The 57,671-nt window shown below is 64.6% G+C and carries 47 protein-coding genes and 1 pseudogene (1 of these 48 running past the window's edge); 21 read left to right on the top strand and 27 right to left on the bottom strand.

The window, feature by feature from the left end; translation table 11 throughout:
• Both DFR29_RS26755 and DFR29_RS26750 read left to right on the top strand, forming a co-directional pair.
• Nucleotides 1-2,914: the 3' portion of an Ig-like domain-containing protein gene (locus tag DFR29_RS26755; RefSeq protein ID WP_166654370.1), read on the top strand. 2,519 nt of this gene lie to the left of the window's left edge; the window shows 2,914 of its 5,433 coding nt (coding positions 2,520-5,433); its start codon lies off the left edge, out of view; the stop codon is at nucleotides 2,912-2,914.
• A 71-nt stretch (nucleotides 2,915-2,985) separates the two neighbouring features.
• Nucleotides 2,986-5,973 (top strand): S8 family serine peptidase, encoded by a 2,988-nt coding sequence (locus tag DFR29_RS26750; protein ID WP_133821703.1) that lies wholly within the window; start codon nucleotides 2,986-2,988, stop codon nucleotides 5,971-5,973.
• A gap of 217 nt (nucleotides 5,974-6,190) precedes the next feature.
• On the opposite strand, the gene DFR29_RS30375 is transcribed toward DFR29_RS26750, so the two are convergent.
• Together DFR29_RS30375 and DFR29_RS26720 are read right to left on the bottom strand one after the other, a co-directional pair.
• On the bottom strand, nucleotides 6,191-11,155 hold the full coding sequence (locus tag DFR29_RS30375; protein WP_166654369.1) for a choice-of-anchor D domain-containing protein: 4,965 nt from the start codon (nucleotides 11,153-11,155) through the stop codon (nucleotides 6,191-6,193).
• A gap of 494 nt (nucleotides 11,156-11,649) precedes the next feature.
• Entirely contained in the window at nucleotides 11,650-12,372 is a 723-nt protein-coding gene (locus DFR29_RS26720) for an rRNA pseudouridine synthase (RefSeq protein WP_133821702.1), read from the bottom strand.
• 648 nt (nucleotides 12,373-13,020) lie between these two features.
• Between DFR29_RS26720 and DFR29_RS26715 the strand changes: the two genes are divergently transcribed.
• Both DFR29_RS26715 and DFR29_RS26710 read left to right on the top strand, forming a co-directional pair.
• Nucleotides 13,021-14,718, top strand: a complete 1,698-nt coding sequence (locus tag DFR29_RS26715) for a hypothetical protein (RefSeq protein ID WP_133821701.1) — start codon at nucleotides 13,021-13,023, stop codon at nucleotides 14,716-14,718.
• Nucleotides 14,719-15,106: 388 nt separating this feature from the next.
• Nucleotides 15,107-16,192 carry a sensor domain-containing diguanylate cyclase gene (locus DFR29_RS26710; protein ID WP_133821700.1) on the top strand — a complete coding sequence of 362 codons (1,086 nt, stop codon included), beginning with the start codon at nucleotides 15,107-15,109 and terminating at the stop codon, nucleotides 16,190-16,192.
• 29 nt (nucleotides 16,193-16,221) lie between these two features.
• Here the strand turns inward: DFR29_RS26710 and DFR29_RS26705 are convergent, their stop codons facing one another.
• Genes DFR29_RS26705 through DFR29_RS26690 form a run of 4 tightly spaced genes read right to left on the bottom strand, consistent with a single transcriptional unit; the run spans nucleotide 16,222 to nucleotide 22,081 of the window.
• On the bottom strand, nucleotides 16,222-19,452 hold the full coding sequence (locus tag DFR29_RS26705; protein ID WP_243746193.1) for an efflux RND transporter permease subunit: 3,231 nt from the start codon (nucleotides 19,450-19,452) through the stop codon (nucleotides 16,222-16,224).
• Entirely contained in the window at nucleotides 19,445-20,512 is a 1,068-nt protein-coding gene (locus tag DFR29_RS26700) for an efflux RND transporter periplasmic adaptor subunit (protein WP_133821699.1), read from the bottom strand. The genes DFR29_RS26705 and DFR29_RS26700 overlap by 8 nt, the downstream gene beginning before the upstream one ends.
• Nucleotides 20,513-20,543: 31 nt before the next feature.
• Nucleotides 20,544-20,759, bottom strand: coding sequence for a YgaP family membrane protein (locus DFR29_RS26695; RefSeq protein ID WP_133821698.1), 216 nt, complete (start codon nucleotides 20,757-20,759; stop codon nucleotides 20,544-20,546).
• A gap of 38 nt (nucleotides 20,760-20,797) precedes the next feature.
• Complete coding sequence (locus tag DFR29_RS26690; RefSeq protein ID WP_133821697.1) at nucleotides 20,798-22,081, bottom strand: NAD(P)/FAD-dependent oxidoreductase; 1,284 nt, start codon at nucleotides 22,079-22,081, stop codon at nucleotides 20,798-20,800.
• A 335-nt stretch (nucleotides 22,082-22,416) separates the two neighbouring features.
• Between DFR29_RS26690 and DFR29_RS26685 the strand changes: the two genes are divergently transcribed.
• Nucleotides 22,417-22,704, top strand: coding sequence for an ArsR/SmtB family transcription factor (locus DFR29_RS26685; RefSeq protein WP_133821696.1), 288 nt, complete (start codon nucleotides 22,417-22,419; stop codon nucleotides 22,702-22,704).
• Between the two features lie 70 nt (nucleotides 22,705-22,774).
• Here DFR29_RS26685 and DFR29_RS30225 read toward each other — a convergent pair whose 3' ends face one another.
• On the bottom strand, nucleotides 22,775-23,023 hold the full coding sequence (locus tag DFR29_RS30225) for a hypothetical protein (RefSeq protein WP_243746192.1): 249 nt from the start codon (nucleotides 23,021-23,023) through the stop codon (nucleotides 22,775-22,777).
• 76 nt (nucleotides 23,024-23,099) lie between these two features.
• Here DFR29_RS30225 and DFR29_RS30220 point away from each other — a divergent pair.
• Nucleotides 23,100-23,183 (top strand): annotated as a pseudogene (locus DFR29_RS30220) (transposase); the annotation flags it as partial.
• A gap of 175 nt (nucleotides 23,184-23,358) precedes the next feature.
• Here DFR29_RS30220 and DFR29_RS26670 read toward each other — a convergent pair.
• Entirely contained in the window at nucleotides 23,359-24,849 is a 1,491-nt protein-coding gene (locus DFR29_RS26670; RefSeq protein WP_166654368.1) for an amidohydrolase family protein, read from the bottom strand.
• Between the two features lie 1,411 nt (nucleotides 24,850-26,260).
• Here DFR29_RS26670 and DFR29_RS26665 point away from each other — a divergent pair.
• From DFR29_RS26665 to lnt, 3 genes are read left to right on the top strand one after another with little or no spacing between them, the layout of a single operon-like run.
• Nucleotides 26,261-27,349 (top strand): SGNH/GDSL hydrolase family protein, encoded by a 1,089-nt coding sequence (locus DFR29_RS26665; RefSeq protein WP_208113748.1) that lies wholly within the window; start codon nucleotides 26,261-26,263, stop codon nucleotides 27,347-27,349.
• 19 nt (nucleotides 27,350-27,368) lie between these two features.
• Nucleotides 27,369-28,118, top strand: coding sequence for a hypothetical protein (locus DFR29_RS26660; RefSeq protein WP_133821694.1), 750 nt, complete (start codon nucleotides 27,369-27,371; stop codon nucleotides 28,116-28,118).
• A 41-nt stretch (nucleotides 28,119-28,159) separates the two neighbouring features.
• Nucleotides 28,160-30,652 carry an apolipoprotein N-acyltransferase gene (gene lnt / locus DFR29_RS26655; RefSeq protein ID WP_133821693.1) on the top strand — a complete coding sequence of 831 codons (2,493 nt, stop codon included), beginning with the start codon at nucleotides 28,160-28,162 and terminating at the stop codon, nucleotides 30,650-30,652.
• A gap of 34 nt (nucleotides 30,653-30,686) precedes the next feature.
• Here the strand turns inward: lnt and DFR29_RS26650 are convergent, their stop codons facing one another.
• Nucleotides 30,687-30,974 (bottom strand): hypothetical protein, encoded by a 288-nt coding sequence (locus DFR29_RS26650; RefSeq protein WP_208113747.1) that lies wholly within the window; start codon nucleotides 30,972-30,974, stop codon nucleotides 30,687-30,689.
• 254 nt (nucleotides 30,975-31,228) lie between these two features.
• Here DFR29_RS26650 and DFR29_RS26645 point away from each other — a divergent pair, with 254 nt between their 5' ends.
• Genes DFR29_RS26645 through DFR29_RS26635 form a run of 3 tightly spaced genes read left to right on the top strand, consistent with a single transcriptional unit; the run spans nucleotide 31,229 to nucleotide 33,892 of the window.
• Nucleotides 31,229-32,158 carry a hypothetical protein gene (locus DFR29_RS26645; protein WP_133821692.1) on the top strand — a complete coding sequence of 310 codons (930 nt, stop codon included), beginning with the start codon at nucleotides 31,229-31,231 and terminating at the stop codon, nucleotides 32,156-32,158.
• Entirely contained in the window at nucleotides 32,151-32,801 is a 651-nt protein-coding gene (locus DFR29_RS26640; protein WP_133821691.1) for a hypothetical protein, read from the top strand. The genes DFR29_RS26645 and DFR29_RS26640 overlap by 8 nt, the downstream gene beginning before the upstream one ends.
• A 53-nt stretch (nucleotides 32,802-32,854) precedes the next feature.
• The gene (locus DFR29_RS26635) at nucleotides 32,855-33,892 is read left to right on the top strand and encodes a hypothetical protein (RefSeq protein ID WP_166654367.1); all 1,038 of its coding nucleotides are present in this window, start codon (nucleotides 32,855-32,857) and stop codon (nucleotides 33,890-33,892) included.
• A gap of 81 nt (nucleotides 33,893-33,973) precedes the next feature.
• Here the strand turns inward: DFR29_RS26635 and DFR29_RS26630 are convergent, their stop codons facing one another.
• Both DFR29_RS26630 and DFR29_RS26625 read right to left on the bottom strand, forming a co-directional pair.
• Complete coding sequence (locus DFR29_RS26630; protein ID WP_133821689.1) at nucleotides 33,974-34,942, bottom strand: helix-turn-helix domain-containing protein; 969 nt, start codon at nucleotides 34,940-34,942, stop codon at nucleotides 33,974-33,976.
• 383 nt (nucleotides 34,943-35,325) lie between these two features.
• Nucleotides 35,326-35,796 carry a MerR family transcriptional regulator gene (locus DFR29_RS26625; RefSeq protein WP_133821688.1) on the bottom strand — a complete coding sequence of 157 codons (471 nt, stop codon included), beginning with the start codon at nucleotides 35,794-35,796 and terminating at the stop codon, nucleotides 35,326-35,328.
• Nucleotides 35,797-35,876: 80 nt separating this feature from the next.
• Here DFR29_RS26625 and DFR29_RS26620 point away from each other — a divergent pair, with 80 nt between their 5' ends.
• Genes DFR29_RS26620 through DFR29_RS26610 form a run of 3 tightly spaced genes read left to right on the top strand, consistent with a single transcriptional unit; the run spans nucleotide 35,877 to nucleotide 39,666 of the window.
• Nucleotides 35,877-37,070, top strand: coding sequence for a DUF3703 domain-containing protein (locus DFR29_RS26620; RefSeq protein WP_133821687.1), 1,194 nt, complete (start codon nucleotides 35,877-35,879; stop codon nucleotides 37,068-37,070).
• On the top strand, nucleotides 37,067-37,690 hold the full coding sequence (locus tag DFR29_RS26615) for a cation diffusion facilitator family transporter (protein WP_133821686.1): 624 nt from the start codon (nucleotides 37,067-37,069) through the stop codon (nucleotides 37,688-37,690). Before DFR29_RS26620 ends, DFR29_RS26615 begins: the two co-directional genes overlap by 4 nt.
• 32 nt (nucleotides 37,691-37,722) lie before the next feature.
• The gene (locus DFR29_RS26610) at nucleotides 37,723-39,666 is read left to right on the top strand and encodes a cytochrome c/FTR1 family iron permease (protein ID WP_133821685.1); all 1,944 of its coding nucleotides are present in this window, start codon (nucleotides 37,723-37,725) and stop codon (nucleotides 39,664-39,666) included.
• 1 nt (nucleotide 39,667) lies between these two features.
• Here the strand turns inward: DFR29_RS26610 and DFR29_RS26605 are convergent, their stop codons facing one another.
• From DFR29_RS26605 to DFR29_RS26545, 13 genes are all read right to left on the bottom strand, one after another.
• Nucleotides 39,668-39,982: a hypothetical protein gene (locus DFR29_RS26605; RefSeq protein ID WP_166654366.1), complete on the bottom strand. Its 315-nt coding sequence runs from the start codon at nucleotides 39,980-39,982 to the stop codon at nucleotides 39,668-39,670.
• A gap of 218 nt (nucleotides 39,983-40,200) precedes the next feature.
• A complete protein-coding gene (locus DFR29_RS26600) occupies nucleotides 40,201-40,545 on the bottom strand; it encodes a hypothetical protein (RefSeq protein ID WP_133821683.1) in 345 nt (114 codons plus the stop codon).
• 20 nt (nucleotides 40,546-40,565) lie between these two features.
• Entirely contained in the window at nucleotides 40,566-41,153 is a 588-nt protein-coding gene (locus DFR29_RS26595; protein WP_133821682.1) for a helix-turn-helix domain-containing protein, read from the bottom strand.
• A 94-nt stretch (nucleotides 41,154-41,247) separates the two neighbouring features.
• The gene (locus DFR29_RS26590; RefSeq protein ID WP_133821681.1) at nucleotides 41,248-42,183 is read right to left on the bottom strand and encodes a cation diffusion facilitator family transporter; all 936 of its coding nucleotides are present in this window, start codon (nucleotides 42,181-42,183) and stop codon (nucleotides 41,248-41,250) included.
• A gap of 41 nt (nucleotides 42,184-42,224) precedes the next feature.
• Nucleotides 42,225-42,566 carry a P-II family nitrogen regulator gene (locus DFR29_RS26585; protein ID WP_133821680.1) on the bottom strand — a complete coding sequence of 114 codons (342 nt, stop codon included), beginning with the start codon at nucleotides 42,564-42,566 and terminating at the stop codon, nucleotides 42,225-42,227.
• Between the two features lie 60 nt (nucleotides 42,567-42,626).
• Nucleotides 42,627-42,971: a P-II family nitrogen regulator gene (locus DFR29_RS26580; RefSeq protein ID WP_133821679.1), complete on the bottom strand. Its 345-nt coding sequence runs from the start codon at nucleotides 42,969-42,971 to the stop codon at nucleotides 42,627-42,629.
• The gene (locus tag DFR29_RS26575) at nucleotides 42,968-46,081 is read right to left on the bottom strand and encodes an efflux RND transporter permease subunit (RefSeq protein ID WP_133821678.1); all 3,114 of its coding nucleotides are present in this window, start codon (nucleotides 46,079-46,081) and stop codon (nucleotides 42,968-42,970) included. The genes DFR29_RS26580 and DFR29_RS26575 overlap by 4 nt, the downstream gene beginning before the upstream one ends.
• 30 nt (nucleotides 46,082-46,111) lie before the next feature.
• On the bottom strand, nucleotides 46,112-47,248 hold the full coding sequence (locus DFR29_RS26570; protein WP_133821677.1) for an efflux RND transporter periplasmic adaptor subunit: 1,137 nt from the start codon (nucleotides 47,246-47,248) through the stop codon (nucleotides 46,112-46,114).
• 4 nt (nucleotides 47,249-47,252) lie between these two features.
• Nucleotides 47,253-48,509 (bottom strand): TolC family protein, encoded by a 1,257-nt coding sequence (locus tag DFR29_RS26565; protein WP_166654365.1) that lies wholly within the window; start codon nucleotides 48,507-48,509, stop codon nucleotides 47,253-47,255.
• A 148-nt stretch (nucleotides 48,510-48,657) separates the two neighbouring features.
• A complete protein-coding gene (locus DFR29_RS26560) occupies nucleotides 48,658-49,041 on the bottom strand; it encodes a hypothetical protein (RefSeq protein ID WP_133821675.1) in 384 nt (127 codons plus the stop codon).
• Between the two features lie 40 nt (nucleotides 49,042-49,081).
• Nucleotides 49,082-49,438 (bottom strand): DUF3703 domain-containing protein, encoded by a 357-nt coding sequence (locus DFR29_RS26555; RefSeq protein WP_243746191.1) that lies wholly within the window; start codon nucleotides 49,436-49,438, stop codon nucleotides 49,082-49,084.
• Nucleotides 49,435-50,079, bottom strand: a complete 645-nt coding sequence (locus tag DFR29_RS26550) for a cation efflux transmembrane domain-containing protein (protein ID WP_133821674.1) — start codon at nucleotides 50,077-50,079, stop codon at nucleotides 49,435-49,437. Before DFR29_RS26550 ends, DFR29_RS26555 begins: the two co-directional genes overlap by 4 nt.
• 114 nt (nucleotides 50,080-50,193) lie before the next feature.
• Nucleotides 50,194-50,580, bottom strand: coding sequence for a MerR family transcriptional regulator (locus DFR29_RS26545; protein WP_133821673.1), 387 nt, complete (start codon nucleotides 50,578-50,580; stop codon nucleotides 50,194-50,196).
• A gap of 67 nt (nucleotides 50,581-50,647) precedes the next feature.
• Between DFR29_RS26545 and DFR29_RS26540 the strand changes: the two genes are divergently transcribed.
• From DFR29_RS26540 to DFR29_RS26525, 4 genes are all read left to right on the top strand, one after another.
• On the top strand, nucleotides 50,648-51,004 hold the full coding sequence (locus DFR29_RS26540; protein ID WP_133821672.1) for a hypothetical protein: 357 nt from the start codon (nucleotides 50,648-50,650) through the stop codon (nucleotides 51,002-51,004).
• Between the two features lie 17 nt (nucleotides 51,005-51,021).
• Nucleotides 51,022-51,663, top strand: a complete 642-nt coding sequence (locus DFR29_RS26535; RefSeq protein ID WP_133821671.1) for a hypothetical protein — start codon at nucleotides 51,022-51,024, stop codon at nucleotides 51,661-51,663.
• Entirely contained in the window at nucleotides 51,660-51,917 is a 258-nt protein-coding gene (locus DFR29_RS30210; protein ID WP_133821670.1) for a GDCCVxC domain-containing (seleno)protein, read from the top strand. Before DFR29_RS26535 ends, DFR29_RS30210 begins: the two co-directional genes overlap by 4 nt.
• Nucleotides 51,918-52,761: 844 nt before the next feature.
• Nucleotides 52,762-53,256: a MerR family transcriptional regulator gene (locus DFR29_RS26525; protein WP_133821669.1), complete on the top strand. Its 495-nt coding sequence runs from the start codon at nucleotides 52,762-52,764 to the stop codon at nucleotides 53,254-53,256.
• Between the two features lie 28 nt (nucleotides 53,257-53,284).
• Here DFR29_RS26525 and DFR29_RS26520 read toward each other — a convergent pair whose 3' ends face one another.
• The 3 genes from DFR29_RS26520 to DFR29_RS26510 are packed head-to-tail and all read right to left on the bottom strand — an operon-like array spanning nucleotide 53,285 to nucleotide 55,104.
• Complete coding sequence (locus DFR29_RS26520; RefSeq protein ID WP_133821668.1) at nucleotides 53,285-53,512, bottom strand: hypothetical protein; 228 nt, start codon at nucleotides 53,510-53,512, stop codon at nucleotides 53,285-53,287.
• A complete protein-coding gene (locus tag DFR29_RS26515) occupies nucleotides 53,509-53,904 on the bottom strand; it encodes a four-helix bundle copper-binding protein (protein WP_208113746.1) in 396 nt (131 codons plus the stop codon). The genes DFR29_RS26520 and DFR29_RS26515 overlap by 4 nt, the downstream gene beginning before the upstream one ends.
• 36 nt (nucleotides 53,905-53,940) lie before the next feature.
• Nucleotides 53,941-55,104, bottom strand: coding sequence for a hypothetical protein (locus tag DFR29_RS26510; RefSeq protein WP_133821667.1), 1,164 nt, complete (start codon nucleotides 55,102-55,104; stop codon nucleotides 53,941-53,943).
• Between the two features lie 881 nt (nucleotides 55,105-55,985).
• On the opposite strand from DFR29_RS26510, the gene DFR29_RS26505 reads away from it, so the two are divergent.
• Nucleotides 55,986-56,873 (top strand): zinc metalloprotease, encoded by an 888-nt coding sequence (locus tag DFR29_RS26505; protein ID WP_166654364.1) that lies wholly within the window; start codon nucleotides 55,986-55,988, stop codon nucleotides 56,871-56,873.
• Nucleotides 56,874-56,940: 67 nt separating this feature from the next.
• Nucleotides 56,941-57,321 carry a hypothetical protein gene (locus DFR29_RS26500; RefSeq protein WP_133821665.1) on the top strand — a complete coding sequence of 127 codons (381 nt, stop codon included), beginning with the start codon at nucleotides 56,941-56,943 and terminating at the stop codon, nucleotides 57,319-57,321.
• Nucleotides 57,322-57,671 lie beyond the last annotated feature (350 nt).

The following is a 57,671-nucleotide window of genomic DNA, read 5'->3' as shown; positions in this document are numbered from 1 at the left end:
GCTGAGCGGCCTGGTCTACACCACCGCGCCCGTCGTCGGGCATTGCAACGTGACGGCCGACTTCGTGTTCGAAACGGTGACCTATCACGTGACCCCGGCTGCCGGCGCGAACGGCAAGCTGCTGCCGGACACCCGTCAGGCCGTGCTGTTTGCGCAGACCACGCCGTTCACGGTGGTGCCGGACGCGGGCTACTACCTCGCCGCGATCGAAGGTTGCGGCGGTAGCCTGGCAGGCACGGTCTACACCACCGGTCACGTCGTCGCCGACTGCAACGTCATCGCGCGGTTCCACCGGCCGGCGGCGCTGGCCGCCATGCGCGGCACGCCGCAGGCCAGCGCGGTGAACACCGCGTTCGCCGTGCCGTTGACCGTGCGCGTGACCGATGCGTCTGGCGCACCGGTCGCCGGCGTCGCCGTCGATTTCGCCGCGCCGGCCTCGGGCGCGAGCGCGACGCTCTCGGCCGCGTCGGCCACCACGGATGCCAACGGCGAGGCCCGCGTCACCGCGCGCGCCAATGCCAGTGGCGGCAACTATGTCGTCACCGCCGCGGCGCAGGGACTGCAGGCGGCGTTCGCGCTGCGCAACGAAGTGGTCGAGCATGGCGGGCTGGAACTCAAAGTCACCGTCAGCACCGAACCGCCGCCGGCGTGTGGCACCGCGTCGGAGATCGACGCCGTGCCCGGCGAGCAGATCAACTACTGCTTCACCGTGACCAACCACAGCGACATCACGCTGAACTACCACACGCTGACGATGGTGACGTTCGGCTTCCCGTCGCAGTACCAGTACCAGTACTGGGGCCAGGATCGCTTCTTCAGCCAGCGCGAGCAGGCACTGCCGCCCGGCGGCAGCTACCGCTACAACCGTCTGATCACCGCCGGTACGCAGGATCAGGCGCCGCTGTTTACCTGGAGCGCGACGGCGAGCCTGCCGGACTACGAGAAAGACGCCGGCGCCGCGGTGCCGTTCACCGATATCAGCGGTACCGGCACCGCGGTGCCTGCACTGGAGGTGTATGGCCGCTATCCGCTGCGATCGCTGCCTTTTCCGATCACGTTCTACGGGCAGGTTTTCCGCGAAGGTGCGCTCGGCATGCTGTGCATCAACAACAGCGGCTCGGTGTATCTGCGCCGCGGTGGTGGCGACGAAGAATGCCCGACCGCCGACGTCAGCATTCCACCGCTGCTGAGCGACAACAGCACGATGCCTGCGGTCTCGTACCCGGGTCCGTATCCGAACGGCCTGGCCGTGTACTGGGACCTGCTCGGCACGCGCGGCAAGATCTACTACGCGACGCTCGGCACCGCGCCGAACCGCCGTCTGATCGTGCAGTGGAACGGCAAGGACCACGCGCTGTATCCGAACCCGGCCCGCGGCATCACGTTCCAGGTCGTGTTCGAGGAAGGCACCGGCAAGATTCACTACGTCTACGATCATCTGACGTTTGACGTGCTGGCCGAACCGAATCCGGACATGGGCGGCTCGGCGACCGTGGGCTTGTTCGGCTACACCATCGGCGTCGACTTATCGTCTCCCGGTGCGCCGCAGCCGTTCCGGCAGCACTCGTACAGCAGCCCCGTGCTGACCGACGGGCAGGCCATCACGTGGACGCCGACCGACGTGCCGCGCTACGCGTCGTCCGAGGTGCTCGTCTCGGTCGGCATGCCGCGACTGGCGGTGCTACCCGGTGCCATTGAAACGAGCGCCGCTGCCGCTGCGCAGGTGCACCAGGCGCTGACGATCGGCAACGACGGCGATATGGATCTGGCGTGGTCGCTGGCCGAGGCGGCGGCGCAGGCGCATTTTCCGCCGGCCGCGCGACGCTACGTGCCGCCTGCCGGTTCGCGCGACGCGAATGGCGCCGGATTCGACGATGCGCCGGGGCTTGCCGGCGGCAATCCGCAGAACGACCCTGCGCCGCGTTCGGTGTTCGCCGTGCCGGCGTACGCCTGGGGCGGATGGCTGAGCTTCGATGCAGCCAACCCGACGCAGCTCGTGCACGGCGCCGGCATTGCGCGGCTGCCGGACGGCATGGCCGCAATCGATTTCGCCGGCAACGATTTCAGCCGGCAGTACGCGCTCGGCAATGATGGATCGTTCGCGCAGATCGAAGCGGCGAGCGGTGCCACCTCGGTCATCGGCATGGCGAATCCCGTGGGTTTGACGCAGGTCTGGAGCGGCTTGGCCTGGGACGCCAGCACCGACACGATGTTTGCCGCGACGACGAACGGGCAGGGCTGCGCGGTCGCCAACGCGTCCGAGCTGTACACGATCAACCTCGCCACGGCAGCCGCGACCCGGATCGGTGCGATCAATACCGGCGCTGCCGCGTGCATCACCAGCATCGCGGTGTCGCCCGAGGGGGCGCTGTACGGTATCGACAACTTCAACAACACGCTGGTCGCGATCGACAAGACCAGCGGCCAGGCGGCGACCATCGGCTGGCTCGGCTTCAACCTGGCCGACGGCGCCAACCCGAACAGCGCCGATTTCGACGCTGCCAGCGGCACGCTGTATCTGCTCTCGAACAACGGCGCCGTCTACACGGTCGACCTCGTCACTGGCCTCGCCTCGCGTGTCGGCGTGCTGCCGGCGATCGAGCCGGAGGGCACGCCGGTCAGAGGCGGCATCGATGGCCTGAGCATCGCCGTCGCCGGCGGTCGCTGCGCGCATCCCGCGCAGTTGCCGTGGCTGACGGTGAACCAGACCGCCGGCGTGACACCGCCCGGTGCGCGCGCCGCGATCGACGTGACGCTCAATGCCGCCGGTCTCGCGCCTGGCCGTTACGAGGCCAACCTGTGCGTGTTCAGCAACGACCGCAGCCGTTCGCTGGTACGCGTGCCGGTCGGCTTCACCGTCACCGTCACCGGCGACCGGGTTTTCGCCAACGGCTTCGACGCCGCCACACCGTAGGTCGGAACCGGACGCCGCCTCGCGCGACGTCCGGTTTCCGGATTGGGCCGAATCTTTCGAGACAGATACTCATGAAACCGTCACTCATGAAACCGTTCCCGCGCACTATCCTGGCTGCCGTCATCGGCGTCGTTCTGAGTTCCGCCGCCGTCATGCCGGCAACCGCCGCGCCGCCGCGCGTGAACGCCGTCAATGACAAGGCCGAGGCCGAATCGCCGACCGGCCGCTACATTCTCACGTTCGACGAACCCGGCCTCGTCCAGTACCGCGGCGATAGGCCCGGGCTCGCCCGCACGGCGCCGGGTGGAGCGACGACCACTGCGCGCAAGTTCAATCGCGCATCGACCGCCGCGCACGACTACGCGGCGTATCTGTCGCAGCAGCGCGAAAGCCACCTCAGCGCGATCGAGCAGGTGCTGGGCAGGCCGCTGGTGATCAGCCAGCGGTACGAGGTCGCCAAGCACGGCGTGTCCGTCGCCTTGTCGCCGGCGGAAGCCGCGATCGTCGCCGGCGTGGACGGCGTGCGCGCCGTGACGCCGGTGCGCGTGCAGCCGCTGTCGACGTTCGGCAGCCCGGGCTTCATCGGTGCCGGCACGCTGTGGGACGGCAGCCAGGTGCCCGCGGGCATGGCGCCGTCGCGCGGCGAAGGGATACGCATCGGCGTGATCGACAGCGGTGCCAACAGTCCGCATCCGTCATTCGCCAACGACGCGTCGTGCGGTCTCAGCGCCACGAATCCCAAGCTGATCGCCAAGGACTGCACGGCGAACAGCAGCACCGGCGGCTGCATCGGCACGAACCCCGAAGCCGATGCCGGAATCGGGCACGGCGTACACACCGCATCGACCGCTGCCGGCAACGTCATCGATCTGAATGCGTCACCGCCACCGGATCTGCTGCCGGGTCAATCGATGTCGGGCGTTGCGCCGTGTGCCACGGTTGTCAGCTACAAGGCCTGCGTCGCCGCCGGCTGCTATGACGACATGCTGCACGCGGCGATCGAGACCGCGATCGTCGACCAGGTCGACGTGATCAACTATTCGCTGGGCCAGCGCTGCGGCTACGGCAGCCCATGGGAAGACGGCCTCGATCTGCTGGCGGCGTTCAGCGCCGATGTGTTCGTCGCCGCCTCGGCCGGCAATACCGCCGCGGCATGCACCGACCCGACCGGCCGCGTCGCCAACATCTCGCCGTGGGTCACAACGGTCGCCGCGTCGAGCAGCCGGCAGATCATTGCGCCGGCACTGACGGTAGCGGGGCCGGGCACTGTGCCCCCCAGCTTTCACGGTATCGCGCTGGCCGGGGGCACCACCACGCTGCCCGCCGCGCTGACCAGCAACCTGGCTGGCATCCCGCTGCGCGCGAGCGCCGGCAATCCGATCGGCTGCACCGCCGACGGCGGCTTCGCGCCCGGATATTTCAACGGGGCCATCGCCGTCGTCGCGCGCGGCATCTGCAGCTTCACCGAGAAAATCACCAACGCCGCCGCAGCCGGTGCGCGCATGGTCGTGATCACCAACAATGTCGGCGCCACGCTCGGCATGGATACGACCGGCGCACCTGCCAACATCGCCGCCTTCAGCATCGCCGACTCGGCGGTCGGCAACGAACTGATCGCTTTCGTCACGGCGCATCAGGGGCCTGCATTGGCCGCCGATACGATCTTCGGTGCGGGTTTCGAGGCGATCACCTGGGCCACAGGCAACTATCTCAAGCGCAGTTTTCCACAAGTGCAGAGCGATATTCTGGGAGACTTCAGCCTGCGCGGGCCGGTTCCGCCGCCGCTGTCGAACCTCGCCAAGCCGGACATCAGCGCACCGGGCATCGTGACCTATGCGGCGCTCGACCCAGCGTCCGGCAACTACGGCGTGTTGAGCGGCACCTCGATGGCGTCGCCGCATATCGCCGGAAGCGCGGCGTTGCTGCGCAAGCTGCATCCGGGCTGGGCCGTCGACGAGATCAAATCGGCGCTGATGACGACGGCGTCGACCGTGGGCTTCAAGCAGGACGGCGTGACAGCGTGGGATGCGGACGATGTTGGCAGCGGCCGCGTCGACCTGACCAAGGCCGCACGGGCCGGCCTGACGCTGGCCGACAGCGTGGAAAACTACAGTGCCGCCAACCCCAACGGCGGCAGCCTCGACCTGACCGCACTGAACCTGCCGTCGCTGCGCAACATCCGCTGCGGCGACCAGTGCAGCTGGACGCGCAAGGTTCGCAATCGCCTGACCCAGACCGGCACCTGGACCGCTTCGTTCGTGCAGCCGTCGGGCTATACGCTGACGGCGCAGCCGGCCACGTTCACGCTGGCCCCGGGCGCGGTGCAGGAGATGACCTTCAGTGCCGCGATCAACGACATCACCTTGCCCGGTGCGTATTCGTTCGGGCGCGTCGTGCTGCAGGAAACCGGCGGCCGCTCGCCGGACCAGCATCTGCCGGTAGTCGTGCAGGGCAGCGAGATCAGCGTCGAATGCAATGCCGGCAACTGCACGTTCGACGTCGATAATTTCTTCAGCGGCTACAGCGCGATCGGCTGCGACACAGCGTGTGCGTTCCTGTGGCTCAACCGCTATTCGCCGCCCGTTTCGGCGTTTCCGATCACGCTGACATCGATCACGTTCCTGACCGGATCGGCCAGCTACGTCCACGCCGGCGACCGTTACGATTTCTACGTCTATCAGGACAACGATCGCGACCCGACCAACGGCGCCGTTCTGGTCGGCGCACAGAAGGGCTACACGATCACCACGGCGGGCGCGCGCCTGCGCGTGGTGAACCTCGCGACGCCGATCGTGCTCAAGGGGCCGGGCGATGTCGTCATCGCACTGAGCCGTCCGACCGGCACCGGTCCACGCCCGGCGACGGCGGAAGTTTCGGAGTTCCGCGGACGTTCGTACACCGGCAACTATGTCGGAGAAGACCCGGATCTGGGCAGCGCTGCAGTGGACCTGAAACTCAACCCGGAAGCGATCGGCTCGAACGGCAACTACGTGATCCGTGCGACGGGCACCAATGGCTCGGGCGACGCGATTCAACTCGGTGGCGCGCCAGGCGAATAGCCGCACCGCCGCCGCACGCTGCGACGGAAACCCTTCTCCCTGTTGGGGGAAGGGCGCATCTCGAAAGAATTGTGGCGTTGGACGGGTTTCGCGACGGCGCAGGGGATCGCGATCCAGGTCGGCTCGAACGCCGGGAGCATGCAGAACTGGGCCAGGCAGCATTCATTGTCTGCGGCCCAACAACCACGATCCGAACCTTCGCGGGCTTACGTCTGCGTCACAGGGGCGGTCGCAGCAAGCTGCTTTGGTTCGACTCGAAATCGTCGCGGAATAGACCGTCACCGACGATGGAATCGGTGTCGGTGGCGTTGTTGTTCGCCGCATCGACTTCGGGCACCGCGGGATCGTTGCTGGTCACGGTGGCGATGTTGGTCACGAATCCGCTCGCTCCACCCGCCACTCGGGCGAAGTACGCGTACTGCAGCAAGGCGCCACTAGGCAGCGGCTGCGCGACGAGTTCTTCCAGATTGCCGCTGCCACTGGCGTTCGGACACAGCGAGCCGGGCGTCGAGGTGCAGGTCCAATGCGCATTGATCAGCGCGGCAGGCGGGGTATCGGCTACGCGCACGTTCGACACACGGTCCGGGCCTGCGTTCAAGACCTGAATCGTGTAGGCCGTGTCTTCGCCGGGATACAGGTTTGAGCCGAAATTCGTCTTGCTGACTTGCAAGTCAGCACCCTGGCCGCTGCCGCTGCCGGTCAGCGTGATATCGAACGGATTTTCGTCGGCGTCGTTGTTCGGGATCGAAAGCGTTGCCGTGCGAATGCCGCTGCCGCGCGGCAGGAAGCGGACCTTCGTGATCGCGGTGCTTTCGATGCGCACATCATCGATGGCGGTGGCACGATCGCCATCGATCAGGTTGCCGCGGAGTAGAAGGGTGCGGGTCGCGCCCGGCGATGGGTTCGTATACGGCACGACGAACGTACGCCAGGTATCGTCGTTCTGCAGGTTCAACGGCAGCGTGTCGATCACGGTGTTGTCGATGCTGACTTCGATGCTGGTGCCGCCATAACCTGACCCGCGACGGACGTAGGAAAAGCGAATGAGGTAGAGGCCGGCGTTCGCGAAGGTGACCGGCTGCTCCAGATAGGACTCCATGTCGTTGGATTGCACCTGGATATAGGCGGCCTGCGCGCCGCTGGGCGGCGCGTTCACGAACCACGGCGATCCGCTGCGCGCCACACCCGCGCGCGCGCCGAAATTCCACGCCGCACCCGCCGGGGAAGCGACGAAGGCACCGGCGCCCAGCAGCGGCGTTTCGAAGCTGCCGTTGCTCGACTGCATCGGTGCGCCGACGATGCTCTCGGGTTGCCGCACGATGGCGAAGTCCGCAGCATTCGTGCCACTGATCGAAGCGGAGCCCAGCGCGAGTTCACTGTCGCCACGGTTGCGGATCGTGAAATCCAGCGACGCCGTCGCGCCGAGGTTCACGCTGCCGACGTTGCGGCTGCCGCCGTCGGGGACATCGACGGCCAACGGCTGTTCCACAACGATCTCCGGACTGATGCCGTCGGCGGAAAGCGCGATGTCGTAGGGGTTCTCGTCCGGATCGTTGCTCGCGATGTGCAGGCTCGCGGTCTTTGCCCCACGGGTGATCGGGGCAAAGCGCAACGTGAAGGTGGTGCTGCCACCCAGCGGGATTGGCGCTACCGGATTGGCCACGATGGAAAACGAAGCCGCATCGGCGCCGTCGATCGTGATGCCCAGCCCGGACAGGGCAGGGCCACTGCTGCCGGCGTTGCGGATGGTGAACACCGAATCGATGCTGCCGCCGGGACTGGCGCTGCCCAGGTAACGCGAACCGCCGTCTGGCACGACGTTGCCGGCGGGCTGCTCGACCACGATATCGGTATCGTCGGCAGTGCCGGAAAGGCTGACGAGGTAGGGGTTCTCGTCGGCATCGTTGCTGACGATGGTGAGGGTTGCGGTTTTTACGCCGGCTGCCGTGGGCACGAAGGCCATCGTGAATACCGTAGCGTTGCCTGGCGCCACTGTCGCGCTGGGGTTCGAGACGATCTGGAACGCTGTGGCGTCGGGGCCGCCCAGGCTGGCGCTTACACCGTGGAGCGAGGCGGCGCCGGAGTTCTTGATAAAGAACTGTTTCGTCGCAAAACCGCCGGCCACCACGGTGCCGAAGTTGCGCGAACCGCCGTTCAGCAACGCTGTGCCGCTGGGTTGCTCGACATCGATTTCGGGAGCACCGCCGGTGCCTGACAGCACAATATCGAAGGGATTTTCGTTCGGGTCGTTGTTGGCTATGCGCAGCGCGGCCGTGCGCGTACCGACCGCTGTGGGCGTGAACGCCACATCGAACGTAGTGCTGCCCGCCGCCGCCGTGACTGGCGAGGACGGCTGCCGGGTGACGACAAACTCCGCCGCGTTGTCACCGCTGACGGCGACCAGCGGGTTACCGCTCAGCAGCAGGTCTGGGCCGCCACCGCGGTTGAAGAGGGTGAAGGTGAAGGTTCCGCTGGTGCCCAGATTGACCAGGCCAAAGTCACGCGAACCGCCGTCGGCCACATCCGTTCCGACGGGTTGCTCGATCGCGATTTCCTGCGCGGGCAGGTATTTCAACACCAGATCGTTGCCCACCACGGCCACCGAGAACTGGCCTGCGTAGGGATTGGCGAAGCCGCTGGTGCCGTTCTCAGCGCCGGTGACGATGGCAAAGCTTGCGGCGCTGAATCCGCTGATGCCGCCGGTGGTGTGGATCAGCGTCCACGACGCGGCAACCTCGGCATCGAAGTTCGACGCAAGTCCGCTGACATCGGGTGCCATCGACGACAGCGTCCACAAATTGATTTTGGAGCCGCTTGCGCCGGAAAGATCGAGCGCGCCATTGATCGTAAGCGTGTCGTAGCCGATGCCCGCGGCAGCGCTGGCGTCGAGCAGCTGCCAGTTGTAGTGGATGGCGCCCGCCAGCGACAGGCCACCGGTGGTCAGATTGCCCACGCCGGCACCGGGCGCGAGCGTTGCTGCGGCGTGAACCTGCAACGCCACGACCGTGCCGCTGCCGCCGATTGCCGCGCCGCTGGCCACACTCACCTGCGGCGAACCGAGCGTGCCATTCACTTGCAGCGTGCCCGCGGCAACGTCGACGTTGCCCAGTTCGATGCTGTTGGCTGAGAGCGCAAGCGTGCCGGCGCCCGTCTTGACCAGGGCGGCGGGAGCCGCGGCGCTGCTGCCGATCGTGCCTGGAATTGTGCGCGTGCCGGAGCTCACATCCAGCGTCGTCGCGCCGCCCAGCAGGAACATCGTCTCTCCGCGCGCCGTGCCGCCGAGCGCACAGAAGCTGAGGCAATTGCCAAGGATCTCGCCGCCGGCCGCGCCCGCCATCACGGTGCCAACATCGAATTGCGGCTCCCGTACGGTCAGTGTCGCGCCGTTGTCGGCGCGCACGAATACCGCAGCCCCGAGTGCGCCACCGCCACCGCCCGCACCGCCCAGGGAGTACCCGACACTGCCGCGCCCCCCGAAGGCGCCGCCGGGGGCCTGTGCGGTGACGTTGGAGGCAGACCCACCACCGCCGCCGAATCCACTCGTACCGGGTTTGCCGTATCGCGAGCCGCCGCCACCGCCACCCCAACCACCATCGCCCGCATTTTGGCCAGCGTAGCCAAGGGTGCCACCACCGCCGCCAAATTCACCGCCCGCGCCGGCTGCATGTCCGTAGGTGGAAAAATCGTATGCACCGCCACCGCCACCGCCAAAGCGGCCGCCTGCGCCGCCCTTGCCGTCGATCGAGTTGCCGCTGGCACCGCCACCGCCACCGCCGCCGCCATAGTCCAGGCCCGCGCCGCCGTTTTGTCCATTAAAAGTGCGGGTGCCACCGTTACCGCCCAGGCCATCAGCGCCCGTTCCGCCCGTAGACGCCTGGCCGTCCTGTCCCGCCGTCCACGCACCACCCCCGCCACCGCCGCCGTTGCCGGAATTGCCGCCGTTGCCAACTACGCCACCGCCGCCGCCAGAGCCGGAAAAATTGACGGGGGAATCTCCGCCGCGGCCGAGAAAGCCGCCGCCGCCGCTGCCGTCGGTGAATCCGGCCGAACCACCATCGCCGCCCAATCCGCCGCCCCCGGAACCGGAAGGGCCTTGACGGCTGTCGCCTCCGTTGCCACCGACGGCCTGGTTGCCGGCAAACGCCACGTCCGACAGCGTAAGGTTGCCCCGGTTGACGAACATGGCACCGCCTGCGCCCAGGCCACCGCCACCGGTGAACATACCGCCACCGCCGTTGCCGCCTTTGGCGCGGCCGTGCGCGATCGTCACTCCGCTGAGGCTGACCGCCGAGGTAGGCGCATCGATGAAGAACGGGCGATGCAGGTTCGCCCCGTCGATAGTGAAGCTGGCGGAGCCGGGGCCGCTGATCCGGAGCGCGCCCGTCACGAACGGCAGCGGGCTTTGCAGGGTGAGCGTGCCCGGAATGAGGATGTCGATGATGGTGCCTGCCGGTGCCGCCGTCATCGCCTTGCGCAGCGAGCCGTCGCCGGAGTCGTTGGTGGTGGAGACCGTGCGGCGTGCGATCAGCAGGTCAGCCGGTACGAACGCGCCGGGCGCGAACGTGAAGGCGCGAACTTCGTCGACATGGCCGAAAAAGAGATCGTTGCTGAAAGCGGGCGGCGACGCGGCAACGCCGAACTGACCTGTTGGCGTGACCATGGCCACCAGCGACGTCGCGTTCGCCACGCCATTGACGTAGAACGTGGCAACGCCACCGCTGCGCACGACGGCGAGGTGCACCCAATCCGTTGTCGTAGCCGGCGCGGCGCCAAAACTGGTGCTGCCGATACGCGCTTCGTAGGAAGCGCCGTTCATGAAAAGGCCGAAGCCGTTCGCACCGCTGCTGCCGTTGTACACGAGGCAATGGCTGCCGGCTGGCATCGAACTCGGTTTGACCCATGCCTCAAGCCCGACATTGTCCGTCGCTGTGGTGAGCAGCGAGGCGCTACCCGAGGTACCGGCGAAGAACCACAGCGACCTCGTGCTGCCGGTTGCGCTGATCGCCGTGCTGGCCGTATCTGCGGTGTACAACGGAGAACCGACCAGCGTCATGGTTTTTCCGCCGACGCTGTCGGGCGTCGCGCTGGCGGTGCCCGGCGCAGCGTTTTCCGTCTCGCCCATGCGGTAGTAGTCGATCGGCGTGACGGCCGCGACGGCCGGCTGCGCCGTGGTCGCCAGCAATACTGCAGCAGTGGCTGCCGAAAATGCGCAAGCAGCGCACAACGATCCAACACGCGACGCACGATGCGTACCGCCCATGTATTTCCCCCTGTGTACTGCCGGCGACCGCATCCTGCGATCCCCCAGTTCCGCAAGTATAGGCATCGCGTCTCACCTGCGCCGCGCAAGCGGGCGACGCGCATCAAAAATTGCGCGTACCCGCATTTCGCCGAGTGCAATTGATAGGCGCGAACGTAAAACCACGCTTGTCTATCTTTTTGGCGATAACCGGGAAACCGCATGCCGCCGGAACGATCGTTGTCACTTCGGCGAACGCGGAAGGGGCACGCGTCGAATTCCTGCTGCTAAACGCTCTGGCATCAGTGGGGGAGGGGAGGAACACGATGGTGCCGGTTCGCAGAGTTCGCCCGACGAAGCCAAGAACGTGATCACGGTCGGTTCGGCCAAGGCACAGACATCTTCCGCATCGGGTAGCACGGGTTACCGCGCACGACTCAGAACCGCTCGTTCGCCGGCAAGTAGCGCCACTGCCCGACGGGCAGCTTGCCCATGGATATACGGCCGATGCGAATACGCTTGACCGCCAGAGGTGTCAGCCCGACCTGGGCGCACATCGCGCGCAACTGACCGGGCTGTGGCGCCTTGATCGCGAAACGCAGGCGGTTTTCGCTCTGCCAGCTGGCCTTGCAGGGCGCAATTGGCCACCCCCCCAAACTCAGCCCGTGATTCAGCAGCGTGAGACCGTCCGGCACCAGCTCGCCGCTGACTTCTACAACATACTCTTGCTCGATCTTGAGCGTTTCCTCAATCAATCGCCGGGAAACGCGCCAATCCTGCGTGAGCACAGTCAGGCCGCTGCTGTCGGAGCCAAGCCCCAAGGGAATAGTAAACTTGTGAAAATGACGCTTTAGTGCGCGGACACCGGAATTGTCGTCGGCGCTGCGCGTGTCCAGCGATATCTTCTGCCACGCAAGATCCGCGCCTTCTCCGGCACTCGCGCCCTCGGGCTTGTGCAACAGAATGGTCGCGGGTTGCACTGCATCGAGGCTGGCTGCCGGGTCCAGGCTGACAATATTGTCGGAAACCTTGAATTGCGGCTCCTCGACCATGGCGCCATCGACGCTGACCCAGCCGTTTTCTATGTATTGCTCGGCTTCGCTGCGAGAGCAGCCAATCAGCGCCGCAAGGCGCTTGGAAAGACGGACGGGTTCAGTCATTGAGGGCGCCGTGGGATTTCGAAGCTGCCATTGTATGCGGCGCTACCCGCAAATGCGCAGCGGCATACGGAGCGGAAGTTGCGCCGGCGGGGCGAGTTCCGGACCAGTCCGGACGCGGCGAATTCGCCGGTGGGTCGTTACCGCGCATTGATGCGCCTGCAAGAACCCGTCCGACGCCGACCAGACACTTGAGCCCATCGTCAAGCTGCGGTGCAAGCCGGGCCATGAGCTCGCTCGTCCAGCCGATGCGATCGGTCAAGCGCGCAACGGCACACAAGACGCAGGCGTGCACACGGCACGGCGAATGGCGAAGTGAGGCAAGCGTCGCGGCCAACCCAAGGCGCAACAGTCGTTCCGAAGCGCCCGACATCGCAATGATTGGAAAAGCCACCGATTGCCGCTAGGGGCTGGCGAGAGATGCCGCCAGAATGCCGCATCGCACAATCGGAGAGGTGAGCGTCGGGCTGCACGGCGTGCCGGCGAGCTTGCGCGTGGGCGCAAAGGCGCTTTCGCGCGCATCCACGAGAAACGCAGCAAATGCGCACAATATAAATGTGTGGGAGACTTCAGCGACAGCCGTGGTTCGTCTTTCGCCAGAACAGATCCAAGCGTACAGCGTCGGGTATCAGTCCATTCCTTGGGGTAATCATGTCGACTTCAATCGTAAAAGGACGCCATCTCTTCGGTGGGCGTCATAAATATTCATTGCCGTCAATGCTGACAACACTACTTCTTGCTATCGCGACCACGCCTGCATCCGCGTCGCCGCAGACGCAATCATCGGGCGATGACAGTGTGGCAGTCCTCTTGCTGGAGGAAGGCGAACTGGCGGACGCAGCGACCGGATGCGGCATCGGGATCGCAGGCAAACGAACCGAGCGGGCTGCCGCAACCGCGGTGCCGGCGCCTGTCATCGGACTCGGCAAATGGGTCGCTGGCCTGGTGGCCGGACACATCAAAGGCGTGGCCACGCGGCGCCTTGGCCTGGATCAGGAATTCAACCGTTTCCTCGCGTTATCCGGGCAGCTGCGCCGGATCGAAAGCCAGCTGAATCTGCTCAGCGAGAGGTTCGATCGGCTGGGCGAGCAGCTCAGGGCACAGGAGTTTCGTCAGCTGAGCAACACCCTGGCCAAAACGTACGTCAAGCCGGTGCAGAACGCCACGCACATGCTCGAGGCGCTTGCCTGCAAGGAAGCGGACTTGATCAATGCCGAGCGGATGGGGCTCGATACCCAGCAGGTCAAGAGCGACCGAGACATAGCCTTGGCCGAATTCGAGCAATCGTGCACGCTGGAAGCCTTCCAGAATATTCCCTATAACCTCACCGAGCATTTCCGCCAGTCAGGCGGATCGATTCTGGATCGCTACCTCGACACGGTGGTTCTGCCGCAGCGCTACCTCACCCACCAGCAGTCCCGGGAACTCGAGGATTTCTTCTACCGTTACCACCTGATCCAGATTCAGGCGCTGCGGCTGTCCGCGGAGTGCATGCTGCGTTTTTCCGGGCGCGACCCGGACAATGTGGAACTGCGCAATTCGGTGGCCGACCGGGTCTATCGCCAGGACAACAGCCACTTCAATCGCGCGCGCATCGGTACATTGCCGCAGATCCTGCCGGACGTGCTTCCGGAAGGCGTCGTCCTCGACATGGAAACCGGGACGCTGTGGTGGGACGGCACGGACTTTGGTGCACACCCGTACGCGAACCAGCGCGGCCTGGTGCGTGAACATGTGATCGACCTCAATCGGGATATCCCGATTGCGGACGGTACGCGGCGCTTCCAGCTGGCAACGCTGCCGCAGGTCGAGAGGCTCGCGGCCCTGAACGCGCCCTTGCCGGCGGCACGCCAGAGCAGCACCGGCGGTGATCGCTATCCGGCGACGCTCAAACCCTTCCTGCGCGAGATTGGACTCGGCAAGGTGGTCGAGCGGATTCCCGACAGCGGCAATCTCTCCTTCGTCTGGACGTCCGACAGGGGAGTGTCGATCCGGCGTTGCTATACGAACGTTCCCAACAACCAACACCTGCGCTGCTACACGTGGTACGACCCGCACGACTCACTGGGCTTCAGCGCAGGCACCGCACCAGCCGACCGCGCAACGCTCCGCGGCGCCTCCGGCTCGACCTTTTATGCGCCGCTGCAATGCCGGCCCAACCAGTGCACACGATTCTGGAACGTGAACCCCAGGGTCGTTTCGCTGTGCAAGGATCCGTGGCACTTCGACGCCGACAACCGCTGCATCTCGGACGACGTGCTCGGCATGTGGCAAGGGCCCGGCATCTATCGCGCCGAACAACTGAAGACAGACCGCTTCTTCGAGTTCGATCTCAAGTCGATCCGGTAACGGGTCTACTGCCCGCCAAACCGCGCAATTGCCAGCGTTAGCGAGCAACGCCAGACATGTCGCTGCTCGCTAACGCTGTCATTCGCACAAGGCATCTACGAATCAATAGTTTGCGACGTGGCGAAAAGTTCATTCCGCAGCAAAAATGACAGTGTTACCGCGTAACTTAAAGGGAAGTTGACAGATCTACCGCGCAACGCGGCATCGGAAGGAATAGTCGTCGCCCGACGGCACCGGGCAGTTCATCCAGGAAGTCTTCCGCATGGCCGACGCTCCCGACGGCCGTTTCTCAGTCGCCGAAACTCGCCCTCAAGTTGCGTGCGCCCTCCGCGCGCGAAGATGATCCAGATCAATATCGCGTCTATTCTGCTCCGGTAGGGTCGCAGCCATGGCAGAGATCGCGCCGGCAGTGAGCGAGAACGCCGTTATGCCCGAATCCATCTGCGACTATGGAATCCCGTTGCCGGTACTGCTGGAAGCGATCGTGGAATCGGCACCGGTAGCGATCATTGTCAGCGATGCCAATGGCCTGATCCGTCTGTGCAACCGTCAGGCGCAGTCGGCGTTGGGGTATGAGAAGTCGGAAATGTTGGGGCATTGCATCGATATGCTGGTTCCGCAAGCGCAGCGCCAGTTGCACCACGCTGCCCGTTTGCGCTTTCTGAGTGACCCCTCGATGCGAGCGATGGGCGAGGGACGTCCCCTTTTGGCGCGTCGCAAGGACAGCACAACCTTTCCCGTGGAAGTCGCGCTACAGCCGATTTGCACTCCGCACGGGCCACTTGTGATCAGCATGGTGATCGATATCAGTGAGCGCGAATGTCTGCTGGCCGAACTGCGCCACGCCGCCTCCACCTTGGAGCAACAGGTGCATGAGCGCACTGCAGAGTTGCAGCTAGCCTATCGAGACAACCTGGAATTGCTCGAGGCTCTGCGCGCAAAAAGCGCCAAACTCGACCGGCTCTGTCGTGAGGATCCGCTGACGGGTCTTGCCAACCGCCGCGAATTCGGCGAGCGACTGGATACCGAGATTCATCGCGCCGACAGCTTTGGCTTGCCGCTTTCCCTGGCATTGTTCGATATTGATCACTTCAAACAAATCAACGATCACCACGGACATGCCGTGGGCGATCTGGTCCTGCGCGCCAGCGGCACGCTACTGCGCAAGAAATGCCGATCGGCTGATACGGTGGCGCGCTTTGGTGGCGAGGAATTCGCCCTGATGATGCCCAATACTGATCTGCTCGCCGCAACGGCCCTGTGCGAGGGAATCCGGCATGCGTTCGCCACGTTTTCGTGGGACGCACTCCAGGAGGGCATTGCGGTCACTCTCTGTGCGGGCGTGAGCCGCCACGTGCCCGGAGCACCAGTTCGCTCAGTTCTCGCTGCGGCAGACGCCAACTTGTACTCGGCAAAAAATCGCGGACGCAATTGCGTGGTCGGGGGGCACGATGATTCCGTTTTGCCACAGTAGGCATCGCAGCAGACACAGCACGGCTTCGTCTATGTTGCTTTTGTCGAACTGAAGTACAGCAGTGGAATGACAATCAGAGTCAGCGCGGTGGATACCAGAATGCCAAAGATTAGCGATATGGCCAGTCCGTTGAAAATAGGGTCGTCGAGGATAAAGAAGGCACCCATCATTGCCGCTACACCGGTCAGCAGGATGGGCTTCGCGCGCACGGCACAGGCATCGACGATGGCATTTTCAAGACTCTGGCCATCGGCGGTGGACTGATTGATGAAGTCCACCAAAAGAATGGAGTTGCGAACGATGATGCCCGCCAGCGCGATCATGCCGATCATCGATGTCGCGGTGAATTGTGCACCCAGCAGCGCGTGCCCCGGCATAACGCCGATCACGGTCAGCGGGATCGGTGCCATGATCACCAGCGGAACAAGGTAGCTTCGAAATTGCGCGACCACTAGCAGATAGATCAACACCAAGCCTGCTGCGTAGGCGATGCCCATGTCGCGAAACGTCTCATAAGTGATTTGCCACTCGCCGTCCCACTTGACCGCAAAATTGCTGGTGTCAGAGGGCTGGGCGATGAAGCTCTGCACGATGTGCTGTCCGTCCACGTCATCCCGGTTGAGTTGGCCGACTAGATCGAACATTCCATACAGCGGGCTGTCGAGTTTTCCAGCCTCGTCACCGGTGACATAGACCACGGGCAAGAGGTTCTTGTGCAAGATCGCTCCATCCCACTGCGCGCGCTGCACCGTCACGAGCTCGGACACCGGCACCAGTTGATTGCCCGCACCATGGACCCGCATTGCCAGCAGGCGTGCTAGCTGAGACTGATCAGCCGCTGACAGGCGCAGACGGATGGGGCGCGGATACTTGGACATGCCATCGTGCACATACGCCGCATCCAACCCGGACACCGCGGCGCTCATCGCATCGGCGATCGCCGCCTGCGATACGCCGAGCCGTGTCGCGCGAGCGCGGTCGACCACGATTGTCTCTCGCGACGCGCTGCCCTCGACACTTGTGTCGACGTCCACGACATCCTTTGTCTGCAGGAATTTCTGCTCCAGCGCCAACGCGAGCTGACGGGTACGTGCATAGTCGGGTCCGTATAGCTCGGCGACCAGCGGTGACATCACTGGCGGTCCGGGAGGCACCTCGACGACCTTGACGGACGCGCCATGGCTCTTGCCGACCGCGGCCAACTGGGGCCGCAGCGTCCGCGCAATCTCATGGCTCTGCCGCTTGCGTAAATGCTTGTCGACGAGGTTGATCTGCAGGTCACCGACATTGTTGCCGGTGCGCAGAAAGTACTGGCGCACTAGCCCGTTGAAATTCATCGGTGCCGATGTACCAGCGTATCCCTGATAGTTCACGACCTCGGGCACCCCATCGATCACGGCGGCGAGCTCGGTGAGCAGCGCATTGGTGTCTTCCAGGGTGCGACCTTCGGGCAAATCCACCACCACCTGCAGTTCCGATTTGTTGTCGAACGGCAGCATCTTCAGCACCACCCACTGCAGCGCTGCCAGGGAGGCTGCGAGGAGCACCAGCGCCGCGATGCCGCCATACAACAATCGTCGCCGGCGCACGCCAACGACGGGCTTCACAAATGGCTGCAGGATGCGAGTGAACACCCGATGCAGGCGGCTCTCGCGTTCCGCCTGCGCAGCGCCAATCTGGTCATCGCCCTGCGCTGCCACCGTGTGTCGCCCCAGCAGTTTCAGTGACAGCCATGGGGTCACCACCAAGGCGATCGCCAGCGACAGCAGCATGCCGACCGATGCGTTGATCGGAATCGGCCGCATGTAGGGCCCCATCAGGCCGGACACGAAGGCCATCGGCATCAGCGCGGCAATCACTGTAAACGTGGCGAGTATGGTCGCCCCCCCCACCTCGTCCACGGCCGGCGGGATCGCTTCCCGCAAGCTCTTGCCATCGCGCGTCATGTGCCGATGGATATTCTCGACGACGACGATCGCATCATCGACCAGGATGCCGATCGAAAAGATGAGCGCAAAAAGGGAGACGCGGTTTAGCGTGAATCCCATGGCCCACGAGGCAAACAGCGTGACCGCCAACGTCAGCACGACGGCGCTCCCGACCACGATCGCTTCCCGCCATCCCAGCGCGAACAGCACCAGCAGCACCACCGAACCTGTCGCGAACAACAGCTTCTCGATGAGTTTCACGGCCTTGTCGGTCGCGGTCTGGCCGTAGTCGCGGGTGACCGTTGCGTGCACACCCTGTGGGATCAATTGGCCTTCGAGGGCTGTGATCCGGCGGGTAACGGCGTCGGTGATGTCGGCGGCATTGCTGCCGGACTTCTTTGCGATGGCCAGGGTGACGGCCGGAGCCAGGCCGTGGGTTGGACCTGGGTGGGCCGGCGGTGCGCCGTACCAGGCATAGCGCGTGGCCATGTCGGCGCCGGCCTGCACCACGGCGACATCGGATAGCCGCAGCGGACGGCCGCCATCCAGGCCGACCACCAGATTGGACACCGAGTCGGCGTCGACGAGAAAGGTGCCGGCAGTAACAGGGACCGCGGTGTTGTTGCCCACCCGCTCGCCGAGCTGCCGCACGCCATTGGCCGCTTGAAGCGACGCCGCCAAGTCGGAAACGGTCAGGCCAAAGGTGGCGAGCTTGGCTGGATCGAGCGTTACCGACACCACACGATCCGGTGCGCCGATGGTGTACACGTCGCGGGTGCCGGGGATCCGCTTGATTTCAGCTTCAAGCGTGTGTGCCACCTCGGCGAGGTCAGTAGCGCTGCGGTGCGGGTCTTCCGTCCACAGGGTCAAGGCCATCACGGGCACATCGTCGATGCCCTTGGGCTTGACCAGGGGCTGGCCCACGCCGACGCCCGGCGGTATCCAGTCCTGGTTGGAGAACACTTGGTTGTACAGCCGTACGATGGCCGTCTGGCGCGGGACCCCCACGGTGTATTCGACGGTCAAGATGGCCATGCCGGGACGGCTGGTGGAGTAGACGTGCTTGACGCCATCGATCTCCGAGAGCTTCTGCTCCAGGGGGGTGCTGACCAGTTGTTCGACGTCGCTCGCACTGGCACCGACAAACGGCACAAACACATTCGCCATCGTCACATCGATTTGAGGCTCTTCCTCGCGCGGGGTGACAAGAACGGCCACCACGCCCAGCAGCAGGCCCAGAAGCGCGAGGATGGGCGTCAGCGGATTGGCCTGAAAGGTGGCCGCCAGGCGGCCGGATAGGCCCAGGGGGCTCTTGGCGTTCGGCTCAATCACTGGCTTTCCCCGCCGCCGTGCGCTGCGCCGCCAGCGCTTGCAGCGCCGCGACGGGATCGGCCGCGACCCTTTCTCCGCCTTTTAGCCCCGCCAACACCTCCACCTGCTCGCCGGCATGCACTCCCAGGCGCAACTGGCGTAAGAAGAGCCGGTTCCCATCGAGAACATAGGTACCGCTGATTTCGCCCCGCTGGACCAGCGCGCTCGATGGAATGCGCACGACGCCGCCCACGCCCGGGATAGCGAACATGACCTTTGCCGTTGCGCCGGGCCGAGGAGGGTCCGTCAACTCGGGTAGGACAACCCGAACGGTGACGCTGTGCCCGGCCGCATCGGCGGCGGGGTATACGGTGAACGCGGCCGCGGCGATCGCTCGGCCATCGGCCAGCACGACCTGCGCACGCTTCAACACCCCAATGGCATCCGCCTCGGATTGCGGCACCTGCACCTGAATGCGCAGCGCGCCCGGCGCGTACACCGACATCAACGGCTGTCCGGCGACGATGCTCTCGCCAGGCTCGACATGACGCGCACTTACCAGCCCCGCAAACGGGGCCCTCACCACGGTGTAGTCAGTTTGCTGCTCGGCCTGGAGAAGCTGTGCGCGCGCCGCATCACGGGCGGCCACAGCCCTATCGCGCGTGGCACGCAATTGGTCGATCTGCAGGCGAGAGACCAGCTGTTTCGCGGCCAGGGCGGTGTAGCGTGCCACCGTGGCTTCCGCCTCCGACGCCGCGGCATCCGCCGCATGGAGCTGCGCACGCGCTACGTTCACGCCAGCCTGTTGCTCGACCGCGGACAGACGCAGCAGCACCGCACCGGCGGCTACGCGATCATTGACGTCAGCGTCTACGCCGACCGCACGCCCCGTCGTCTGTGCCGAGAGGTCGGCGCGCTGTATCGCCTCGACAACCCCGTCCCAGGCGCGGCCCTGATCGGAGTTCGCTTCCTGGATCGTTATTGTGGCCAGGGCTGGCAGCGGTGGCAGTTCAGCCGCATTCCGTTCATTGCCACAAGCACTCAGTGCCAGCAACGAACCTGCCACGAATAGGGTGCGCATCGCCCTCACTTCGAATTGCTCCCGAGGCAATTCATTTGAAGCCACAACCGGCCGGCGTTCCCCGACCCACGCCAAGCTTTCGAAATATCATCGCAGCCGGGCAGAAACCCGTGAAGCTCGACTGCAGCAGGTTGGCACCGACAAATGCAGTCAGAAGCCACCACCAGGGCGAAACGAAGTGGGTCAGCGCAACGCTGATCAAAATCATCAGACCGGCAAAAGCCAGCACAGTGCGATCAAGGCTCATGGGGTTCTCCTGTTTGAACGAAAAGGAATGAAGCCGTGTCAATGCCTACCGTTCTTGAGGCGCTCGATGCCGAGCGCCTTCATCACGTATTTCTCGTAGACAGGCTCTGAGGTACCGTGGCGCATCTTGAAAAGAAAGTATTTCTCGAATGCTACTTTGGCCAGGTGTACCCACTTGCCCTTCTTGGCCCAGGTAACATTGCGCGGGGGCATCTGCGGTAGTGCGACGAATGCCATTCCACTGTCGCCCATATCGGCGAGGCACACTGCGTTCCAAGTGCCTTCGAAATTCGCTGTTTCGTCTTTCAATTCCGCCGCGATATTGCGCACGATCGTCGTCACCATCGACTCGATCATGAAGCCGGTCTTCGGTGCACCGGTAGGGATGGGCGTGCTTTCGACCGGCGGTATGGCGACACACACGCCGGCGGCAAAGATGCGGGGATATTTCGGACTGCGCTGGTGCTTGTCGACCAGAACGAAGCCGCGTGGATTGCACAGACCTTCGACGGTTGCGACGACGTCAACGCCTTTGAACGCGGGAAGCAGCATTGCGAAGCCAAATGGCAGCGTGTGCTCGCGTTTGGGTTGCGCGTTGTCGTCGTGCTCGGTGACCCGCGCCAGCCCCGACTGGACCTCGGTCACCTTGGCGTTGGTGATCCACTGGATGTGGCGCTGACGGAATTCCGACTCCATCAAGCCTTTTGAATCGCCGACGCCACCGAGGCCCATGTGTCCGATGTAGGGCTCGCTGGTAACGAACGTCATCGGCACGCGGTCGCGCAACTTCCGCTTGCGCAGGTCGGCATCGATGATCAAAGCAAATTCGTAAGCAGGTCCAAAGCAACTGGCGCCCTGCAACGCGCCGATGACGATCGGCCCCGGGCTTTCCAGGAATCGCTGATATGCCGTCCAGGCCTGCTGAGCGTGAGAGGTGGTGCACACGGACTGTGTGTGGCCCTGGTTGGGTCCGCTGCCTGGCACCTCCTCAAACGCGAGTTTCGGTCCCGTGCAGATGAGCAAGTAGTCATAGTCGAAGCGCTCGCCACCAGCGACATCGACCGTGCGGCTTGCTGCATCGATCTTGATGGCCGGCTTCGGAATGAAAGTGATGTGCTTCTTGACCAGATAGGTGCCGGCGTCCAGGGTGAAATCTTCGGCTTTGCGCCAGCCCACCGCCAACCAGGGATTGGAGGGTGTGAAGCTGAAGCGCTCGCCGTCACCCAGAACTGTCAGTGTGTGCTCGGCGCCAAGGGTGTCGCGCAATTCGTAGGCCGCGCTCATTCCGGCAAGTCCCGCGCCGAGGATCAGAATCTTGGCCATCAGTGTTTCCTCAGCGACGTAAGCCAGAGCGTCGTTGCATTGCCGCGACGCCGTGTTGATACAGATCAACGGACACCGCGCGTACTCAGTGTCACGTATGTTAGTATCGTCTAATATTAACGTCAACTAATATTAAGTATCACCGTACGACGCACCCCGTGGACGAGCCGCCAGCTTCTTGCTGGATGCCCCGCGAAAGCTCGGGTGATCGCATGTCCTCGGTGGCGATGGCATCATGTCGTCAAGCGGCCGCGAACACGGCCGAGAATCAACCTGCGCGTAGGAGGGTCTTGATGACGCGACGTACTGCACGATCCCGCTCCACAGCAAACCAAATGGCCGCCCACGCTGCGGAAGCAGCGCGCCTGCTCAAAGCCCTGGCAAACGAGAAGCGACTGATGATCCTGTGCCTGCTCGCGGAGGGCGAGCGCACGGTCGGCGAACTCAATGACTTGCTCGATCTGAGTCAGTCGGCACTCTCGCAGCATCTGGCGGTGCTGCGAGAGGACGGATTGGTGGGCACACGTCGAGAAGCGCAGAGCATCGTTTACTCGATGGCAAAGGGGCCGGCGCAACGCATCATCGATGTCCTACACGGCGTGTATTGTGGAGAGCGAAAGTGAGGCTGACTCACGTTGGCGTTCGGTCACGTTTGCGTCGGGTCGAGTGCCGCCAGTTTTTTCCGATGACGTTTTACTCGCGGTTGATGGGATCCGTGCTACCCAGGTTTTTTTCAAACTCGTCGGAATCGCCGAGCGCATAAACTCCCGGGAACCTTCCACCATGAGGTGCTCTATTTATTGCATCGTTGAAACCAAAAAGACCTTCGAGCAGGCGTCGATCGATCTCGATGCCGCAGTGAAGCATTTCGACTTTGGCGTCCTGCATGTGCATGACCTCGGCGCGACGATCCGCGGAAAGGGCATGGACTTTGATAAGCATTGCCGGATTTTCGAAGTCTGTAGTCCCGTCCAAGCAGCCAAGGTATTGGCGACAGATATGCGGCTGGACATCATGCGCGCAGTCGTTGGAGCAAAAACATGCTCACGCCCGCGAGGCGCTCGAACACTATCGAACGTCGGTCAAGGAACAGCGCGACCAATGCGGGTCAGGTCGGACCGGTCAGTGCCGTGTTCTTCACGCTGACGGGTAGCGACGCGATTTTCGCTGAGGGCTTCCAGTAATTCCGCCAGACCAGGTTACGCACGAGCAACACCGCGGGCACGACGCCGATCGTGTCCGCGTGCGCTGTCGTTGCAGCTACGCACAGTAGGCGATCAGGGTGACGAGCCCATCACCGCGAGGCGTGCCGCATCCTCGAGCAGAGCATCGAGCGCCTCGCGCTGCAACAGCCGTCCATCCAGCACGACCGCACGGATGCGCTGCGTGTGGCGGATGTCGTGCGTGGGATCGGCGTCCAGCAGTACAAGGTCGGCGCGCTTGCCGACCTCGACCAAGCCCTGTGTCGCTGACAGGCCGAGAAATTGTGCCGGTCGCAGCGTCGCCGCACGTAGGGCGGCCCGCGGCGACAGGCCGGCGTCGACGAGCAAAGCGAGTTCCTCGTGCAGCGAAAAGCCAGGGTAGATCTCAGGCATCGGTGCGTCGGTGCCGGCGAGCACGATGACGCCGGCTTGGTCGAATGCAGAGATGATGCGGCGAGCCGTCCGCCAGCGTTGCTGCGCGAGGCCGTCGTAGGCGATAGCGGCGTCGGCAAGCAGGTGTTCCCAGCGCAAGCGCTCGTCCGCGCGCAGATAGCGCCGGCGTGGATCCGATGCGGTTGCGTGTCCTCGTCGCAACGATTCCGCGTAGGCCAACACGAGGGTAGGGACCTGCACTTGACCGGTCGCTGCCAGTGCGGCCGCGACGCGGCGGCAGCGGCGCCGGTCGAAGGTCTGCAGCACGCGCGCTTCCTCGGCGTCGCGCTGTGCCGCCGTGGGCTCGAACGCTGCAGCGCGACGTTCGTCGATCACGCGCTGCCCGATCGAGGAGCAGGCTTCGGCCGTCTGCATCAGATGTTCGTTGCTCGCTTGCCGCATTGCCGCGGTCAGCAGCGGCACTTGCGCGGGGACATGGCCGCTGACCGGCAGCGAGTGCCGCTGCGCCGCATCAAGAACCGACAGCCAGTGCGCCGGGGGTATCTCCGAGAACACCTTGATGAAATCGGCACCGGCCTCCGCGGCGGCATCGACCCGTAGCGCCGCGTCGTCGGGCGTCGTGCCGCGCACAGCCATACCCGCGGCCGCGACACGCGGCGCGAGCCGTTTGCCGTCATCCAGCTCACGGCGCCACTGTCGCACCAGCGCGAGCGCCGTCGCGTCCGCGTTCATCTCGCGCACTGAAGTCACGCCGTTGGCGACGAACAGGGGAAAGGTCCATTCGTTCGGCGGCCGCCGCGAGTAGCCATTGAACAGATGGACGTGCATATCCACGAGTCCGGGGATCAGAAATCGCCCTTTGCCGTCGACGCGCAGCGCGTCGGCCGGGATCTGCGCGGTACGTGGATCGGCGATGGCGACGATGCGGCCGTCGTCGATCAGTACCGTGCGCGGCGGCGCAGTGCGGTCCTGGACGAGGTCGACCACGCTCACGCCGACGATTGCGATGCGCTGCCTCGGGGGCAGCGGCGAGGCACCGACCGGGATCGCCGCCAGGCCACACCAGACGATCAGCAGGCCCAGGGTCGCGATCTTCGGCGCGAGCGCGCGTATGCCGCTTGCAGGGGGCCAACGAAGCGGTGCCGGGTCGCAACGGCCTGTCGTGATGTTCACGGTTCTCGCTGGGCGCCTCCGGTTTCCTCGGACGAGGATAACGCGCGCGTGCAGACGTGGCGCACCTGTTCCACTTGCGCTACGCGCCATCGCCCGCGTTTGGTACGCAACTGCGACAACAAGAACTCGCGCATTGATTTGCCTCGGATTGTCGCTATGTTACGAGCCTTGCTCCCATGGTCCATGGACCTTGGTGGCAAGACAAGGGAGCACTACCTGCTGTACAGCCGACAGCTGCCGCCAAGTCCTCCATTTTTTCTGCTAGCTTGTCGGCCATGTGCCGTGAAATGCGGTGTTAGGTTCCTCTGCAATGCATCTCGACGACATCGTTCATCGCGCGCTGCCAATTGTTGGTCCTCTCGCGTTCTTCGTGGCTGTCGCTCGTCAATTCCGGTATGACCGCTCCCCACTGCTGCAGGTTTGCGCATTGTCGCTGAGCGTCACTCTGATTGCTTCCGCTCTCTCAGCGTGGCTCGGCCTACGCTTTGACGAATCTCATGACTTGCCTGGTTGGTATAAGCAGGCTTATTGGTGGTCGACCCAGTGGGTAGCTCCGTTCGGGTACGCGATCGCGGGCCTGGCATTCCTAGTCTTCAGTCTGCGCAGAACAACGCCTCATGGTGGCGGCTCCTGAGAGCGTCTAACAAAATGATTTCTTCAAGGCCCGCCAACAAATGATGGCGCAGCCCAGGCTGAGAAAGGCTTCGTGGACGGAAGGCAATCGTTCGCTCAACGACCCACCGGGTGACTCCCAGACCGCTGCCGTGCGGTGTACGCCGTTTTGCGATCTGAGTATGAATGCCCTGTGCCTTGAGCGTCTGGCGGTAGATCCGCTCGTCGTCTGTCTCACGCCAACTGAACGCCCTACGTGCAGCGCCATGATCCGGCTGATTTCCGCCCGGGGCGGCAAGTCGCGTTGTCGGTGCCGAAGGACTGACGGAGGCGCAGAGATTCGTACTTTGTGCTGACTCGTTGCCCGGTCGTTGGAGTCGGGGACACGTCGTCTAATCCGCACTTGCGCTCGGCTTCGCTGTTCGACCGCGACTGCGACTGCCAGATCAGTCCTCGCTCGATGGCTGCCCGTACGCGCACGCTGACCGACACACGCCGAGACGTTATCGGACAGTCGTTCAACACCGCTTGTGATTGCTCCAAACGCGATCGATGTCCTGAAACCGCAATAGCGTTTCGTCAAGCCCCGGTTAACCTCGTTGAAGTCGCCCGTTTATGTTGCGGTGCATCGCAAGTCATTCAAACGATTGTATTGACCTCTACAACGCGCACATTTAGTCTTCTGCTCGGCCTAGGGGGCGCCTTGTTCTGGCGTGCGCCACATGTTGCGTTTTGTCGGGATCGTGGAAACCGTGCGGTTTCCGCGTCTTTTCTGCACACTGACCTCGCGGGGATAACCATGTCTAACCGATTCCACGGCGCTACCCGCCGGTGGCTGCCGGCTGTCGCCTTGCTGATACTGAGCGCCCAGGCCATGGGCAATACGCTCAATCAGAACGTCTCCTGGACTGTCGATCGGGCCGGAACGAGCGCGAAATATCGCGTCGTGGCCTACGGTGATTCGATCTACGCGGGCTACAACGGCTCCATCAGCAATGCGGCCCGCTATTCCGCGCCAACCGTCGATTCGGAATACCTCTCTGCGCTGTGGAACGCGGACGTCGAGAACATCCGTCGCGCCAAGTCGGGCGCCGTAGCATCTGACGTCTACCAGAACAAGATCGTGGCGGACCGCTCGTACATGCAGGACGCCTCTACCCGCGTCGTGACTTTCGAGATGTGCGGCAACGACGGCCTGCAAGCGCGTTCCGCTTTCAAGTCGCAGACCGGTACCTGCGACTACAGCGCGCTGAACAACGCGGTGAACACCTGCAAGAGCTACGTCGCGCAGTCGATGGACTACATCAACGCGAACGCCCATGCCAATACCCGGCTCAAGATCATCGCGAACCTGTACTACCCGGGTTACAACGCGGACAACGTGCAGAGCTCGTGCCGCGATGCGACAACCGGCGCCACGGTAAACCTGCGCGATCGCTTCCTGCCCGCGCTGGTGACGATGAACTATTGGATGTGCGACTACGCGCGCCAGAAGGGGTTCAAATGCGCCGACAGCTTCGCCCAATACATGGGTGCGGACTACGACAGCAACGGCGACGGCCAGGTCGACTCCGACGCGCTGCGCTACGTGACCGGAGAAAGCGAGGCGAGCTACGTGACGCGTATCACCACCACGCTTCGCCCCACGCTGCGGGATGCGAACACGCATTTTGCGAGTTCGTCGAGCAGCTACGACTACATCCAGTCCGACGACGTGCACCCGACCTACACCGGCGGCACAGTGAGTGCCGGCCTGTTCGGCGGATCGACCGGCAGCGGGGCGCCACGCTACACCAGCTTCAGCGGCGGCAAGAGTCCAATTTGGAACAATTTTGGGCACGAACGCATGGGCTGGTCGCTTTCGACCTATAGCCCGCCAACGCCCTGATCGACCGGGAAACGCGCCGGTGAGCGTATCCGGCCATGATCACGCCACGCCGTCCGCAATGGGCGGCGATGGCGTGCGCGTCGTGCGCGAACGCCGTTCGTGGTTGTCGGCGGCAACCGCCATGATCATGCTTGCCGCCGTCGTTATCGCGACGGGCATCGCGAGTCTGCTGTTCTCGTCGCAAACACCGCCAGCGCAGCGCGCGGCGATGGCACGGGCCGGCAACGCCGGCAGGGCGCCAGCCGACGCCACCTCCGCCGAGGCACCACGTGCTGCGCCGCTGCGCCCGTCCACGGCACCGGTGCGGACGCCCCAACGCCATGCTTCCATGCAAACCATGCCTGTCGCGTCCGACCCCGACCCCAACCCCGACAATCGGCCCAGTGGCGATCCCAACGACGTTGCGACCTACCTCTCGCCGACAGAGCCTGCGCCGACCATGACCGAGGTGATCCAGGCCCTGCACGACAGCGGCGATCACACCGGTATCGGCGCCTTCAATCCTCCCGGTACGAGTCCGCCGCTCGTCGGCCTCGCGGTGCCCGCGGATTTCGAGCTGCCGCCCGGCTACGTGCGTCATCACCAGGTGACCGACGAGGGTGAGCTGCTGGAACCCATCCTCATGTTCTCGCCCGACGGCGTGTTTGTGGATGCATCGGGCCGGCAAATCACGATTCCGGACGACCGGGTCGTCCCCGCCGACATGGCGCCGCCGGGACTGCCGATCCGCGAAATCACCATTCCTCCTGCCGGGGAGCGGCGGCCTTGAGGCGCCTGTCCTGATGCATTCGCGCTGATGGGTGACCGGTAGTGTTCGCCTTTACCAAATATCGCGGGCTCTGGCGCGCGCTCGCCGGCGTGATCGCGAGTGCGTCGCTGCTGGCGCTGTATGCACGCGGCGGCGACGCCTGGGTGCTGGGCTTCGTGCTGCTGCTGCCGTGGCTGCTCGCGCTGGATGCCACGCGTACGTTCACCGACACGCTGCTCAGCGGATGGCTGATGAGCGTCGCGTACATCGTGGCGGCGTTCTTGTGGTTCGGCGCTGCGCTAGCCACCTATACCGGTATCGGCACGTTTTCCGCCGTGTTGATGCTGTGTGTATTGGCGCCGTTGCTGCAACCGCAGGTGATCGTCTTTGCGGTGGTGCGCCATCTCGCCCGGCGGCACCACCACAGCGCCTGGGTAAGTGGGCTTGCTGGCGCCTGCGCCTGGGTCGCTGTCGAATGGCTTTGGCCGAAACTCCTCGGCGACACGCTGGGCCACGGCCTTGCGCCCGCGGCGTGGTTGCGACAGGTGGCAGACCTCGGCGGCGCCGCCGGCATCAGCGTCGTGCTGATCCTCGTCAACGAGGCGCTGGCCCAGGCCGTGGCGCAGCGGCGCGAAGGCCTGCGCCACCTGCTACGGCCGCTGGCACTGGCGCTCGCGCTACCGCTGCTGATGGCTGGCTACGGCGTGCTGCGTCTTGCCACGCTCGAAACGGTGCTGAGCGCGCCCGCCGACGCGATGCGCGTCGCCATGGTTCAGGCGAGCATGGTCGATTACGAAGGCCAGCGGCGCGAACGCGGCACCTATGCCGTTGTACGCGATGTGCTGGACACGCATTTCGCGTTGTCGCGCGCCGCCATCGAACATCACGCGGCCGACGCCGTGCTCTGGTCGGAGACGGTCTATCCGACCACCTTCGGACAGCCGCGCAGCGAAGACGGCGCGGCGCTGGACCGCGAGATACTCGACTTCGCCGCCAGCGCCAACGTTGCCCTGGTATTCGGCACCTACGATCGCGATGCCGCGGGCGAATACAACGCGGCCACATTCCTTGCACCTGGCAGCGGCGCCATCGGCACCTACCGCAAGACATTTCTGTTTCCGTTCACCGAACACGTTCCCGCTTGGCTGGACGGTCCGCGGCTGCGCAGTTGGTTACCCTGGGCCGGCAGCTGGCAACCCGGCTCCGGCGCGCGCGTGATGCTGCTGCGTGCCGCCGACGGGCGCGAACTCAATGTGGTGCCGCTGATCTGCCGCGACGACGTGCAGCCGGGACTCGCACTGGACGGCGCGCGTCTGGGCGCACAGGCCATCGTCGGCCTTTCCAACGATTCCTGGTTCACCGCGTCCCCCCTCGGTGCGCGCCTGCATCTGGCCGTGGCGGCATTCCGCAGCATCGAAACCCGCCTGCCGCAGCTGCGCGTCACCACCAACGGCCTCAGCGCATTCGTCGATCCCACCGGGGCCGTGCTGGCGAGCACGAAATTCGGCGATCGCGCCGTACTCGCCGGCGAGGTGCCGTTGCGCGATCCACCGGCAACGCTGATGGTGCGCTGGGGCGATTGGGTGGGCGCCGCAGCGGGTACGTTCCTGCTGCTGCTCGCGATGGCATCCATCGTGCGTGTGCGGCGCACGCACAGCGCGAATGCCAAATCGACTGCGGCCGTAGCCGCCGCAGCTACGAAGCCTGCGAGCGCTATCGTCGTTGCCCTGCTCACGCCGGGTTGGCGCATCGCCGCCGCACTACTGCGCGTCTGCGCCGGTGCCGGCCTGCTCTGGCTGGCCTTGCGGATGCTGCTGCGAGACGGCCTGCAGGTGAACTCGCTGGTGCAGCTGCAGATCTTCATCGGCGTAACGCTGCTACCGGCGATCGCGGCATGGGGCATTCAGCGCGCCTTCGCGGCGCGCGTGCGGGTCGATGGCGGAATGCTCGTATTGCAACAGCGTCACCAGCGTATCGAGGTTCCGCTGGATCGCATCGTCGACGTCCGCGTGTGGCGCATACCATTGCCTGGCACGGGCGTGGATCTACAGTTCGCTTCCGGCGCGCGTTTCGCACCCGGCATCGCTATTGCCGATGTTGAAGCGCTGCTGCGCGTGCTGAACGACGCCGAATCACCGCTGCTCCCGGCCAGCGCAGGCTCGGCACGCAGGGCAGACTACGCAACGACGCGTGCCGTCGCGGGGTGGCCACGGCTCGACCACCCGCTGGTCAAGTTCGTCGCGTTCCCGCTGCTGCTGGCGCTGCCGGCATTTCGGCTGCATCAGCACATCGCGTTCGGCGGCACCTTCGGCGAGTACTACACCTACGGACTCGCGGCGTGGCTCACAGGACTGCTGGCGTGGTGGGGTGCCTGGTCCATCGGCCTGATGATGTTCGCCGCTGCGCTGCGCAGTGTCGTTGAAGCCGTCCATGTAGCGATGCTGCCCTGGCCGGCGCGCGCACGCGCGGTGCGCCGCGCGCTGACGATGCTGAGCCGCGTGGCTTTCTACCTGGGGCTGCCCGCGTGGCTGGCCGTGCGGCTGCTTGCAGGCTAGCGAACTACATCGGAAACGGGGGCGGTCAGCTTTATCATCGCCGCGCCGCCTGCAGCATGGCCGCCATTTTCTCGTGAATCAGCGTGACGGCTTTGAGCGGGCGCAGCATCACCTTGAACTCTGTGATGCGTCCCTCGGCATTCCAGTGGATCATGTCCACGCCGTTGACCGCGATGCCATCGAGTTCGACTTGGAACTCCGGCACCGCGTCGTTTTCGCCGTACAGCTCGCGCTGATAGCGAAACGAGTCGTTGATGATCACGGCCAGCGCCGCGGGCAGGTAACCCCGGGGCACTGCCTTGCCGGCCTGCGGCGTGTGCACGACGGGCGAATGGAACACCCCTCGGCCAGCAGCGCATCGAGTCCGGCGGCATCGCGCGCGTTCACAAGGCGATGCCAGCGAGTGACAGTGTCGGGGATCATGCGGTATGGCCTCTTGTCAGTGCGGGGATGTTACCGCGCCGGCTCGCCCGCATTTTCTTCGGGGACGGGCGGGGTGGGGCAGTTTGACGCACTTCGTTCGTTGACCGAGCAACTTGAGCAGGTCCAGCGCCGAGTTTCGTTTGCCATAGCAAGATGCCAACGTCGACCAAGAATGTCGAGTCCATCAAGGTCGCCGAAGTACGCAAGCGAGAGAAGACGCTGGAAGAGGCGATAGCTATCCACGAGGCACTCAAAGAAGCGTACTCGCATATCGAGGCCGCCGTCGGAACGCAGCAGGATTTGCTTCGCACGTTGCTGACCAGCGTGCAGCAGCTCTCAGAGGAGCATCTTTACCTTGCTGCGCAATTGCCCGGCACGGTGTCGTCTCCGTTGCAGGACGAGATCACCCGAGAAGAACTGGACCTAGGCAAGCTCGACAAGGAGCGCAAGGCGCTCGCTGAAAACTACCGTAAGGCGGTCGGGGTCGCGCAGGAATCAATTGAGCGCATTCGCGAGTCTCTAGCTGATCGTATCGCTCGTTATGCCGAGCGCTTCCTCCAAGAAAGCGTTAGCGTGCGATTCGAGCGCAACAGCCCATTCTCATTGGCTACCGGTGTGTCAAAAGTCAATATCCCGACGTTCCGCGTGGCAATGACCTCCGGTACCCATGCGACTCAGCAAGTTCGCACAAGTGAAACCAGCGTCTCTGAATCTCAGAAGGAATTTCTCGACTTGGCGTTCCGACTGGCCGTACTCGACATGGTCACCGATGACGGCGCGATGACGCTCATCGTTGAAACTCCGGAAGCCAGTCTCGACACGTGGTTCATGGAGCGTGCCGCTGACCTGATACGCGATTTCGCCACGCGAGGTTCGAGCAAGCAGCGGCGCGTAATCGCCACATCCAATCTCAACGGAACGACGATGATTGGACATTTGCTGGGCAGGCCCGCCGGTTCTCGACGTAAGTCGGGCGGCCACTTGGTCAACCTAATGAAACTGACAGCGCAACCAGGCGTCCTCAAGGACAAAACGGCACAGGCGCTGTTTGACGATGAAGTAGGGAAGTACGCTGATGGCTAAGCCAATTCCAGTGCGGAAGGAAGACTACGAAGGCTTGCACTTTTCGCGCTGGCTACTTTTGCTGTTCGCTGCCAGTGATGCGGCGGGCCTCGGCCCTCTGTCCCGTCGACGCCTCCATGCTTTGCTGTTCGTTTCATTCGCGTCCTCGCGTTTCTATGACATCGCACCGCTACGATTCCGAGCTCGCCGCACCGAGCAGGGACCGTACTATCGAATGGCCCATTTTGCGCTGGGTGCGCTGATCATGAGCGGACTCATCGAGATTCGTCAGTTCAAAGCGTATCCCGCTCGGAACGAACTGCAATTCGAAGGCGAATCGCGGCTCCGGCGACAAGGCTTGCTTGTGGTCCGAAAACTGCGACAGACGAGCTTCGGCGAACGGCTATACCAATTTCTACTTGAGCTATGTCTTGCGGCAGCCCGAACCGAAGAGTCCAAGCTCGATGGTGCTCTGTTTCAGGATTTGACGTACCAGACTGCTTCCGAAAGAGGCGAGTCAACGGTTGGTACAGACGATGAGCAGACACCTACAGTTGTCGGCCTTCATACGATAGACCGCTATCTCAATGACCTCGCGACATCGCGTCGCCTCGACGCACTGACAGCCTATCAACGCCTTCTCGCCACTCGGGCCGCCGCCTAATGACGGCGACACTGGGACAAGATGAGCTTCAGACAGTACTGGGCGTTTGGCTCATGTCAGCGGACGGCCAGCCGCCGTTGCGATTCGTGCAGGAGGTGATCGCGTGGCAAAAGCAATGGTTGCTGGCGAACCAGCAGCAATTGGCTGCAGGGCAGGTGGGTGAGGATGCGGTTTCGATTCTCGTCTATGCTGAGCATCCACTACTCGAACCGGGCGTGAAGATTGCAGATTCCGCGGCGCGGCGCAGAGAAACACTTTTCAGGCACGCGCTTGATCGTAGCTCGTCGGCCGGAGTGATAGTCTGCAACGAGAATCTCGCGACCATGCGTCGTGTTCGAACTGGTTGGAGCAACATCAGCGAAGCTTTCGGATTCGTCGCTGATACTCTTCTTGAGGATCAATGTTTTGTCGTGGCAGTGTTCGGTCAATCGCGGATTCTCGTCCACTTGCCGGGGCAGAACATTGTCGAATGGTGCAACAGCCCCAATAACTTGATGGTAAATGCGCTGTCGCCCACCATCACCGCTAAATCTATTGCTGATTCGCTTCGCGCATTCGCCGACGAAAACCTGTTGTATCCGACGTGTCCAGTTGCGCGTCAGATTTGGCTTCGCGGGAAACCGTTCAAGCTGTCGTTACAGCCCGAGAGTCACATTCAGTCCTACATGCTTGTGCATCTGAAGGCGACGTTCTCGTGCAGCGTCGCATTTGTCGATCAGGAACCGCAGGCGCCGGGTGGCCGCGCAGACTTGCGGGTCGCTCGCGAGGCAGCGCATGGCTCGGTTTATCGTACAGTCACAACGATGATTGAACTGAAAGTTTTGAGTGCGTCAAAGTCTCAACATGCCAACGCGGAATGGGCGATCGAGGGCGTCGAGCAGGCAAATAGCTATCGTCGGTACGACACAGATGCGGTCTTTGCTTGGTTGGTCGATGCCAGGAAGACGAAACAGAAGCTCCCTCGCGAAGTGGCAGCTGCGGCAAAGAAGTTGCACGTTGCTTTGGAAATCTCGCCGATGCTCGAACATCGACCATTGGCTAGGAGCAAACGACAAGCTTCACCGAGGGGCCGGAGAAGCTCCTCGAAGTGATCTACCGTAGATAGCTGCGATCACGAATAGCATCAACCACACACCCTCGGTCGGCGTGGAAAACGAGTCGCCTCGCGAGTGCTACCCAAGTTGAAGCTTGGACCTATCCAAGGCGAACTCGCCCTCGATTCCCAGTTTTTCTAGGATCGCCGGCAGGACCTGATGGATGAGGCGCATGCCGACCAGCAGCTCGTTCATGTATACATCCGGATGCAATCGTGTCGCATTGAAGCCGAGACTTTCCGCTTCCGCTTCGTGGCCTAGTTCGTCACCCGAATCGTAAACCAGGTTGAGAAGCTCGGCTCTCAGCGGCTTTCCAGCACTGAACGCCCTGTCTTTGACGATGTTCAGCCAGATCTCGTAGTTTTCTTTTGTCGCTCTATTGAACGCTGCGAAGTTCGGAGCGAACGCCGGATCTACCTCAATCTTGCACGCTGCCAGCGACAGCAAACACGGCTCGATGTTCTCCGCAGGGGTGCCTAGCAAATCCAGTGCATCATCATCGACCAGCCCGGACACGTATGCCGCGTAGAATCCGTATACGTCGTTCAGCGAGCGATACAGCCTGTCGATCGTACTGGAGTACGGGTTGCTCTCGAGGAGTGCTTCGTAACGGTCAACAGAATCGTTATCCTCATCATCGACCTCGACATCCAGCGTAGCGGGAAACTGTTTGGGAATGGCTACGCCCATTTCTTTTAGCGTGTGGAACGTCGATGAGCACAGAAGCTCCCGAAGGTCCGGCTCGTCCGTTAGAGGATAGGTGTCGTACCCGGTTTCGGCCTCCCCAACAGCCCGTTCCGCAAGGTAGTCGATCAGCCGCGCCCACTTCCGGGCGTCTTCCAGCGAGCCAGCCCAGAGCACGAACTGAGGGCACATGCTGCCGATATTGGCAAGCTGGGATAGCTTCTCCCGCATTTCGAAAGACATGTGCTCACCCTTCTTCCATTTGCTGATCTGAGTTGGTGAGACGCCAAGACGCAGGCCCAGCTCCTTTTGATTGCACGACTGGGCGTCCAACGCCAACTGCACGAGTGCCTCGCTGTCCATAGTAGTCTCCCGGCGCGCTGATTTAGTAAATCTTCGAAATCGTGTAGGAAATACAGCGTATAGATGCATGCCCGGAATTGCAACGAAATTTAGTAAATTTTCGGAGCGTGGGGGAAAGCGGCCGAGGCCATGTCTGATTCAGTGGACGGCAGTGCCTTGGTCGTGCAGACCGTGGAGACGCCAATGGGGGGCTTGTTGTGGCTCTAAGTTCTCGCGGTTGGCGCCGAGGATCGGGCGCAGGACAGCAATCGATGCTGCTGACGGGAATTGACAGCGTTACCGCGCATGACAGGGTCACCGCGCTAGTGCCAACGTAAGCGAGCAACGACAGCTGCGGCGCGTGTTGGCGCGGGTGGCGGCCTCAAGGTACTGCGCGACGCGGCTCATGGGCCGGCACCCGGTCGCCCGGCCGCGGCGCGTCGGCCGCCTTTCGGCGCCGAGGAGGTATTTGGCGCGGTGCGATCCACCGGCGCCTGCAGGTCACCCAGGATCGCGCAGCGGGCCCGGGCGCCGCCGGCGCAGCCCTCGATGGTGCGCGCGAGTTCCTGGGCCATGCGTTGCAATGCTTGAATGCGGCCCTGGATATCGGCCAGGTGCTGGCGTGCCATGCGGTCGACATCGGCGCAGGGCATGTCGGTCTGCTCGGCCAATGCCAGTAGGCTCTGGATTTCCTCGAGGCTGAATCCGAGCTCGCGACCCCGCGTGATGAAGCGCAGCCGTTCCACCTCGGCGTGGGTGTAGACGCGATATCCGTTGTCGCGGCGGGCGGCCTTGGATAGCAGCCCAATACGCTCGTAGTAGCGGATCGTTTCGAGGTGGCAGCCGCTGGCGGCGGCGGCCTCGCTGATCTTCATCGACTTGACTCCGGAGCGACTACGGACTTTAGGCTAGCGCCCTTCGAAGCCCCTGACCAGGGGCGTTGGGAGCTCGACCGATGTCTGTCGTGGTGCTTCGCTACGGCGCCTATCCCCTCGTCATCGGCGCGATGGCAGTGCTGGCCATACAAGTGCTTGCCGGTGTCCTGCCGGTGTGGCCGACGTTGCTGATGGCGGCGGCCGTCGGCATCGGTGCGGTGGCGCTGCTCGAGCGTCTGCAACCGTTCGAGCCTGCGTGGCAACACGACTATGGCGACACGCGTGCGGACCAACTTCACGGCCTCGTCAACTTCGGGCTTCTGGCTGGCGCCGCCTATGGCTTGCACGCGCTGCGCGTCGTCATGCCGGCGGGTGTTCTGTGGCCGACGGCGTGGCCAGCGTGGATCCAGTGTCTCCTGGCCGGCACGATCCTGGATCTGGGCTTGTACGCGATGCACCGTGTGAGCCATCGGTTTGCCTGGGCATGGCGCCTGCATGCCATCCACCACAGTGCTGAACGGCTGTATTGGCTCAATGGCGAGCGCCGTCATCCGTTGAGCGCGTTGCTGATGGCCGGACCCGGCCTGATTGCGGTGATCGCCCTCGGCGCGCCTGCGGTCGTGGTGAGCGTGTGGCTTGCGCTATTGAGCGTGCACCTGGCATTCCAGCATGCCAACCTCGATTACTCGGTGGGACCGCTGCGGCGCTGGATCGCAACGGCCGAGCTGCACCGCTGGCACCACAAGCGCGAGTACGAAGACGCGCAGGTCAATTTCGGGGAGTTCTGGATGGTTTGGGACCGCGCCTTCGGCACCTTCCTGGACCGCCCCGGCCATGTCGGCGCCGGCGACGTGGGTCTGCGCGAGGCGGCCGTCCCGGCGACTTATGGCGCGCAGCTGCGTTGGCCGTTTCGCACCGTGGCTCGCACGGACAGCCCGCGGGGCATCGCTTTCGAGACGGCATTGGCGCAGGGATACAGCGCGCTCGAAGCGGGCGATGCGACAGCTGCCTACGCGGCGTTCGAGCGCGCGCATGTACTCGGTCAGCCGCACACACGAACGCACGTGCGCAGTCACGTCGCCTTCCTGCGCTGGGCGTTACGTCAACGCGATGGCCGCGAAATCCTTGGACAGGTCGCGCGCATCGTTGCGGCAACACTCTTCACCCGGCTATGGATGCCGCGCGGCAATACCGGCGGTGCCCGCGTCAGCGCGTTTGCGCGCATGGCGATCCCCGAGGAACTGGCCACCCTGACCCGAGAGACACCCCGATGAGTGATTGCGGTTGCCATGCCGAGGCGAACACGGCCGCCGAGCGGCGCATCCTGTGGATTGCGCTCGCCCTGAATGCGGCGATGGCCGTGATCGGCTCGATCGCCGGTTGGTGGGCGCAGTCGACCGGCTTGTTGGCCGATGCGTTGGACATGCTGTCGGACGCGACGGCGTACGCGATCGGTCTGACCGCGATTGGACGCAGCGCGGTGTTCAAACAGCGTGCCGCGGGACTCAGCGGCAGCCTGTTGTTGCTCCTGGGCATCGGCGTGCTGGTCGAGGTCGGCCGCCGGGCGCTCTACGGCAGCGAGCCGATCGGCGTGCCGATCATCGCGACGGCGCTGCTGTCGCTGGCGGTCAACCTGTTTGTGTTACGGCTGTTGCGGCCGTTCCGGAGTGGAGAAGTGCATTTGCGCGCCACGTGGATATTTACGCGCGCGGACGTGGTCGCCAATGTTGGTGTGCTGGTGTCGGGCGTTCTGATCCTGGCGACGGGGTGGCGCTATCCCGATCTCGTGGTCGGTGCGCTGATCGGCTTGTACGTGTGCAAGGAAGCGCTGGAAATCCTGTCAGAGGCGCGCGACGCAGGCGGGTCGGCGTCGCCACCGGCCGAGCGGTCATGAGTGCGGAGCGGGCGGTTCACCGGAGAACGGCGATGTCCTATGTCGCGGGTCTGGCAAGGAGCGTGGTTTGGAGCCTCCTGGCGGTCTTGCCGGTGCACGCGACCACGGCGCCGGCACTCGATGCCGACGTGCGGCAAATCTGGCAGCTGTTGGACTACGTCGGCGTCGACTACGGCGGCGCGGTGGCGAACCACGCCGTCGTGAGTGCGGCGGAGTATCAGGAAATGCAGGAGTTCGTGGCGACGGCGCGGACGCGGCTCGCCGCGCTGCCGGCGGGCACGGAGCATGACGCGCACCTGGCACAAGCCGATCAGCTGGTCGCCGCGGTTGCCGCGAAAGCCGATGCGGTCGACGTGGCGCGTCAGGCGCGCGGACTGGCCGACGCGCTACTAGCGACCTACGGCATTGCGGTCGCGCCCCGGGCAATACCCGACCTGGCGCGTGCCGAGGCGCTCTACGCAACCCAGTGCAGCAGCTGTCACGGACTGACCGGTCGCGCGGACGGCCCGGCCGCCGCCGCACTCACACCCCCGCCCGTCGCGTTTACCGATGCGGCCCGTGCGCGAGAGCGCAGCGTGTTTGCGTTGTACCAGGTCATCAGCCAGGGCGTGGCGGGAACGGCGATGCCCGCTTTCACGACACTCTCGGACGACGATCGCTGGGCGCTGGCATTGCGGGTCGGCACGTTGGCCTATCCGCCGGCATTGCAGGACGAGGGCGCGCAGCTGTGGCAGTCGACCCCGTCGCTGCGCGTGCGTTTTCTCAACCTCGATGCGGTCATGCGCAGCACCGAAGCCGAACTCGGCACGATCGTGGGCGAGCAACCCGCCCGCGCGGCGATGGCCTACCTGCGCACGCATCCCGAGGCCGTGACCGCGGGCCGTACCTCAGCGGCCAGTCTGGTTCTGGCTCGCCAGCGGCTTGGGGAGAGCCAGGCCGCCTACGCCTCGGGCGATCCCGCCCGGGCGACGGCACTGGCCTTGTCGGCCTATCTGGACGGCTTCGAGCCGGTCGAGCCTTCGCTGGCCCTGCGCAATCGGGACCTGCTGGATCAGGTCGAGCGCGCGATGGGCGAATACCGGGCGCGCATCGGTCGCGGCGCATCGGTCGCTGAGGTCGATGCGCAAGCCTGCGTCCTGCAATCGCTGATCGACGCCGCGGACACCGCGCTCAACGCCTCCAGCGCGGATGCGACGGCCGCGTTCCTCGGCAGTTTGACGATCCTGCTGCGCGAAGGGCTCGAAGCCCTGCTGATCGTGATTGCGATGATTGCATTCCTGCGCAAAGCCGAACGCGCGGACGTTTTGCTGTACGTCCACGCAGGCTGGGTCGGCGCACTGCTGGCCGGCCTCGTGACGTGGGGCATCGCGACCTACGTCGTTGGCATCAGCGGAGCCGGACGCGAGGTCACCGAAGGGCTGTCGTCGTTGTTTGCCGCCGCGGTGCTCTTGGGCGTGGGCATTTGGATGCACCAGAAGAGTCTGGCCGGACGCTGGCAGCAGTATGTGCGCGAGAAGTTGTCGGCCGCCCTGACGCGGCGTTCGGCCTGGTTCCTGTTCGCCCTCGCGTTCATTTCGGTGTATCGAGAAGTGTTCGAGACGATCTTGTTCTACATCGCGCTGTGGAACGAGAACAACGGCTTGGCCCTGTTGGCGGGTCTCCTCACCGGAATTGTCCTGTTGGGCGTGATCTCGGTCGTGCTGCTGCGTTACAGCAAGCGCCTGCCGATCGCGCAGTTTTTCAGTTGGAGCTCGCTCCTGATCGCCGTGCTGGCCGTTGTGCTGGCGGGCAAAGGGGTGGCCGCGCTGCAGGAGGCCGGTTGGATCGGGGTGCGTCCGATCGACGGTCCGCGCCTGGCGCTCCTGGGCATCTATCCCTCGGTGCAGCCGCTGCTGGCGCAGCTGGCGGTCGGGGTCTTGGCGATCGCGGGGTTTGTTCTCAACCGGCGTAGCGGATCGCGGGTGCCTTCTCGCTGAGCTAGTCGGCGCGCCGCAGGGGCACGTCACAGTTCGCAGGGTCGATCAACACCCGGTCGCCCGGTTCGACCGCGAGCGCGTCGGGCAGCGCGACCGTATGCAGCCGTCGATAGCGGCCCTGGCGAACGCCGACGACGACCCAGCGCTGGCCGGCGATGTCCGCCGCGCTGAGCGACGCAACGCAGGCGTGATCGGCTGGGTTCTGGATCGCGGCGCCGTCGATGACGGCCTTCACCCAACCCAGGCGGTGGGTCGGCGGTGGCTCACGCCAAGCCGCGCAGCCGGTCAGTACGAGCGCCAATAAACCCACGCTCACGGATCGGGCGACGGCTATGCCCAGGACACCGCGGCGGGGTCGGCCCGAGCGAGCCCCTCGGATTGGCGCGCTCGCGGAAACGATCAAGGAATCACTGCCGGGATGGGCCGCCATCGCACGCTCCTCACGTCAACAGAAACCCAGCCTAGGGTCCGGAGTCGCTACGGGGTCAAGCCAGACTCGGGCGTGCGAGGCGGCATCGGCGTCCGTTGGGGTGTTCATCGGTTCGTCCAGCGCCGCAGCTGCGGCAATCCGAACACGAGCCACGCGGCGCCCAATCCCGCGCCGGCCATGAGCAACAGAGTGACCCGCGGGTGATGCCCGCAGCGGTGCCAGCGGGTCGGCCACAGCAGTGCCGTGGTGAACAGGGCGAAGCTCGCAAAGGCCCAGCCATGGACCAGGAGGACGCTGAGCCCTCGTCGGATCGAGCGTTCGGCGCCCTGTGCGAAGACGAACAGTGTGCTGCAGGCGGCCAGGCCTGCCCCAAAGGCCAGCCAATGGCACAGCGCGGTCAGCGCCTCCACCAGCTCACCCACGAAAAGATCGCCACCGGCGCTGTTCAATCGAGGAACCCCGGTCCGTGCTAGCGGGTTGGCGCGGCCGAATGGCCGTCGTGATACATCCCGAGCAGCGTTGCCGGGGACAGGCCGAACAGCTGGCGAAAGGCCCGGGTGCAATGGCCCATGCTGGGAAAGCCGGCATCGCGCGCCGCCTGCGGCAGCTCGATGCCATCGCGATAGGCCCGAATCGTGCTCGCCACGCGCTGCCAGACGATGATGACGGCCGCGGATCTTGTGACCGAGCCGGACACGGGCACGTCGGCATCGCCATCGCCGCGGTCTTCGTACAGGCTACCCAGGAGCGATTTCAGGTCCGACGCGGGGCTGAGCGCGAACATCAGCCGCCGCCAGTGCTTGGCACTGGCGCTGCTGAGCCGTTGCAGCGGCAGCTTCGCCTGCGCGTCGAGCCAGCGGCCTGCGGGCAAGCGGGCATCGGCGAACACAATCATCACCTGCGGGCGCTCGGGATCCACCTGGTAAGTTTCGCCGCTGCGCACGATCGCGCCGGCCAGGCGTTGCGCGGCCGCACCGCGGCTGGCGATCCGATTCCAGCTGCAGATGGCGGTCACCACCTGCACCGAGCGGCAGGCGATCGGCGCGGTGAGACCCACCCGCCCGAAAAAACGCGCCCAGCCGCTGCCGACGATCAGGTCGCCGCGCCAGGGATCGGCGTGGGCAGCGCCGGCGGCGGCGCGCGGTGTGCGATCACGCGTGCTCGGCATGGCCCGGCGCCTCGTCGAGCAGTTGGCACGCCGTCGTGCTGCAGGCCACGTGCTCGAGTTGCAGCGTCGTATGGTGCAGGTCGAATCGCGTCTCCAGACGTTCGCGCACGGTCGCCAGAACCTCGGCATCGGTGCCGCCGACCGCCGTGTCGCGCACCACGTGGGCGGTCAGAAGCGCCTTGCCGGAGGTCACCGCCCAGACGTGCAGGTCGTGCACGCCCGGCACCGTGCGCATCTCGGCCTCGATGTCGGCGACGACCAGGCCCGAGGGCACGCCTTCGAGCAGGATGTTGAGGCTGTCCTTGAGCAGCACCCAGGTGCGCGGCAACACCCAGAAGCCGATCAGCACGGCGACGATCGGATCGATCGGCCGCCAGCCGGTGAACTGGATGATCAGGCCGGCGATCAGCACGCCGACCGAGCCGAGCATATCGCTCCAGACCTCCAGATACGCCCCTTTGACGTTGAGGCTCTTTTTGCTGCCCGCGCTCAGGAGCCGCATCGAAATCACGTTGATGATGAGGCCCAGAACCGCGATGACCATCATGCCGGTGGACTGGATCGGCGGCGGCGAGCGGAAGCGATCGATCGCCTCCCACAGGATGTAGATCGCCACGAGGAACAGCAACACCGCGTTGAACGCCGCTGCGAGGATTTCAAAGCGCGCATAGCCGAAGGTCCGCCGCGCGTCTGCGGCACGCTTGCCGATGCGGATCGCGACCAATGCGATGGCCAGCGCGGCCGCATCGGTGAACATGTGAGCGGCATCGGACAACAGCGCCAGGCTGTTGGTCAGGAGGCCACCGATAACCTCGGCGATCAGGAAGGTGCCGGTGAGTAGCAGCGCCCATTTCAGCGACCGCTCCGGGGCCGTGGCAACACCGTGATCGTGCGCGCCGCTGGCGTGATCGTGGCTCATGAATCGCTCCTTGCAGGGTTAGTCCGGATGCCGACGGATCGTCACGCCGACGGCGGGACGGCGGTGTCGGGGGCATGCAGCGCGATGACGGCATCCAAGGGCATAACCACCACGCAGGCCGTGCCGTTGCGGTACGCGCTGGCGTGCTGCCGGATGGCAGCGATTACCCGGTTTGCCTCATCGTCGGCGCAAATCACTTCAAGCTTGACGTCGGCGAAGGTCGGGTGACCCAATTCCGGCAAGTGCGAGCGCGTGTGTGCGCTCATCGGCCAGAGCGATGCGCTCACGCTCACGACCGTCAGGTGCGTCAATCCGGCAATGCGCAATACCGTGACGATATCGGCGACGCAGTCGCCGTCGAGGTAGGCAAAAACGGCTTTCATGGCAGCCTCCTGGAAGGTGCTGCGCTCCCGTGCCTGGCGGACGACGGGAGCGCAACGGGTCTACGGCAGCGGCGGTATGGACTTGGAATCACCGCCCTCGATGGGCAGGGCGAGCTCGACCGGGCTGATATAGACCCAGCCGGCGATCGCCTGGCCTGTGCGGCCGAACGTACGGATCAACTGCACCGCGCGTTCGACATCCTCGTCGGGACATACCAATTCGAGCTGCACTTCCGGCGTGACCTTTTCACCCAATGCAATCGAGTACTGCGATTCGCGGGTGCTCAGGGCCCGCAGCAGGCCTTTGACGTCGAACACACTCAGTTGCCGGTAACCGGCCGCTTCGAGCGCGTGGACGATGTCGGCGACGCGGCCGCGGTGAACAAATGCCTTGACCTCTTTCATGACGGGTTCTCCGCAGCACGCCGTTCGGCGCGGGTCTCAATCCATTCGTAGAGCACAGGCAGCAACACGAGGGTCAGCAGCGTCGAAGTGATCAGGCCACCGATAACGACGGCGGCCAGGGGTCGCTGCGTCTCGGCACCGACGCCCGAGGACAAGAGCATCGGCACTAGGCCGAGCACGGCGACACTCGCGGTCATCATCACGGGTCGCAATCGCAGCGCGGTACCTTGCACCACGGCTTCGCGGATCGAGAGCCCGCGTTCGCGCTGCTCGTTCAAGAAGCTCACGAGCACGATGCCGTTCAACATCGCAACGCCGAACACCGCGATGAAACCGATCGCCGAGGGCACCGACAGGTACTGCTGGGTGATCGCCAACGCCAGAATGCCGCCGATGGTCGCGAACGGCACGTTGGCCAGAATCAGCCCGGCGTAGCGCACCGAATTGAACGCGGTATAGAGCAGGACGAAGATGAAGAAGATCGTGACCGGCACGATCAGCGCGAGCTTGGCCAGCGCACGCTGCTGGTTGGCGAACGCGCCGCCCCATTCGATCCAGTAGCCGGCCGGCAGCTTCACCTGCTGCGCGATGGCCGCATTGGCTTCCTGGACAAAGCCGTCGATGTCACGGCCGCGCACGTCCATCTGGATCACGGCGTAGCGTTGCAACTGCTCGCGGCGCACGAACGAGTAGCCTTCCGCCGTCGTCACTTCGGCCACCTGACCGAGCGGCACGATCGCGCCACTCGCCGTGCGCAAGGGGATCTGCTCGATCGCCGACACCGATGCCTTCGACGCATCTTCCAGACGGACCGCGATGTCGAAACGCTTGACCCCATCGAGCAACGTGGACACCGGCTCGCCGCCGATGCCGTTGCGCACGACGGTCAGCACGTCTTCGGCATTGAGCCCGTAGCGGGCCAACGCATCGCGGTTCACGCTGACCTTGATCTGCGGCTTGCCGACGTTGGCCTCGAGCGACAGATCGGCCACACCCGGCACCTTCGACAGCACCGCCTTCAAGGTCTGGCTCTGCCGATCAAGCTCGACCAGGTCCTCGCCGTAGAGCTTCAGCGCCAGCGTGGCGCGCACGCCGGAAATGAGCTCTTCGACGCGCATCTGGATCGGCTGGGTGAAGCTCGGCACGGTGTTCGGCACGACCTGTTCCAGCGTCTCCTGCATCGCTTCTTCGAGCTGTTTGATGTCGCGTTTCGTGGTCCAGGTCTCCGGCGGCTTGAGCGCCGTATAGATTTCCATGTAGTTCACATCGGCAGTTTCGCCTTTCTCGGCGCGGCCGATCATCGCGAGCGTCGTTTCCACTTCGGGAAATTGCTTGAAGGCGTCCGCGATCTTCTTCGACACCGCGATGGATTCGTCGAGCGAGGTCGACGGGATCGAGGTCACGCGCCACATGATCGAGCCTTCCTGCAGCTGCGGCATGAACTCCTTGCCCAGGAACGGAAAGAGCGCGAGGCTGCCGAGCAACGCGGCGCTGGCGATACCGAGCGTCACTTTCTTGCGCGCGAGCGCCCAGTTCAACACCGGGGCATAAACGCGCTTGAGCCGGGCGACGAGCCAAGTGTCTTTCTCTTCCTTGGGCTTCAGGATCATCGAGGCCAGCACCGGAATCAGTGTCAACGACAGCAGCAGGGAACCCACCATCGCGAAGCTGATCGTGATCGCCATCGGTTTGAACAGCTTGCCTTCGAGTCCTTCGAGGCTGAAGAGCGGTAGAAACACGACGACGATGATGCCGATCGCGAACGCGATCGGATTGGCCACTTCGCGTGCCGCTGTCAATACGGTCGCGGTCTTGTCGACGCGCTCGCCGTGCGCGTGGCGCTCGGCCATCAGCCGGAAGACGTTCTCGACCATCACGACCGCGCCGTCGACCATCATGCCGATGCCGATCGCCAAGCCCGCCAGCGACATCAGGTTGGCCGACATGCCGACCTCGCCCATGCAGATGAACGCGATCAGCATCGCCATCGGCAAGGCGACAATCACCACCACGGCGGAGCGCAATTCGCCGAGGAACAGGAACAGGATGACGGCGACCAGGATCGAGCCTTCGACCAGGGCGCGCACAGCGGTGCTGACCGCTTTGTTGACCAGATCCGTGCGCTCGTAGATGGGCTTGAGTACCACACCTTCGGGCAGCGCGGTGCGGACGGTGTCGAGCTTGCCCTTGACCGCTTCGACCACGTTCTTGGCGTTCTCGCCGATGCGGGCGAGCGCCATTCCCAGCACGACTTCCTCGCCATCGCGCGTGACCGCGCCGAAGCGCGGCGCCGGCCCCGGCACGACGGTGGCGACATCGCGCACGTAGACGGGCGTACCGTCCTCGCTCTTGAGCACGATGTTGCCGATGTCCTGCGCGTTCTTGACCAGGCCCAGGCCGCGCACCAGGTACTGCTCCCGGCCGACGTCGATGAAGTTGCCGCCGACCTGACCGTTGTTGGCTTCCAACGCCTCGATGACCTGCTTGAAGCCGAGCTGGTGCTTGATCAGCTTCAACGGATCGATCTGCACCTGGAACTGGCGTTCGCCGCCGCCCCAGGAGGTCACGTCATCGACACCGGGCGCCGTGCGCAGCATCAGGCGCACGGTCCAGTCCTGCAGCGTGCGCAGGTCCATGTCGGTGATCTTGTCCTTGAGCTTGGCGTCCGCGCGCTCGATCGTGTACCAGAGCACCTGGCCCAGACCCGACGCGTTCGGACCCATCTCCGGACGGCCGTAGCCGGCCGGCAGGCGATCGCCGACTTCCTGCAGACGCTCGTTGACGAGCTGCCGGGCGAAATAGATCTCCATGTCGTCGGCGAAATACACCGACACGTAGGACAGACCGAACAGGCTGACTGAGCGGATTTCCTGCACCTTGGGCAGGCCCGCCATCGCGGACTCGACTGGGAACGTCAGTAGCTGCTCGACGTCTTCGGCCGCGAGTCCTGGCGATTCGGTATAGATGTTCACCTGTGCTGGCGTGACATCGGGAAACGCGTCGATCGGTACCGTGCGCACGGCGCGGTAACCCAAGAACGCGAGCACCACGAAGCTGATCAGGACGAGTACTTTGTAACGCAGCGAGAGTTCAACGAGACCGTTTAGCATCGCGCGCCTCCGCGGTCGGGATGGCGAACGTCAATGACCATGACCTTCTCCTAGCGCGGATTTCAGCAACCGCGCTTTGAGGGCGTAGGCACCTTTCACGGCAATGGTCGTGCCGGGTTCGAGGCCGCCGGTGACAACGGTCCAGGCGCCGCGCACCTCGCCGAGCGTGATCGACAACGTTTCGAAGTGTTCCGGCTCTTCCGCGACGAAGACGCTGGGTTGTCCCTGCAGTTGGACGATGGCCTCGGTGGGTATCGCGAGCGCCTTGGTCGTGCTCGCGGTCGCGATATACGCCTCCACAAATTCACCTGTGTGCAGCAGGTCACCGTCGTTGGCGACCTCGATGCGCGCCGGCGACGTGCGCGAACCTTCCTGGGTGCGGTGCGACAGCTGGACGACTTTGCCGGGCAGCGTTTGCGTGTGTGCGATCACGCGAACGGCCGCGCCGGCCACGACACGTTCGGCGGCCGACGGCGCGAGCTGCGCCTCCACCCACACGGTCGCTTCGTCGACGATCGTGAACAGGACTTTGCCCGGCTCGACGCGTTCGCCAACGATAAAATCGTCGGACGTGATTCGGCCGGCTTGTGGGGCGACCAACGAGAATTCGCCGCTGGCGCGCGCCGATCCTTGCTTGAGCAGCGAAGCGATTTCGCCGTCGCCGATGCCATACGCGCGCAGTTTCGCTCGCGCTTGGTCGCGCGCGACCTGCGATTCGGTAAAGCGTTTGCCTGAGACGGCTTCGGCGCCCAGCGCCTGCACGCGCTGCCATTCCCGCTCGGCAACGATGTATGCGCCCTGGGCTTCGGCGACCTCGACGCTGGAGAGACTGACCAGCGTCTCTCCGGCTTTGATTTCGTCACCCAGTTTTTTGTGTCGGCGCACGATCTGCGCGGGGATGCGCGGGGATACCAATGTCGTGGCATAGGCGTTGGCTTTGACCTCGCCGGGGGCCTTGATCTCCTCCTCCAACGTGCGTAACTCGGCCACCGCGGTCGCGATGCCCAGTTGTTTTTGGGTCGCCGCGTTGATCGCCAGCGGGCTTTCTTCGGCGTGTTCCTCGCCTTGTTCCTTGCCGGGCGCTTCGCTCTTGGCCTTCGGTTCCTCGGCCAGAACGGTGCAACTCAGTCCCGCCAACGCGAGGGCCAGTATCCAGTGTCGTGTCATCGGTTCATTCCTTATCGGTCGGGGACGTGAGGGCAGCGCCTAGCCACGGCGCCAAGTGGCCCGTGGCGGCAAGCCAGTCAGCCCACGCCTGCCATACGCGGGCACGCAGGCCCGTCGCGGTGAGTTCGGTATCGATGCTTTGCTTGAGCTGCACGAGGTAGTCGGCGGTGCTCAGTTCGCCCGCTTCCCACAGACGCTGCAGTAACGCGGCGCGATCGGCGACGCGGCTGGCCCGGCTGGCTTCCCATTGGAGCCAGGCATCGCGCATCGCGTTGTAGGCGGCACCGGCCTCATTGGCTTCGGCCGTCGCCCGCAGTTGCCGATCGCGCACGGCGGCTTCAGCTTGATCCGCATCCGCCCGTGCGGCCGTGACTTCGGCGCGGTAGCTGTTGCGCACGAACAGCGGGATGCGCAATGTGACGCCGAGCAGGTTGTCGCGCAGCGGGCCGTCCGTGACGCGGCCGGTGCTGACACTGACGGTTGGATCGGCCCGCCGCTCGCGTTCGGCGACAGTGATCCGTGCTTGTGCAGCCTCAGACTCCGCGCGCACCTGTCGCAGCGCGGGCAGCGCGTCGATGAGGCTGATCGCGACCGGGACTTGCGCTTCCGGCGGCAACGCGCGAGGCAGCTCCGGCAGCGCGGTCGCGTCGCCGCCGACCGCAGCCAAGGTGCGGCGCGCCTGCGCCTGATCCGCCAGCAACTCGGCCTGCTGCGCGCGGGCCTCCTGCAAGGCCAGCTCCGCCAGGTCGCGTTCCAGTGAGGGAATATCGCCGGCGGTGAATCGCCGCTGCGCCAGGCTCGCGAATTGGCCGAGGATCCGCACGCGTTCGTTGCCAAGGCTGACCTGTTCGGTCGCCACCTGATAGGCGGCACACCCGCTCAGCCACTGCAGGCCGATGTCTTGCCGAATTTGATCCCGTTCGGCCTCGGCCGCGCGCCATTCGGCCGTCCCGACGCCGACGCGGGCGCGGCGCTTGCCCGACCAGTCGATGGTCTGACTCAGGCCCACGCTGCGCGTATTGACGTCGGCGCGCTCAGCCGCGACCTCGATCTCGGGGTTGTACAGCGGCCGCGCGGCCGCCTGCGAGCGGGCTTCAGCGGCGGCGGCTTTCGCCTCCGCGGCCTGCACCGCCGGGTTGCGCGCCCAGACCTCGCGCAGCGCCTGGGTAAGTGCCGGCGGGGCTTGCGTCACCGCCTCGGGCGGCGCGGCGGCAAAGGGGGAAACTGATTCCGTGGGGGCAGCGGCCACGGCGACCGACAAGCAAGCGCTTGCCGACACCGCCAGCCACAGGACGCGCGGTCGCGCCCGTGTCCGTACTGACATGGAAGAACTCCGAAAATCCGAACGTTGGACGCACGAGGAACGTGCCTCCGCCAACGCGCTCAGGCGAGCGCGGCGTTGCGGAAATTCAGGCGATGGGCGGTCGCAGGTGATCGTCGCGCAAGCCGATGACGATCGCAGGGGGTTCCGAGGCGATAGGCATCGCCGGCGGCGGCGTGGCCGTCAATTGCCAACCTCCGGGGACGATCGCGGAAACGTGCACGCAGGAGCAATGGCAGCCGTTGAGGCCGGCGTGCCAGCACAGACCGGTATCGCCGTCCAGCGGAGCGGCCGCGGCGACGTTGTCGACGACTGCGGCAACGCTGATTGCCACAGGCGCCGCCGAAGGACCGTCCGCCAGGCACGCCGCAGCGAAGCCGGCCTTGGCCAGCACCAACACGGCGAGCAGCCACGCCATCGACGCCATGCGGCGGCGAATACGGGTGATCAGCGGCGGCGCGGAAGGCGTCATCGGCGGCAGCCTATCCGGTATCGGCGTTGTTAGACAAATTTCATTTGGCGTCGAAGTCGGCCAGCTGGGCGGCCAGATCGGGTGGGATGGGCATGGGCCGCGTCGCCGAGACGTTCGCACCGCCGGTGTTGCCCAGCGGAACCCACAGCCGGGTGAACAGCGCGGCGGCGAACAGGCGCGTGAGTTGGCCAGCACCTTCGCGTCCATCGCGTTCCTGCCACGCCCAGCGCAACATCGCCCAATGCGTCCGCACATGCAACCAGGTCCGGGCTTGACCCAGCACGTGGGCGCGTTCCAGGTGCCGAAACGCGTCGCCCGGCAGTTCTTGCGCGAGCACCTGCTGCGCGGCCCGCAGCTCGGCCTCAACCGCTGCTTTTCGCCGCAACGTGGAGCTCACGAGGCGCACGTCCGGGGCGGCTCCACGCCATCGCGATACTGCGGCCAGGCTACCTGCAGAACCTGCACCGCGGTACGAAGAAACACGATGGCCAACAGCGCACCCAGGGCCCAGTCGACCCACGCCCACCCGCTCGCCATCACAACGCCGGCCGTCAGAATGACGCTGACATTCCCGATCACGTCGTTGCGCGAGCACAGCCACACCGAACGCATGTTGATGTCATCCGACCGAAAACGGGTCAGCAAGGCCAGGCACGTGAGATTGGCGACCAAGGCCGCCGTGGCCGCGATCAGCATGTACACGGGCAAAGGTTGCGCGCCCACGAGCAGCTTGTGCGCGACCTCGGCCAGCACGCCCAACCCGAAGACAAGCTGCAAGCCGCCTTTGAACAGCGCCGCGCCAGCCCGAGCGCGCAGCGAACGTCCGAGGACCACCAGACTGACGCCGTACACCAGGGTGTCGCCCAGGCTATCGAGCGAATCGGCTTGCAGGGCCGTCGAATCGGCCCACAGTCCCGTGCCGAATTCGCCGGCAAAGATTCCCAGATTGATCGCCAGAACGCCCCACAACACGCGGCGCTGCGCGCGGGTGCGCGTCAGCGACGCGTTGGACGGATCCTCACACCCACAACCGCTCATGGTGTTCTCCAGGACTGCCGCGCAAGGCTAAACCCTGTAGCAACCACGGAGTCAAGTCGAGCACATCGCCTCCGATGTCCTGATTGGGATCCGAATTCGTCGGCTCGACGCGACTCATGCGCTCAGCCGCTCCATGGATGGACACGGGGCGGTCACCGGGTTGTGATCGCACTGGTCGATCCAGGCCGTGAGCTCACGACGCAGCCGCCGCAGCTCCCGCAGTCGCTCTTCCACCAGGGCCAATTTTCGCGCGGCCAACGCGCGTGTATCGGGGCACGACGGTTTCGCCCGCAATGCCAGGAGCGTATCGACCTCCGACAACGTAAATCCGATGCTCTGCGCGCGCTTGATGAAACGCAATTGCTCGACATCCGCGTCCGTGTAGTGACGAAACCCGGTCGTGCGCGCCGGCGCCGACAAGAGTCCTCGGCGCTGGTAGTAGCGCACGGTTTCGACATGGACATCGGCCGCTTTCGCGAGCCGTCCGATCGTGTAGTTCACGCCGCTTGACTCCGTACGTAGGTACGGGGTGTACGGTAGCACCGATTCCTCACCGGTGTAGCGCTCTATGGCCTTTCACTCCCAGCGATTCTGGAAATGGGCGCTCCCGTCGGGCGCCGTCGGTTCAGGCGCGCTGGCCGCGTTACTGGGCGCCTGCTGCGGCGTGCCGTGGTTGGTGGCAGCCATCGGGGTCAGCGGCGCCATTGCGGTCGCCCGGGTCGCGTTCCTGGCGCCGTACCTGTGGATCGCCGCTTTCGGTGTCTCGCTGGGCGGCCTGATCTGGGCCTATCGCGTGGAACCGGTGTGCGACGCCGCCTGCGTCCCCGCAAAGCGGCGGGGGCGACGCCTGATAGCGTGGCTGATTCTGGCGACACTGGTGGCCTTGTTTGTCGCTGTTCGCGGCTGGCAAGGCTTTTCGAGCTGAATATCCGGAGAACTCCTATGCGTTTTTATCGTCCCCTCATCGCGATGTGCATCGGATTGCTGATCGCCGGCGTTGCCGCTGCCGCGCCGACGCCGCAAACCGGAACGTGCACGGAGCCCGTTACGATATCTGCCAAAGACAGCGTTGCATTGCGCGACGCATTCAATCGCGCTCGCGGTTCGGTACGCTTGGTGTTCCTGGTCGATCCGATCTGCTCGGGATGCCTGCGTGGTCTCAAGGATCTCGACACTGCCGTACTGACCCCGTTTGCCGGCAATTCAAAGCTGCAGACCTACGTGATCCACACGCCCGTGTTGGGCGCGCAGGAGAAAGACAGCGCCAACACGTGCTCACTGATTCACAACGAGCACGTGACGCACTACTGGGATCCAGGACAGGAACTGGGTACGACGTTCGCGCAGGCTCTGGGCATGAAAGACGGCGATCGAACGATCTACGCGTGGGATGTGTGGCTGGTCTACGGTCCCCAGGCGGAATGGACGGGCGAGGCACCCCCCAAAGCCGATTTCATGATGCACCAGTTGAAGGATCTGATGGGGCGCGCCGAGTTTCCGTTCTTGCGTGCCTCGACGTTTCGCGAGGAAGTGGAAAAGCGTCTTGATGTCCACAAAGCCACCGATGCGGCGTCGGCGCGATGATCCGGAGTAGCACGGCCATCGGCACGCCCCCGATTTTGGAAAGCACGCTGACATGTCCCGAGTGCGGTCAAAAGGCCGATGAGATCATGCCGACCGATGCCTGCCTTTTCTTCTACGACTGTACGCAGTGTGGCGCGTTCCTACGCCCTAAAGCCGGCGATTGCTGCGTTTTCTGCTCCTACGGCAGCGTCGCGTGCCCACCGGTCCAGCTCGAACAACGCTGCTGCGGTGGCGCCACGCCTACTGCTCTCTGACCGCCCTCGGCGACGAAAGCACAATCGATGGCTTCGTTCGCCGATATGACCCTCCAGGCCTCTCGCGGAGGGCATCGCCGTTGTCAGAATACGGTGACATCGTCGGCCGATTGGCGTGCGTTCCGTCGTCGAAGAAATCGTGGATGCAGGCGTCCGGTAGATGCTGACCAACTCCCACCGTGACTTTTTGGTTTTGGCGGACATATTTTCCACAGCCCCATGTGCTGGCGGTGGGCCGGAAGTCAAACGCCTGGACCGGTTGGCCGAACCCGCGCGGCGATATCTAGAGGTCGTCGCGGCGCAGGCCCGTGCGGCGATGGGGCATAGGCTGCGTACGCCGGCGATGAGAACGCTTGCCGCAGGTGCGGTCCTGCCGCACGCTACCGCCATGAGGCATGCGCGACTTTCCCTGGTATGGCGAGGCCTGTTATGGCGGAGCCTGCTGAGTCTGATGCTGGTATTGACCGGCACTATGGGAGCCAGTGGCCGCTCCAGTGCTCTGGGCGCACCGAGTCCGCGAGCCGCGCATGCCTGCCACGGCGCTGAGGAGGCTCCGCGACCGCAGTCGCCGGCGCCGTTTGCCCCGTGCTGCATGGATCACGTCTGTCACTGCGGCTGCCTGCCGATGGCCGCTCTGGCACTGGTGCTGCGCCTGCACGCGCCGGAACCCGAATTGACAGACTCATCAGACGCGCCCGCATGGCCGCTGGATCGGCGTCCCATCGAACTCCTGCGCCCCCCGAATCCCGCCGGAATCTGAAAGGAGTTCCAGCCGATCCGCCCACCGGAAGTCGCCGCTGGGGATCGTTGACGCGCTTGCGCGCTCGTTCAGCGGAGCATTTTCATGGATTCCAAGACACCGGCGTCGATCGACGCCTCAGGCGCTGCAGCCGCGCCGACCACCAAGGGTTCGATGCGTATCGGCGAGCTGGCCAGCGCCAGCGGCGTGCCGGTTGACACGGTGCGCTATTACGAACGTATTGGGCTGCTACCGACGCCGGCGCGACGCGGAGGGGGCTATCGCAAATACGAACCTGACGACGTGTACCGTCTGCAGGCGATCCGCGGCGCCAAGGCGCTTGGCCTAACGCTGGAGGCCATCCGCACGCTTTTGGTCATGGCGTTACCCAGTGCGCGCCCCGCCCCGGTGCGCGCGTGTGCCAAGGCGCTGCAGCAAGAACTCGCCGATCGGTGCGCCGCATTGCAGTCGCTCGCCGGCGCGGTCGAGAACTGCCGCCGGGGCCCGCCGCCGACGCTGGCGGCGTGCCCCATTTTGGCCACGTTGCAAGCCTATGCGTGCAACCACGACGGGAGTGGCAGCATGCTCCTGGATACCTGACACGGCGCACAGGCGGGCTTCCCTGGTGTCATTCACCAGCACTTGCATGAAACACGGCATCCACCAGGCAACCAATGCCCAGCAGTGCGAGGACGGTGGCATCAGCAAACCAGTGCACGGTCGAGAAGCCCCACCACACCCCGGTGGCGGTCATCGCGCTGATCCAGGCGGCCAGCATCGCGAGAAAGCCGAGCGCGAGGGCGACGCGGCCCAGGTTCGCGAACCATCGCGCGCGCGGTGTCATCGGCGTGTTCATGAGGCGCGGGCCGAGGTCCCGGCGGTGTGGCCGGTGGCGCTGCGGCCGCCGCCACTCGCCATTGCTTCGCAGGATTCCGCGCAACGCTCGCAGGCCTGGACGCAGTTGTCCATGTCGCCTACGCGTTTACAGCTCTCGGCGCACGCGCGGCAAATGTCCGCGCACACGACGCACTGCGCCGCGTGGAAGGCCGAGCCGTTGGCCATGAGGGCGGCCGCGCTACGGCACACTTCGGCGCAATCGATCATGAGCCGAAAATGTGTGGGTTCGACGTGCTCACCGCCAAGCTCCAGGCAGTGCGTCAGCGCCGTCTGCTGGCAGGTGGTGTAACACGCCAGGCATTGCTGGATGCAGTCGTTCATAGCGGTGGAGGTGTGGGTCTGATGCGGCATGAAAGTTCTCCGTAGGAAAGGGAAACGCGGCGGTCGTCAGAGCCGCCACCGGGCGAATGCCAGCCACGCGTCCGGCTGATCGCCGTAGACGGGCTTCAAGGCCGCCGGAATCGCATAGCGGCTGTACTGAAGACCCAGGCCAAACCGGCCCAGGCGCGTGGACGGGAAATCGTGGACGGCGCCAAGCGTCGCCTTGTCCACGGTAAAGACCTGGCCGGCGAGTGGTTCGTCCTCACCAAAGAGCTCGTCCTTGTCCACGCGCTCCACGCGACCGAACAAGGTGTGCACCGCATCGATCACGAGCGCGCTTTCGAGCAGGAAGGATTCGGTCGCATGGCCGGGCAGTTTCTGGTTGCGGCCCCAGGCCAGCGTCGTCTGCCATTGCGCCCGCTCGAACTGGCGGTGGTAGATGACCGAGGCGGTCGTGCGGCGCACATCGACGTCGGGCTCCAGCTGCTCGGGGCTCCGCAGGACCCCACGGCTGACCTGCAGCGCCCAGCGCTCGCTCGGGTTGTAGGACACGCGGCCGGACCAGGAGTCGAGCGCGCGCAGTTCGATGTTGGTGCGGATCTGGTCGGGCTCGCGGGCATTGAAGGCGGAGCCTTCCACTTTGAGGTCTTTCCACACCCAGCCGAGTGTCGCGACGCCGAAGGTGATGTGCGTGGCATCAAGCCAGTGATGGCCCAGCGGTGCTTCGGGGTTGTCCATGCCGGAGAACCGGTGCATGAAGGTCGGCGGGCCCAACGCCGGCTCGCCAGGCAGGCCGAGGTACACGAAGACCGAACTGGATTCGCCCAGCGGCTGGGCATAGCTCGCCGCCAGTTCCATGAAGAGATCGTGCGGATGCTGCCGATCGACCAGCGGCGTACGGCCATCGGCCGTCTCACCGGTCTGGAACAGGAGCGGATAGCCGGTCTTCCCCACGCCCCAGGGGTCCAGCGACACCATAGCGCGCACGCCCAGGGTGCCGGGGCCGAGTGGGCGCATGCCCATCAGCATGCCCATGGTCTGGACCACGGTGTCGCGGTCCCCGCGCGGTCCGGCATTGTCAGTGACCACGAGATTGGCCGACCCGTGCGCCATCCACATCCAGTCGCCCATCATCCACGGTGCGCTGCCGCCCATGGGCGTGGCTTGCGGCTGCCAGCTGGTGCCCGACGCCTCGCGGCTCATCGCGTACGGCCCCAGCAAACCGCGCATGGGGGTATCCCCATCGTGCTCGGCCATCGTCGGCATCGCTGGCGCCGATTCGTGCGCGTGCGACGCCGAGTCCTGCGCCCAAAGCGGGCCCATAGTCACGACCAGGAGGCCGGCCAGTAGCGCAGTGGGGACGGCACGCGAGCGCCGCCGGTGACGCAAGACAGGAGGCAGCATGGCAAGGCATCCGTGCAGGGGGAGGAGATGTTTAGGCAGCACGCGCTGTGCCAGGAAATCCGCGCATCGGCCGCTATCGCGCGCGACGCGTCGAAATTCGATCCCGGTTCGATAATTCCACTATGCGTCAGTCGCTTGGCATCGTGCGCAATCGATTGAATTCGTTGGACATTGGAGTCAACTCCAACCTTGTCCCCGACGCTTCATCATGCAGCGTGCACCGTGGGCGTGCGCGCTGCCCGTGCCCTGCACGATCATGCGCGGCGACGGGTACGTTCGAACCGGCGTCCGTCTATGCGCAGCCTGTGTGTACCGTCGACGGTTTTTCGTGGGCGAGATGTCGTGCAGTCTGCGACGTTCAGCGTAGTGACAGGTTTAGACTTTGCTCAAGACTCCATCTGTATTCTGGTGCGTTGGGCGTCCTCGCTGAACGTCTAACGCTCCGCCCCAGGTCATGCGTGGCGCGCGCTACCTGATTGATTTGGCGACCGATGCCACGCGCCGTGGCGAAGCGCGGCGACCGAAACGCGCGGCGAGAGGGGGCGGCTATCGCCGCGCGACGGCACACCGCGCACGACGACGCTCGCAAAGATTCGTGCTCACCGGGCCAGCCGTGTATTGCAGCGCAGAATGCTTTTTTTGCGTACCTGCGTAGCGTGCCTGCGCCTGTCGCTCCGGGAGGGGATCGACAGGCCCACGACAGGGGCGTGGTGCAGAGCGTTCGCTCTGGACATCCCGTTCGCCGCGCCGCGGCGATCGTGTGCTTATCGTTATTCTTCGGAGGGGTAGATCGTATGCGTCGTTCTTTGCTTGCTGTGGCCTTAGGCCTTGGTTTTTCGATGTTCGCCAGCACCGCGTCGGCCAGCCACGATTGGAACAACTACCACTGGGCACGCACCACATCGTCGTTCAATCTCGCCACCGTCGACAGCGTCACCGCGACCTGGCAGCCGATGTTCAACACCTCGGTTTCGCAGTGGTCCTCATCCGCCAAGCTCAATCTCGTGGCCTCCCAGGGCACCGAGACGGCCAGCGCGCGCAGCTCCTGCACGCCGATCGCCGGAAAACTGCGTGTGTGCAACTACACCTACGGCCAGAACGGCTGGTCGGGGCTCGCGTCCATCAATTTGGATTCGCGCGGTCACATCTCGCAGGGCACCGCGAAGATGAATGACAGCTACAGCTTCACGAGCAACGCGCGCTACCACGTCATGTGCCAGGAAATCGGCCATGTGCTGGGTCTGGATCACACCAGCACCAACGGCACCTCGCAGAACACTTGCATGGACTACTCGCAGTCGGCCAGCAGCATTGCGCCCAATTCGCACGACTACGCGCAGCTGACCAGCCTGTACGGGCATCTGGATACCTACAGCAGCGCCAGTTCCAGCATGGCGCTCAGCGCGCAGGAAATCGCCATGACCGACGGTCCGATGGGCCGTTTGGAAATGGTCGGCGGCGTGCCGCTGGGGCATCTCGTCAAGCGCGAACGCTTCGCGGAAACGTACGTGGCGCCCGATGGCAAAGGCGGCCTATGGATCCACCACATCACGCTCGCGCCGGAAGCGGAAAACCTCGATCTGATCGAGGAGTAAGGATCGCTGACCGCGGCGTCGCCGACGCAATGCCGCGGTCGTTGGATGAGCGATGGAGGACCGCGGAATGCGATCGGTGTTGGGCATGGTGTGGGTCGGTTTGACCGGGTGTGCGGCCGCGCAGACAGCGCCGCCGGCGACGCCGGTGACCTCGGCGGGGGCGGGGAAGAGCGGACCCGTCGTGACCTCGCGCGCGCAGTGCCTGGCCCTCAAGGGCATCTGGCGCAAAGTCGGCGTGCAGCAGCTCGACGCGTGCGACGTTCCCACGCGCGATGGCGATAAACCCTGTCGCTCCAGTGACCAGTGCGAGAGCCTGTGCGTCGCGAACACTGACGCCGATCCGGCTGAGCCCGTCGAAGGCCACTGCTACGCGTCGTTTATGACGGTGGGCACCTGCCTGTCGGAAGTCAGCGACGGCCGTATCGTGCGTGCGCAATGCGCGGATTGATGCGTTGACGCCTCGTTCTCGTGTGCGGTGCGACCCAGTCCTGCGTGATACAGCGTCCGACAACACGACGTGACGCGCCACTCGGGGCAGCGGTCGTCTCGACAGCCATCGATCCTCGTGCCGGATGCAGTGCCCGATCCTGCAGGGCACGGCCACGCGTATTCTGGACTTGGCTCTTAACTACCGCCTGGTGACGGAAATGCGCGCACTTGTGACAACCCGCGCGGTGCGCGCTAGGCTGCGCGCGCACGGCATTGAACCGCCCCGGCTTTCCCGGAGGCTCTTTCCCTTGAGAGGATAGAGCGATGAGAAAGTCAGAGAAGTATTCGGAAGAGGTACGAGAGCGAGCG

This window comes from Tahibacter aquaticus (assembly GCF_004363655.1).
Classification (GTDB): domain Bacteria; phylum Pseudomonadota; class Gammaproteobacteria; order Xanthomonadales; family Rhodanobacteraceae; genus Tahibacter; species Tahibacter aquaticus.
The sequence above is the reverse complement of the archived record's forward strand: the minus strand, read 5'-3'. Positions and strand labels throughout refer to the sequence as shown.

Bases quoted from the DNA above. Each gene is read 5' to 3' on its own strand.
- DFR29_RS26540 (WP_133821672.1), top strand. From the start codon at position 50,648: ATGGCCTTTCACTCCCAGCGATTCTGGAAATGGGCGCTCCCGTCGGGC.
- DFR29_RS26690 (WP_133821697.1), bottom strand. From the start codon at position 22,081: ATGGCCAAGATTCTGATCCTCGGCGCGGGACTTGCCGGAATGAGCGCG.
- DFR29_RS26535 (WP_133821671.1), top strand. From the start codon at position 51,022: ATGCGTTTTTATCGTCCCCTCATCGCGATGTGCATCGGATTGCTGATC.
- DFR29_RS26575 (WP_133821678.1), bottom strand. From the start codon at position 46,081: ATGCTAAACGGTCTCGTTGAACTCTCGCTGCGTTACAAAGTACTCGTC.
- DFR29_RS26720 (WP_133821702.1), bottom strand. From the start codon at position 12,372: ATGACTGAACCCGTCCGTCTTTCCAAGCGCCTTGCGGCGCTGATTGGC.
- DFR29_RS26620 (WP_133821687.1), top strand. From the start codon at position 35,877: ATGTCTGTCGTGGTGCTTCGCTACGGCGCCTATCCCCTCGTCATCGGC.
- DFR29_RS26515 (WP_208113746.1), bottom strand. From the start codon at position 53,904: ATGCCGCATCAGACCCACACCTCCACCGCTATGAACGACTGCATCCAG.
- DFR29_RS30225 (WP_243746192.1), bottom strand. From the start codon at position 23,023: ATGCTTATCAAAGTCCATGCCCTTTCCGCGGATCGTCGCGCCGAGGTC.
- DFR29_RS26710 (WP_133821700.1), top strand. From the start codon at position 15,107: ATGGCAGAGATCGCGCCGGCAGTGAGCGAGAACGCCGTTATGCCCGAA.
- DFR29_RS26750 (WP_133821703.1), top strand. From the start codon at position 2,986: ATGAAACCGTCACTCATGAAACCGTTCCCGCGCACTATCCTGGCTGCC.
- DFR29_RS26585 (WP_133821680.1), bottom strand. From the start codon at position 42,566: ATGAAAGCCGTTTTTGCCTACCTCGACGGCGACTGCGTCGCCGATATC.
- DFR29_RS26560 (WP_133821675.1), bottom strand. From the start codon at position 49,041: ATGACGCCTTCCGCGCCGCCGCTGATCACCCGTATTCGCCGCCGCATG.
- DFR29_RS26615 (WP_133821686.1), top strand. From the start codon at position 37,067: ATGAGTGATTGCGGTTGCCATGCCGAGGCGAACACGGCCGCCGAGCGG.
- DFR29_RS26645 (WP_133821692.1), top strand. From the start codon at position 31,229: ATGCCAACGTCGACCAAGAATGTCGAGTCCATCAAGGTCGCCGAAGTA.
- DFR29_RS26635 (WP_166654367.1), top strand. From the start codon at position 32,855: ATGTCAGCGGACGGCCAGCCGCCGTTGCGATTCGTGCAGGAGGTGATC.
- DFR29_RS26525 (WP_133821669.1), top strand. From the start codon at position 52,762: ATGGATTCCAAGACACCGGCGTCGATCGACGCCTCAGGCGCTGCAGCC.
- DFR29_RS26700 (WP_133821699.1), bottom strand. From the start codon at position 20,512: ATGCGCACCCTATTCGTGGCAGGTTCGTTGCTGGCACTGAGTGCTTGT.
- DFR29_RS26640 (WP_133821691.1), top strand. From the start codon at position 32,151: ATGGCTAAGCCAATTCCAGTGCGGAAGGAAGACTACGAAGGCTTGCAC.
- DFR29_RS26520 (WP_133821668.1), bottom strand. From the start codon at position 53,512: ATGAACACGCCGATGACACCGCGCGCGCGATGGTTCGCGAACCTGGGC.
- DFR29_RS26695 (WP_133821698.1), bottom strand. From the start codon at position 20,759: ATGAGCCTTGATCGCACTGTGCTGGCTTTTGCCGGTCTGATGATTTTG.
- DFR29_RS26570 (WP_133821677.1), bottom strand. From the start codon at position 47,248: ATGACACGACACTGGATACTGGCCCTCGCGTTGGCGGGACTGAGTTGC.
- DFR29_RS26580 (WP_133821679.1), bottom strand. From the start codon at position 42,971: ATGAAAGAGGTCAAGGCATTTGTTCACCGCGGCCGCGTCGCCGACATC.
- DFR29_RS26625 (WP_133821688.1), bottom strand. From the start codon at position 35,796: ATGAAGATCAGCGAGGCCGCCGCCGCCAGCGGCTGCCACCTCGAAACG.
- DFR29_RS26590 (WP_133821681.1), bottom strand. From the start codon at position 42,183: ATGAGCCACGATCACGCCAGCGGCGCGCACGATCACGGTGTTGCCACG.
- DFR29_RS26685 (WP_133821696.1), top strand. From the start codon at position 22,417: ATGGCCGCCCACGCTGCGGAAGCAGCGCGCCTGCTCAAAGCCCTGGCA.
- DFR29_RS30210 (WP_133821670.1), top strand. From the start codon at position 51,660: ATGATCCGGAGTAGCACGGCCATCGGCACGCCCCCGATTTTGGAAAGC.
- DFR29_RS26510 (WP_133821667.1), bottom strand. From the start codon at position 55,104: ATGCGCGGTTTGCTGGGGCCGTACGCGATGAGCCGCGAGGCGTCGGGC.
- DFR29_RS26630 (WP_133821689.1), bottom strand. From the start codon at position 34,942: ATGGACAGCGAGGCACTCGTGCAGTTGGCGTTGGACGCCCAGTCGTGC.
- DFR29_RS26715 (WP_133821701.1), top strand. From the start codon at position 13,021: ATGTCGACTTCAATCGTAAAAGGACGCCATCTCTTCGGTGGGCGTCAT.
- DFR29_RS26550 (WP_133821674.1), bottom strand. From the start codon at position 50,079: ATGAGCGGTTGTGGGTGTGAGGATCCGTCCAACGCGTCGCTGACGCGC.
- DFR29_RS26500 (WP_133821665.1), top strand. From the start codon at position 56,941: ATGCGATCGGTGTTGGGCATGGTGTGGGTCGGTTTGACCGGGTGTGCG.
- DFR29_RS26665 (WP_208113748.1), top strand. From the start codon at position 26,261: ATGTCTAACCGATTCCACGGCGCTACCCGCCGGTGGCTGCCGGCTGTC.
- DFR29_RS26610 (WP_133821685.1), top strand. From the start codon at position 37,723: ATGTCCTATGTCGCGGGTCTGGCAAGGAGCGTGGTTTGGAGCCTCCTG.